Genomic DNA, 57,671 nt, shown 5'->3' with positions numbered 1-57,671 from the left:
CTCATCCGCAGCAAGAGCGGTTCGGAAACGAAGGCGGCGCTTTGGTCGGAAAATCCGACCAAACGTTTTGAAGTGCGATTGAAAGGCACAGAACCGAATGCCGAGGTCAGCCATTTATGCCAGCAGGCGGCGGGTCCCGCTCCCGGCGCATGGACCGAGCTATCGACCACGCCGCTACTCGTCACCGCGAAGGGTCAAGCCGCACTTGATTTCGAGATCAGGCCGGCTAACTGAGGCTCTCATGACGGCTGCGGTCGGCTAATCCGAGGCAATTCTTGAGAGTACTCATCGTCAATACACTTTATCCGCCGGAAATCATCGGCGGTGCCGAAGTGTCCGTGTCACTGCTCGCGGAGGCGCTGGCGCAGCGCGGCCAGCAGGTGTCGGTCGTCTCGCTGCAAAAAGAAGAGACGCTGTCGGTCGGCGACCTCAACGGCGTGCGCGTCTATCGCGTGCCGCTGGACAACGACTACTGGCCGTTTGGCCGCGATGCCAAGCCCTCCGCGATGCAGCGCCTGAAGTGGCACTTGCGGGATACCTGGAATCGCAAGGCCGCCGCGCGCTTCGCCGAGATTCTGGACATCGAAAAGCCCGATGTCGTCCACACCAATAATATCACGGGATTTTCCGTCTCGCTGTGGTCGGAAGCCAAACGTCGCAACATCAGAATTGTGCATACCTTGCGTGACTACTCACTGATCTGCAAACGGTCGACGCTCTTTCGAGCAGGAGCGACGTGCATGCGGCGCTGCACGGCCTGCACCACAATGACCGCGCCATATCGCCGCGCTTCGCGGATGGTCGACGCCGTGACGTCCAACAGCCAATACGTGCTGGATCGCCACCTCGCGCCCGGCTACTTCACGGACATCCCTTGCCGCGTCATCTTCAATATCGCGGATACGGCCAACCTGGGCACAACACCGGGGCCTGCTACCAACGACCTGATCTTCGGCTTTATCGGACGCCTGGAGCCTGAAAAGGGGATCGACGTCGTGCTCAGGGCGGCGGAGTTGCTGCCGGACGCCGGTTGGCAACTCAAAATTGCCGGCAGAGGTCTTGAAGCCTACGTACGAGATCTCAAGGCAGCCTCACGAAATGATCGCGTGCAATGGCTCGGATTCACCAAATCCGCGGACTTCTATGCCGGTGTCGACGTCTGCCTGATCAGCTCGGTCTGGCCGGAGCCACTGCCACGGACGCTCATCGAGGGGATCGGGGCGGGCAAGGCCACAATTTGTTCCACAGCTGGTGGAATACCGGAGATATCGGAGTTTTCTAATCTGATAGGAAAGTATGAGCCAAGCGACCATCGACGGCTCGCCGAACTGATGCAGGAGGCAATTCGTCAGGCGGATCGATGGAAGAAGAGCTCACCTGCCCGACCGGACTTTGCGGAGAAATTCACCCCCGACACGATTACACGGCAGATCCTGGAGATGTACACCGGCAAGTCCGGGACCTATTCACAAGAATAGCGGGCGAAAAAGCCGCAGCAGCAATGCCACAATGGATATTGAGACATATTCTTAATGAAGGTCCTCGTCACCTCATCGCTTTACCCGACGCCCGGAGCCCCGAAAGTCGTCGGCGGCGCAGAAATATTCGTCGGGCGCCTGGTCGAAAGCCTCGTTGCGCGTGGTGACACGATCGAGGTTGTGCGTGCCGCATCCCTGCCCAACCAAAAGGCCGAGAGGCACAACGAGGTCGACGTCTATTCCGCGCCAAGCCAGAACATTTATCTGCCGTTTACCGAACAGCGAAGCGCGCCCGCGCGCGGCATCTGGCACGCGATCGAGGACTGGCAGCGAACGGCAGATGTCGTGGGCGCGCGCATGGATGCCTTCAAGCCCGACCTGCTGCATTCCAATAACCTTTCGGGCCTGACGACGGCAGTCTGGAAGGCGGCGTTCGACCGGCGCATTCCAATTGTCCACACGCTGCACGACTATTATCTGACCTGTCCCCGGTGCTCGCGCTTCTCCGACGGCCGGGCCTGCAAGCACACCTGCTTGAGCTGCAAACTGTTAACCGTCAGCCGCCGCTCCGCGACCAAGCAGCTGAGTGCCGTCGTCGGCGTGAGCCAGCGGATCCTCGACATCCATACGGAACTCGGCCTGTTCGCGAATATCGGAACGCGGAAAGTCATCCGGCATGCATCGGCGCTCAAGCTGGCCGCTCCGTTCAACACCCCTCCCTCGAACATTCTGAGGCTGGGCTTCATCGGAAGGCTGACCGAGGAAAAAGGCATCTACAATCTGGTCAAGGCGGTCGGCTTGTTGCCGCCCAGCTCCGTCCGGCTCGTCATCGCCGGATATGCCAGCGACGAATTGAAGCAGGAGCTTCGAACTCTCGCGCCGCGCGCAACGCTGGAGTTCCTCGGGTTCGTTGCGCCGGAAAAATTCTACGAACAGATCGACGTGGTCGTCATTCCGCCGATCTGGGAAGAGCCGGGCCCGATCGTGGTCGCCGACGCGCGCGCCGCCGGCAAGCCATTCCTTGGAACGAGGTTTGGCGGAATCCCCGAAGCCGTCGCGCTCGGTGCGAAGGGCTGGCTCACGGAACCGGATCCGGAGTCTCTCGCAGCCAGCATCCAGCAGCTTCTGTCGAAGCCGGACGAAATCGCGGCGATGGTTAAGCAACTATCCCTACAAACCAATCAATATACCTTCGCGAGCGTCGTCGAAGAGTATCGCAATCTCTTCGAAGGCATCGTCGCGAGCCGATAATCGGCATGACAGGAGATTGACGGTCCGGTGTCGACCGACAATATCCTCCGCGATCGTCGCGACGCTGGTTTGCAACCTGCTAACAAATTCGCGCAATCCCCGTAGAACCCCGGGCTGTTGCCTACGCATCATGCAGCTTGCACAACAAACGTTGCAGGAAACCGCAACGCGCCTCTGTGGTGACATCGTTCACGCACACGGCTGACATCGACAGCGGTTAATCCCTTGCGCAAACGAGTCGACGAAACGAGTCGCGAGAAGAGTGCGCGATGTGTCGACTTTTACCTGAATAAAAAACCTGAAACACAAACGTCGAGGGTTACTGCTCGACGCAATTGAACTCACATGCAGAGCAGCAGATGACCACGTCTTCAGTTGATCAGACCCTTCATTCAACGAGTTCCTTCACTGGATCCATCGGCGTCAACACGCATGTCGCGTATTCCTGGGGAGGCTACAACAACCTCGCGCTCGTCGAGGACGATCTCAAATATCTCGGCGTCACCAAGTTGCGCGATGGACTCGCGACATCACCCGGAAGCCAGCCCGTCATGGAAGGGCTCGCCGCGGATGGTTACAAGTTCGACCTGATCGTGTCCTCGAACTTGCCGGCGTCCGGTTCCGCCGGCCTCGCGCAGTATCTCGCGAAGCTCGATAGCTTCGTGAAGGCCAATCCCGGAAGCCTGATCGCGGTTGAGGGCCTGAACGAAGCCAACACCCAGCCGTTCTCGTATAACGGAAGCACCGACGTGTCGGCGGCAGCAAAATTCCAGATGGCGCTCTACACGGCGATCAAGGGCGACGCCGCACTGTCGGGCGTGTCGGTCTACAATCTCTCGCTCGGCTATACGGACACCAACGACTACGCCAAGCTCGGCAATCTGTACTCTTACACCGACTACGCCAACTCCCACGCCTATGCCGGAACGTTCACGACTGCGGCCGCTGCCCTTGCGACCCACATCGGCGAGGCCACCTCGGTCGCCTCAGGAAAACCGGTCGTCATCACTGAGACCGGCTACAGCACGGTGAGCAGCGCGCCCTATCTCGGCGTCGACCAGACGGTCCAGGCCAAGTCGATCCTCAACACTCTGGTCGACGCCTTCAAAGACGGCGTCAGCACCACTTATATCTACGAGTTGCTCGACCACGATCCGACCGCGGCCAAGAACGATCCCGGCACGAACATGGGACTCTTCAATGCCGACGGAACCCCGAAACTGGCTGCAACCGCGATCCACAATCTGACGAGCATCCTCGCCGACGACGGCACCGGCGGTCATGCGCCGACCGCGCAGCTCGGTTACTCGTTGTCGGGGCTGCCTGCCTCGGGCAACAGCATGGTGCTGACCAAGAGCAATGGCGCCTACGACCTCGTGGTCTGGGCCGAGCCGAAGATCTGGGACGATGCGACGGACAGCGAGATTTCAGTCGCGACCCAGCCGGTCACCGTGAACCTCGGCGGCATTCATCATTCCGTGGTCGTCTACGATCCGATGAGCGGCACGGCGCCGATCGCGAGCTATACCGACGTCAGCCAGATCGTGCTCCCGCTCAGCGATCATCCTCTGATCATCGAGATCGACGCGCCGGCAAAGGCCGCGACTCCTCCCGAAAGCCTGGTCAACGTCAGCGACACGGCAGCCGACATCGTCGACCAACTGTCGGATTTGAATGCGTCGACCACGCTGAAGACGATCACCTTGACGGACACGCACGTCCTCCCTGTCGCGTCCGAAGCGACGATGAGCTACATCATCTCGCATTACGGGAATGCGCTGGCTGCGATCCAGGGCGGCTATTCGTTCTCCGTCACGACGTCGAGCAGCACCTGGAGCCTCACCAAGGTCTTCAATTCCGCCGGCACCCTGGCCTCGAGCACGACGACCAATTTCAGTAACGGGGTCGCGACCAGCAAGGCCACGGTCAACGCGGACGGATCGACCGACAGCTTCAGCTACAAGGCGGGCGTCGTCGTCCAGGAAGTCATCGTCAAGGCGGATGGTTCCAAGGAGACGAAGAGCTTCGGGACCGGTGGTGTGACCAACGACACGATCCAGAACAAGGACGGGTCTTCGTCGACCACGCTGTATACCGCCGGAGCCAAGACCGCCTCCTACGTCAACAACAAGGACGGGAGCCACGACAACACCTTCTACAACATCGTCGGAAAGACCTACGTCACGGAGACGCTGCACGTCGACGCGACCGGCAAGGTGACGTCTGACATCCGCAAGCATGCCGACGGCACGCTAGACTACAGCCAGGTGATGAACAGCGACGGCAGCAAGGTGACGACGCTGTACGATTCGGCCGGGCGCAAAACCACGATGTTCACGTCGACTGCGACCTCCACGACCACCGACAGTTTCAACACTTCGGGCAAGCTCGTGAAGGAGGTCGTGCAGAAGACCGACGGCTCGGTGACGACCACCAACTACAGCGGATCGCTGCCGACATCGATCTACATCGTCAATGCCGACGGATCGAAGGAATCCAAGCTGTATGATTCCAGCGGCCGGATGACCAACGATACCGTGACGCTGAACAACGGATCGACCTCGACCACGACCTATGTCGCCGGGGTCAAGACAGCGCTCTACGTCACCAACAGCGACGGCAGCCGCGACAACACGTTCTACAACATCACCGGAAAGACCTACGTCACCGAGACGCTTCATGTCGATGCGTCCGGCAAGGTGACCTCGGATATCCGCAAGCACGCCGATGGAACCCTGGACTACACCCAGGTGACCAACAGCGACGGCAGCAAGGTTACGACCTGGTACGATTCTGTCGGCCGCAAGACCGGCGCGATCACCAACACTTCAGCCGCGACGACGACCGATACGTTCGACACCTCAGGCAAGCTCGTCAAGGAGGTGGTGCAGAAAACCGACGGTTCCGTGACGACCACGAACTACAATGGCGCGCTCCTGACCTCGGCGTACATTCTCAACGCCAACGGCTCGAAGGAAACCAAGCTGTACGACTCTGCCGGTAAGCTTGCCAACGATACCGTCTACAACACCGACGGATCGACTTCGACGACCCTCTATTCCGCCAGCGTCAAGAACGTCCTCTATGTCAACAACGCCGACGGCACGCACGACAACACCTACTACAACATCGCCGGCAAGAGCTACGTCACCGAGACGTTCCACGTCGATGCCGCCGGCAAGGTGACGACCGACACCCGCAAGCATGCGGACGGCACCCTCGACTACACCCAAGTGATAAACAGTGACGGCAGCAAGGTGACCTCGCTGTATGACTCGGCCGGTCGCAAGACCGCCGTCACCACATCGACATCGACGACCACGACGACCGACACCTTCGATACTTCCGGCAAGCTCCTGAAGGACGTCGTTCAGAAGACCGACGGCTCGATCACGACCACCAACTACAACGGATCGCTGCTGGCATCCGTCTACATCGTCAACGCCAACGGCTCCAAGGAGAGCAAGCTCTACGACGGCAGTGGCAAGCTTGCGACCGACGCCTTGACCAACACGGATGGTTCATCGTCGACGACGACCTACACGGCCGGCGTCAAGGCGGCGCTCTACGTCACCAATACCGACGGTAGCCACGACAGCACTTTCTACAACATCACCGGAAAGTCCTATGTCACGGAAACGCAGCACAGCAACGCTTCCGGGGTCGTGACGGAGGTTGTCCGGTCGCATGCCGACGGCTCGCTCGACTACAAGCAGGTGATCAACAGCGACGGAAGCAAGATCACCGATACGTATGACAGCACCGGTCACAAACTGAACGAGGTGCAGTCGCACGCCGATGGATCTGGCGTGACCGACACCTACAATACGTCGGGAGCTCTCACGCAGGAAATCGCCAAAGCGGCAAACGGCGACACGACGACGACCAACTATTCGGGTGGCAACCCGTCCTCGATCTACGTCACACACACCGACGGCTGGAAGGAGACGAAGCTGTTCGATTCCGGCGGCACCCTTGCCAACGACACCGTCTACAACACCGACGGATCGACCTCGACGACCGTGTATTCGGCCGGCGTCAAGACCGCTGCTTACGTCACCAACGCCGACGGCACCCACGACAACTCGTTCTTCAATATTAGCGGCAAGACCTATGTCACCGAGTACCAGCACACCAACTCGGCCGGGACGGTGCTTACGGATACCAGGCTACATGCCGACGGCACCTTCGACTACACCCAGGTGACCGGCAGCGACGGCACCAAGACCACGGACGTCTACGACAGCACCGGTGTGAAGACGTCGGAGGTCATCAAGTACGCCGACGGCAGCGCCGATCTGTTCAACTTCGCCGTCGCCGGCAAGCCGGGCGCGATCGAGCACGACAGCCGCGATGCCAACTGGACGCTGCTCAAGATCGACATGCAGAATGCCGACGGAACGCATAGTGTGACCGCCGTCGCCGCCGGCCAGACGTTGCAAGGCTCGGCTAACAAGGACCTGTTCATGGTGTCGCCGGGGTCGACCAGCATCGTCTATGATCACGGCAGCGACACGATCGCGGGATTCCACGCCGGGACGGCCGCCAACCATGACGTCATCGAGATCTCGAAATCGCTGGTCGCGGACTACGGCCATCTGCAGATGACCCAGAGCGGCTCCAGTACCGTGATCCAGATCTCGGCGACCGATTCGATCGTCCTGCAGAGCGTCAACCTGACCAATCTCGACCACGGCAACTTCCTCTTCGTCTGAGGCCCGGTTTCCGGGACGGACGCAGTCAGAACCGATAACCCAGGGCGGCAGTCTTGCCGCCCTGGTTTTTTATGCCCGCCGGCTCGACCGCGCGACGTTGATTACGGCCGCGCCTCATGTTCTAAGGGAGAGCATTGCGGCCCGCACAGGCGATGATTGTGCGCCGATCGCGCCGTCAGCGGACAGGCGGCCGGGCCGTCCAGAGAAAGGCCGGAAGCCGTCAAACTCATGGTTCGACTTCTTGCCCTCTCCAGTTATTTCTATCAAAGCTTCGCTGCGATTCTGCTGATCTTCGCGCTCGGCTATCTGCTCGATCCGGCGCAGTACACGACATATTCCCTGATGATTGCCGTCAGCCAGTTTGCCGCGGTGGTCGCGTTCGAATGGATTCAGCTTGCCGGCCAGCGCTTTCTGTCCTCGAGCACCGGCGACGAGGCGGCTCGGCTGCGGTCGTCCCTGTTCAGCGCGCTTGCGCTCAGCGCCCTCGCGCTGGCTGTCGTCGCAGGCTTTGGCGCGCTCGCCCGGGCGGAATTGGCGAGCCTGATCGGGCTCGGCCTCGCCGTCACGGTCGTTCAGGGGGCAACGGACCTCCACTACATGACGATCCGTGTCTCCGGCCGGCTGGCGCCTGCTTCGGTCCTCATGATCTGCCGCGCCACACTTCTGCTGCTGGGCGCCGTCGCTGGTGCGCAATTGTACGGGACTGCGGAATCGGCATTGCTCGGTCTCCTCGCAGGCCACCTCTCCGGATTGGCCGCGGGGTCGATCGTCGACCCCAAGCTGCTGGGCTGGTCTCCCCGGCAGACCAGGCGTTCGGATCTGTCGGGATTCGCCCGCTACGGCATGCTCGCCTCGGGTGCGTCCGTGGTCCATCTCTCGGCCCCGATTCTGATCCGCTTCCTGATCATCGGCCGTTTCGGCGTTGCTTCCAGCTCCAGCGCCGGATTCTCGATGGCACTCGATCTCCTGCAGCGGCCGTTCTCCGTGCTGCTTTCCGCCATCCACACCATCAGCTATCCCGACGTCGTGTCACGATTCGACAATGATACAAGGGCGTCCGCGCGGGAAGCAGCGACGGACCTGTTCGATCTCGCGATTTGTTCGACGGCGATCATGCTTGGGGGATTGATCGCGTTCATACCGGACGCCGCCAGGCTCTTCGTTCCACCCGCGCTGGCGCCGAGCTTCATCGCGGTGACGCCGAGTATCGCGATTTTCTATTTCCTGCATACGCATTTGCAGGCGACGCTGGCGCTCATCCCTCATTTGGAAAAGGCGGCCATGCGGCTCATTGTCGTTGCAGCCTGCCAGCTCGCGCTCATCGGGGCGTTCATCCTCGTCGGCGGAGCGGCCGGCCTCGGCGCGACAGCGACCCTTTTGTGCGCGGGACTTGCCACAGGAGTGGCGATTGGCTTCGCAAGCGGCCCCACGATCCGTTTCGGCGCCTACCCAAGACCCGGCCTCGCGCTGTCCGCAATCGTCGGCGCGACACTCATCGCGGCCCTCGTCCTGCTGCCGTCGGAGCCGCTACTGTGGCTGCTGGCAAAAGCGGCGGCAGCCGCATTCGTCACTGTAGCAATTGCATGGACCGGCGATCTGCTGAAACTGTAGATCGGGGCGATCAGGAGGCCGGCTCGGGCCGGCGCGTGCGCGTCGACACAGCGGCCCGCACGGTGCGCCACAGGCTCTGATCCAGCGCGAGGATAGCCGGCGCGTAAATCGCGAATCCGACCACGCTCATGATCGCCAGGATCGCGATCGGATGCAGCGACATCAGATGAGGCCGCAGCAGCGCGAGCGCGCCCGCCATGATGATCGTTGCCGCGGCCGGATACATCACCGCGGTCAACGTTCGCCCGAAGGGAACCCCCACCCAGGCGTTGACCGCGAACAGGATCACCGGGGTGGCAAGCAGCATCCTGACAACGTTGCCGACCGCAGCTCCTTCGACGCCGTATTGCGCAGCGATCACCCCCACGGTCATGCTGAGCGCAAATTCGAACAGATTGATCAGCAGGACTTCCCACATCCGGCCGATGGCCATCAGTATGTTCGTCTTGTACCAGATGAGCGGGACGAAGAGCGCAATCTGCGTCAGGATCTGCATGGGCAGGATACTGGCCTGCCACTTTGCACCGAACATGAGGGTGAGCAGTTCCGGCGCGACGAGCGCGGCGCCGACGAACAGCGGATAGAGGAAAGCGGCCGTCATACTGACGAGCTGGAGATAGGCATCGATCAGGGCCGGGCGATCGTTCTGCAGGCGTGACAGCGAAGTCAGCGTGACCGTCGTCACGGGCCGGATCGAGAGCTCGAGCAGAAGGTCGATGCCGCGCCACGCAATTCGCAGATAGCCGAGGCCCTGGGCGCCGACAAAATAGCCGACGATCAGGTCCAGCACCCGCTGGTTTCCCGAGCCAAGCAACGAGGACAACGCCACGGCGATTCCGCTTTTCAACTGGGCAATTGCAATTCGTGGGCGGAATCTCAGCGACGGCCACCAGCGCGTTGCCACGATCATCGCCGCGGTGAACCAGACGTAGTAGATGAGACGCTGCGCCACGAGGCTGAACACGCCGAAGCCCGTGAACGCCATCACCATGGCAACGACACCACTGACGACCGTGGCCGAAACGTTGCGTGCAGCCAGCGCGCGGAAGCCGAACGAGCGGCGCAGTTTCGCTTCATAGACCGTGCCGGCGGCGAACAGCAGCGACATCGGAGCCAGCCACTGCATGACGGGCTTCAACTCAGCCACACCGAAAAGATCGGCGAGATTTTGCGCCGTCAGGAACATGACGACAGTCAACAGCAGACCGAACCCGAAACTGCTCCAGAATGCCGTATCGAGCTCCTCCTCGGAGGTCTCCGCGCGCTGGACCAGGACCTCGGTCAGGCCCGCCCGGCCGATCAGGTTCGAAATGTCGATGAACGCCGTGGCGATGCCGACGACACCGAACGCTTCCGGTCCCAACAGTCGTGCCAGGATCATAAAGAGGACGAACTGAAACAGCGTCTGCCCTCCGGAGCCGATGACCATCCAGAGCACGCCGACGCCAGTTCGCTTCATCAGACCGGATTGTTCGCTCATCAGACCTTGCCGCCCAGCTTTGCAAGCCGGTCTTTTCTTCGCCGCAGCAGCATGTGCACGGAGAACGCCCATGCCGGTCGGGTCTTCACCAACTCCAGCAGCGCGACCACGACCTGCTTCTGATGCACCAGGTCCCGCGCGCGCTCATGCGCGTTCAGTCCGATCGCCTGGGCGCGCCGCTCGCGCAACAGCCGCTTGTGGACGGGTGACAGACGCTGCTCATGCCGTGAGACCAGCAGATCGACCCCCGTCACGACCTGCATACGGTCAACCTTCGTTCGCGTCAGCGCCGACTGCTGCTTCGAAATCTTGCCCATGCGCTGGGTGTACACGTAACCGGATTCGGACGTGAGCCCGGCCCGCGCGCCCGCCAGGAGACACTCGGAATAGAAGAAGAAATCCTCGCTGTCGCGAAGGGTTTCCGGATAGGCAAGGCCGTGCTCGACGATGAACGATCGCCTGAAAACGAATTTGAGAAGCGCGTATTGGAACACGTCCCGCCCGCTGAAATCATGCAGCGGCGGGCGGAACATCGAGGCGCGCAGGAAGCCGGCGAGATCGAGACGGTTGAACCCGGGGCTCAGTCGCTGATCGCCGAATTCGACATCGGCTTCGCTGTCGTAATACGTGATGTCATCGGCGATCATATCGAGCGATTCCGTCTCGGCGAGCCCGGTCAGCCCCGCGAGACGATCCGGCTTGTAGGCATCGTCCGCATCCAGGATCGCCAGCCAAATGCCCCGCGCCTCGGTGAATCCCCGGTTGCGGGCTTTCGACGGGCCGCCGTTCTTCTCCTGATTGACCAGACGAATACGACCATCCTTGGCGGCAAGGCCGGCGACGACGGCAACGGTGTCGTCCGTCGAGCAGTCATTGACGACGATGATCTCGAAATCCTGTTCGGTCTGCGCCTGAACCGAGGCGATCGCACGCCCGATGCTGCGCGACGCGTTGTAGGCCGGAATGACGACCGAGACGCGGGGACCTTGCGGGGCCGGTGTGGTTTGCGAAATCATGATTCTCCTGCCACGATCTTGGCGCCCGAGGGGGCGTGATGCGCGGCCTTTTCAGGCTGATACGTCAGTTCGGCGCAGCGCTGCCAGGAGAACGTCTGCGCCCAAATCCTGGCGGCCGAACCGAACCTCGCCACCTCCTCCTGCCTGTCCAGAAGGCCCTCGAGCAGGCTGGCCAGTTTCTCCGGCGAGCGGTCCCCCAGGAGAACGCCCGTCTCCCCGTCGAGGACCACCTCAGGCACACCGCCATTCGGCGCGGCGACGCTCGGAAGCGATTGTGCCGCCGCTTCAAGGTAGGCCAGCCCAAATCCCTCGACCTTTTCCGGATTGGGTTCAGCCAGCATGCAGAACAGCCAGGCCGAGGCATAGAAGTTCCGGACGTCGTCATTCGAGACTGCGCCGGCGAATACGACGGGCACGCCGCTCGCCTCCGCGAGCCGCTTCAGGTCGTCCTGGTAAGCCAGATCCAGCGCCTTGCCGACGATGACGTAGCCGAGTTGATCCTTGGCATGAGGAGGCAGCAGGGCAAGTGCCTGCAGCAAATGCCGGTGGCCCTTGCGGACATCGAGCCGCGCCACGGTCAGCAGCAATTTCCGATTCTTCGGCACGCCGTGCCGGTCCAGGGTGTCGGACGCGCCGACAGCCGGGTTGAACCAGAACGGATCGACGCCGAGCAGTGTGACCGCCGTCCGACGCGGCGACGCGAGATAAGGGTGATATTGCAGAACGAGGTCTTCGGTGAACCGGCTGTTGGCCACGACATAGTCGGCTCCCCGCAGGTAGGAGCGGCCGAACAGCAATCCGGCCGCGCGCGACTTCGCCAGAAGAAGGACGTCGGTGCCGTGCATCATGGCGACGATGCGTCGGCGTATGAAGAGCCGCATCCACGGGATCATCATCACGAACGGCCAGTCCGCGGCGTGGATGATATCGAACGTCCATGGCTTGGCACCGACCAGCGCGAGCAACAGGCGCGGCAAGGCCCGGGTCGCGTAGACACCGCCGGCGAAGCGACGCACGGTGAAGGGATAGAGCCGGTCCTCGTCCGAATTGTCCTTGCCGAAGTCGGGCGCGAGTATCTCCACGGTGTGTCCCTGGGCGACGGCAGCCTTTGCCGTCTCCACGCAATAGGTACCGACACCGCCGCGGAAGGGCGGAAACTCATGGGTCAGGACAAGAATACGCAAATCATGCATCCTTCAACCGGATACCAAGCCACTGTTGCAGGCATCTGACTGGCGTGGCTTCGATCAGGCACGCTGTTGAACTTTCGTCTGCTCGACGTCCCATCGCTTGCTCAGGAACCGATCGATGGCGCTGCGAAGGCGGACCTCGATGATCTCGTAGCTGAGCGTGGACGCAATTATGGTAAGCGTGAGACCCAATACAACGAATCCTCCCCACACCAGCCAGAGATTCACGCCGTTCTCCGCGAGCTTCTTGCCGACGATCTGCAAGGGGAAGAGCACGAAGGGATGCACGAGATACATGCTGTAGCTGATCTTGCCGGCGAACTGCAGGGCATGGGCGCTCAGCAAATGCGCGAATCCCGACTCCGGCGTCAAGACGACTGCGAACAACAAAAACCCCGGGATCAGCGCGACCCAAACACTGACATATTCCATCAGGCCGAACATGAGCGCAAAGCTGGCGATCGCCACGATCAATCCCAGCCAGCCCTTCACTGGCAGCCGTAACGACATGAGGCCGAAGAGAATGCCGATGCCGAAGAAGGCGGTATTGGGACGGTAGCCCACGGCAGCCACAGCGACCAACCCGAGCGCGACGATCGCCCATCGGTTCTGTGCGCGGTAGGCGACAAAGATCGCGGCAAACCAGATATAGAAGGCCCACTCGTAGGACAGCGTCCAGGCGTTCTGCTGGGCAATCGGAAGTCCGAGCGCATCGGGAAGGAAGAACAGATTGACGAGGAACAGCTCGACATAGGTTCCGACGTCGATTCCCTTGAAGAACTTGTAACCGGCGATCGGACCGAGCGTGAACACGACCATGTGGAGCACGAGGAAGACCGGAACAATACGCAGGCAGCGGTCGTACATGAAGGTCGAGACCCTGCCGTGCCGAACAAGGCTCGCCGGAATCAGAAAGCCGCTGATCATGAAGAACAGCTCGACGCCGTGACCGCCGGTGTCGAACACCTTGTAAAGCCAGCCCGGCAATGTCGGCAGAAATCCGGCGAGCATCGGCATCGCATAGAGATGCGCCACGACCACCGTCAGCGCCGCCAGGCCGCGCAGGCCCTGAATCGATGGGAAAAAGCCCGCCCGTGGCGCGCCTGATGCGTCGGACTTCGTTGCCTCGATCATGCCACGCCCTGCTCCGGCAACGGCATGGCCTCGGCGCCGCCGCTCCGACGCGAGCGATAGTTACGACCGTAGGCGATGGCGGGCTTCTCGACCGCGTAATAACTGACCCAGGACAGTAGAATCGTGACCGAAAACACGCCGACCGCGAACAATATCCATTGCGACAGATAGCTGCCGGCACCGAAATAGTGCACCGCCAGCGCCAGCACGTAGACCTGCATCAGATACACCGAATAGCTGATCCTGCCGATGAAGGAGAGACCGCGCCACGCGAGCTTGTCGCCATACCACGCGAAGATGACGAAAGTGACGCCGGCGGCGACATAGGCCGATGCGATCGAATAGCTGTAGAAGAAATTGCCTTGGTAGTCCCCGCCATACAAGCGCTTGAAAATCACCATGGCGAACGCGCTGTAGAGGCCGAGACACACCGCCACGTGCCACCATCGCAGCTTCCGCCCCATGACCGTGTCGCGGGTGATTTTCCCGATCAGCATCGCGTCGAGATTGAGCACGACCTCCAGCAGGCGCGAGACCATCCGCTGCTCAAACAGCATCGGCAGGATGATGCCGGCACACGAGATCGCGACGACGATCGCGAACACGGCCGTGCTTTGGCGGAGCAGGCCCGTGACGAAGAGGACCACGCAGCCGATGTAGAAGATCAATTCGATCGCAAGCGTCCAGTGCGCCACCACCATATTGGGCAGCCCGATCACGTTCTGGAACATCGTCAGGTTGACCAACACCTGCCAGGCGGGAAAGACCTTGGCCTCCGCAGTGGGCAGGATCGCGAGCGCCAGGATGATGGACAACCAGTACATTGGATAAAGCCGGAAGAAACGGCTGATGGCGAAGTCGCGAACTGGCGCGGCACTATCGGGAAAGCTGTAAGGAACGACGAAGCCGCTGACGAAGAAGAACAGCACGACGCCGAAGCGACCGAAATTGAAATAGTACCCGATCAGGCCATGCAGCATGCCCTCGGCCGCGCCGGTTTGCCCCGTGAGCACGATCTGTTCCAGCACGTGCTGGAACAGCACGCAGAGAACGGCGACACCGCGCAACGTGTCTATGAACGCAAGGCGCTTGTGCATGGTCTCTGTTCCAAGCGAGTTCGACAATGATCGCAAGATGACAGGTCCCCCTGCCTTCACCGACCGTCATTGCCTGATGAACGGCAATAGGGTCAGTCGAAGGACTGCTGGTATTTCGGCCGACCGGAGAAACGGAGAAACATCACCCTGAAACCGACGACGACGAGCGCGCAGACGACGACCCAGGGGAACATCGAGCGAAGACGCACGCCGGTCTCGAACAACCCGCTGGTCACGAAGAGAAGCACTCCATACACCGCCAGCAGAACGAACGGCACGGCCATCTGCACGAATGTCAGTTCCGTCGCGGCGACCGGTAATTTGTACAAGCTCTTTCTCCACGACAGCGCCGGCTTCTCGATGAACCACCAGGATATCGCCGCGACCAAGCACGTCGCGGGCAGACAAAAGAGGATGTTCCAATAGAACTCACGATGCTCGGTGAAGAAATGCGCGTAGGTTTGCTGGATCGGATAGGCGTACAGATAGATTCCATAGGAATAGTCGCCGGTTGAGAACGGCTTCGGAACGAAGATCGGAACGCATCCGACAAAAACAATGACGTAAGCCAGGCACAGCAGCGAGAGATAGATCAGCACTGGCGTCTTGATGAAAAGACATCCGACGACGATGCTGACGACAAGCAGGTCCCATCGGAACGGAATGTACTCACGCCAAAGATAGATCAGATTTCCGAAAGCGAACGACATCAGAAGAAAGCGCGCAAATACGACGCCGGTGTCGGCCCGGTCAACGCCACTTTGCGAGTCCGCGGCGAGGCATATGACGAGGAGAACAATCGCGGAAATCGTGACGCCAGTTCGCTTGAGGCGCAGCGCCATCAGCAGACCCAGATACACGTAGCACATCAGCTCCGGAGCAATCGTCCAAAGCGACAGGTTGACCCTGTCAGGGTCGGGATTGTCGGCAAACACGCCCGGCAACGTGTAGTTCACGAATCCGAACAAGCTTCCGAAGTACCTGAAAAACTTCGGATCACTGTAATAGCTCGCCAACGGCAGCGTCGTGAGCAGACTGCCCAGCATCAAGGCGGAGATCAGGATTTCGACCGAGAGCGCCGGAACAATTCTCAGAGCGCGGAGGCCAAGGAAGCCGCGAAGATTGTTTGATCTTTCGAAACTGCCCATGACCAGGAACCCGCTCAACGCAAAGAACATGGGCATCAAGGCGCTCAATGGCGCAGAGAAAAGGCCGTTCCAGATCTTCGTTTCCGCCGCGTGACCATATGACGTCACCACGCTGTGCCAACAAAGGATGGAAATCGAAAGAACCAGACGCGCCGCGTCAAATCCGGGACCTTGGCCCTTGTAGCGATCAAGCTGCTCGCGCAATGTCATCCGTTTGCATCCCTCGGCACTGCGGCCACTTCCATTTGCTGCGCGTACAGAACGCGCTGGTTCGTCCACTCAGCCCGCGTCATGAACCGCCGACAAGCGCGGCTCGGGCGGAACGACAAGCTCGCGCTTCCCGCCGCCCTGGAACAGTCTTGTCGCCTTTCTTGAGAAGACCTCGCTGAAGCCCAGCGCGATTACGAGGAGACCGGTCGCCGGACCATAGCTGAGCACGGTGATCGTGAAGATGTTCGTCACGAACACGAGCGACAGCTTGTAGACGTCCGTGACGATCAGGGTCGACCTGAACACCATCCACATGAAGATGACGAAGGGGAAACCGAACATCACGTAGGTGCCGATGTAGAAATTATCGACCGGAACCCAATAGTCGGTGAGATTCGAGAACAGTTGCTGCGGATAGTTGAAGCAGCCTACTCCGCATCCGGTGATGATCCCGACCGGCATCAGTTGGCTCAAATAGACGAACGGCAACTGCCAGCTGTTGTTGATGCGATCCTGAAGACTGAAGAAGAAGCCCTTCGTGCCCGGCGACAGATTGACGCCGGTGAACAGGATGATCAGCGCGATCGGCACCAGGATCGACGCATAGGACCACAGGGTGAACGAACGGAGCGTGTTCAACCTCTTCTCGTATGGAAGAGACCGAACGAAGATCATCGCGACCAGGTACACGAACAGAACCCCCATCGCGGTCTTGCTCGTCGTCAGGCGGATCGCATAGATCGAGATGCCTCCCATGACAATGCACCACGGGACGCTCCTGCGGATTGACGTCATGACGTAGGCGACCAGGATGAAATAGGCCGCCATGGTGCTGTCGGCGGCAAAGCCCGCCAGCCGCTGTTCCTGGAACGACCACCACAATCGCCCTGCTTCGCGCGTCGCTCCAAACGACTCGTATTTGAAGCCGACCCACGGCATCGACCAATATTTGGAAAGAAAGATTCCGAACAGGCTCAGGTAGAGCGTCGCCGTGACGACCGTCAGTGTCTTGCGAAAGTCTCCGAGATTCCTTTCAGCGAAACAAAAGCCCACGAACAGCGGAAAGATCATCTTGACCGACGACATCAGCGCCGTCGCGCTGCCGAGGAACAAGAAGCCGATGAAAAGCGAAAGGCAGATTTGCCCGAACACGAGGAGCGCCATGATGCTCCCGTTGTCGATGATGCATCGCTTGATGAACAACGCGATGCAGACGATCGCCACGAAGTCGGGCGAAAACCACAGGACCTCGAGATGGAGTTTCGCGAAGTAGAACTTCATCGCGCCGGCAAACGCGTCGCGAACGACGTAGAGGCAAAACGCGATTGCCTCGAGTGAGAACCCGATAGGTAGAGGAGTATCTCGTGCGTTCGATGTCACGCTGTTCGCCATTCAATTAGAGATTCGCAATTGGAGATTCGCAACGAAACGGCTGCCCTCGAAAGCAGCCGCATCCTCACCAGATCGCGTCAGAGCCCGACAGATTGGCCGGCGCTCCAAAGGCGCCCCTATTGCATTGCAACATACCGGCAAAGCTCAGCAATTTCAACGTTAAACACTCCTGCAGGGTCTCGGACGGCATCATCAAAAAGCCCCCTTCATCGATCCGCGGAGGAGAGCTGGCGTGCCAGCTCCTGTGGGTTGTGTTCCCTTGCACGGACGCCGTCCGCGAACTGTCCAGGCGATTGCCGCGCGGGCACGCGATTGCGTCTAGAACCCTTCAGCAGCGGTTTCTCGACAAGCAGGTGAACGGCCATTCCAAGGGCGACCGTCACCGCCGCCATCGCCACAAAAAGCACCTGCAGCGGCAGCCCCTTGAAGAAGCCGGTCGCCACAATGAATTTTGCCAACACCGAAAGCACGGTGAAGTGAACGAGGTAGAGGCTGTAGGACGCGTCTCCGATTTTTGCGAGCCATTGCGGAAATTCCAATGCGCCACGGCGCTCGGCCTCGATCGCAGCCAATATGATCATGCCCGCGCCCACGCCGTACAACCACTGCGTAGGCCCGGCCTCAAGTCCGATTGAGTTCACGCGATTGACGGCCGCCACTGCAAAGATTCCGACCCCGAGCAAGAGCGTCGGCGTCAGCGGCAGATTGAACTTTCCGGAACTCCACACCTGTCGGACGATCATGCCGGTTAGGAACAGAACGGGATATGGCGAACAGAGAATCGTCCACTTCGCGGGCACGGTCTCTCCGATGGAGTAGACCGCAGCCAACAGCCACAGCCCACCGAGCAGGACGCCCAGGGCCCTGCTGAAGATCGCGGCGCTGAATATTGCGTAGAACGCAATCTCGAAACAAAGCGTCCAGGAGACGACGATTATCTTCTGATCCGGAATCAAGCCCGACGCGGGCAGCAGCGAGAACTCGAGCGCGATTCGGCTCCAATCGACGTCCCCTTTGGTCAGCAACAGGGGGATCAGAACCGCGCAGAAGACCACCCAATAGAGCGGATAGATGCGCAGCGCGCGCCGCCAGATATAGTTCCAAAAACGAGCGGGCGAACCGACGTCGCGCGAATGCGCGTCCAGAATGATGAAGCCGCTCAAGACGAAAAAGAAATCAACGCCCGAATCCAGGAACTTCGGTACGTCGCCGAAGGGGGTGGCGCCCCAATAGGCCGGCACGCGAAAGATGACCGACGTATGATAGACGACGACCATCAGGGCAGCCAGTCCGCGTCCGCACTGGAGCGAACGCAATGTCACTCGAGATTGAGACAAACTTACTTTCCCTCTCCGAGCCCAGCTTTGTTGGCCCCAACTATGATCTGCCCGAGGTTTGCCGGAGTTTTTGGCAAATCCGACGTCGACCTCACGTGGAACGGGTCGCGGGTGCGCCGGCAAAGAACCGATTGTCTTGCAACCAGCGCCGGACAAGCTTGCCACCCTGAAGTTCGACCCGACGATAGGTGAAATCCGACGCCACCAGCACCACCGTGATCAAGACGAACAGGTTCAACGTCGCCGGCAGACCGGGATAAATCGACTCGAGCCAGGCGATCGGCCGATGTCCAAATGCCCTGAGGCCGTATTCGGCGAGCAGGATGACGAATGCGTGCACCATGTAGATCGAATAGGAGCGCTTACCAACCCAAACCAGAGGCTTCATCACCAGCAGGCGTGGCAGGACGGCGGCGTCCGGAAATGCCAGCAGAGATCCCAGGAAAAACGCAAATGTCAGCGGCGCGAGGTAACTGATCCAGGGCCAGGCCTCAATGAAGCAGACGTTGACCAGGGCAACGACCAGCGCAGCGAACTGAATAGCACCTTTGGCCGCCGGGCTGATCGCGCGCGGCACGTAGGACACCGCCTTCACCGTCAGCACGCCGAGAAAGAAGCTCGTAAAGCAGCGCAGAATGCCGAAATCGTACTGCGCGCCGATTTCCTCCCTGCCGATCCACACCGCAAGCGCCAGCCAGCTCGCGACGACAAGCACCGCCGCCGAAACATAGAGCCATCGAAGCGAGCCAAGCCGCTGCGCGCCGAGCACGATCAATCCGAACACCAGGTAGGTATAAAACTCGACGCTGATGCTCCAGCTCGGCGCATTCCAGTTCAGGTAGTCGAGGAAACCGAGCGAATGCAGCAGAAACACGTTCAAAACGAACGAATACGCATTGTTGACCTCGAACGCCGCCGGCATTGCAGCGATGATGCCGACGCTAACGAGACTAATCCGCAGCAGCCGGAAGAGAAGCAGGGCGATCAACATGACAAAGTGAAGCGGATAGATGCGGGCAAAGCGGCGCACCATGAATTCGCGCAAGGAGAACCGCCCGAAATCCGATTGCACATAGCTCATCGACATGACCATGCCGCTGAGAACGAAGAAGAGATCGACGAGAAAACCTCCAGCACGAAAATACGAGCACTCGATCCACGGAGGCGTGCTGAAAGCAGCGAGAAAGGTCGGCATCCGTATCACGTGATGCACAACCACCGTGACCGCGGCTATGCCGCGAATGCTATCCAGCGACAGGACGTGTTCTTTTTCTTGGTGAACCTGCGTCGCCACGGCTACTCCGAGAATTTCTTGCGCTGCAGCATCGACTTCTAAAGGGCGTTACGCGCGTTGACAACGCCGAAAAACGGGCTCGCCTGCGCGGATTTCGCGCATCTGCTCATCGCCTGGCAACCATCAGATTAACTTTGTCGGCGACGCCGGCATTTGGCCCGACAATCGCTTGTGTCCCGGCGCTTCGACGGCGCATTTCCGACGCATTCGCCTTGAACGCGTGATGTGATCGACACATGGCGTCACTTTCTTGCTTGCCAAGATTGCAGCAGGTGAATGATCACTTCCGGAAGGGCCGGATTGATGCTTTATCGGCGCTGTTTCGGGAACTCGTCTTTCATTTCGTGCGAACGACCATTCATGCCCGCGGGGAGTGCCAGCTGAACATCGTGTCCAGGATGGTTGCGCTTGCCGTTATCGTGCTCGCGCCCCTGCCGCTCGGATCCACCGAACAGATCTGGATCTGCATCTGGTGCGCGCTGATGGCGGCGAGCCTCGTGACGGCCGATCTCGACGGCATCGGCCGCGAGGATGTGCGACTCTTGGCGCCCCTGCTCGTCACGCTCGCCATGGTTGCAGCGATCATCATCGTTCAGGAATGGCGCGAGCCGCCATTCGCACTTGGCAGTCCGGTCTGGCAGCTTCTCTCGACGACGGTTCTCGGCGTCCCTGCTCCCAGCCGCATTTCGACAACGGTCAACGGACCATGGCTGGCGGTCGGCTATCCGTTGTTGCTCGCGATGGTGTTCATTCGCGCATTCGCAATCTCAACCGACGCGAGCAGCGCACGCCGGCTCCTCCTGGTTCTCGCCTGGGCCGGGTGTGCCTATGCCGTGTACGGCATTCTTGCCGAAGTCGGCGATCCCAACGGTCTCTTGTCGAGACGCAAGGAAGCCTATCTCGGCTACGCCACCGGCACCTTCGTCAATCGAAACACCGCCGCTGTCTTTTGGGGCAGCGGCGCGGTCTTGTTTCTGCTCCCGCTACTTCGCTTCGCGCATCGCCGCGACCATCCCGATGCGCCGGCGTCCTCGGGATTCTCGGACCGCGTCGCATTTTATTCATCTTCCCCGGTCGCGCTCGGTATCGGTCTTGCGATCTGCGTGACGGCCACCGCGATGACGGGCTCTCGCGCGGGATTGCTGCTGTCAATTTGTGCACTTCTGCTCGGCTGCGGGCTTTATCTCGCACCCCTGCCGATCGGCAAGCTGCGGAGATGGGGCTTCGCTGCGGGCATTCCCTTGGTGGCGCTGCTTCTCCTCGACCTCGTTGGCGGCGCCGTTGCCGGACGAATCGGCACTTACGGCCTCATTGATGAGCAGCGGGCCTATGCCTATCAGAGCGCCATTGCCATCATCCGCGACCATCCGATGCTCGGCATCGGCTTGGGCAATTTCGAAGCAACTTTCCCTGCATACCGAACCGCCGAACTCGGCAGTCTCGGAATATGGGACCGCGCCCACTCGACCCCGCTGGAGCTGGCGGCGGAGCTCGGCGTGCCCGCCGCCAGCTTCATCGTAGTGTGCGGCCTTTGGTATATTTACCTTTTGTTAAGAAGCAGCTTGCGGCGAAAGCGTGACCGCTACATACCAATCATCGGCGCCAGCGTGGCGGTGCTCGGACTGGTTCACAGTTGCATCGACTTTTCGGTGCAAATACCCGGCTTCGGGGTCTTTTTCGCCGCCATCGTCGGTTGCGGGCTTGCCCAGTCGCTTCCGTCCGAATTGCGGAAAGAACGTGGCAAGTTTAAATGAAATGAACTATAAAAACAAAAAGAGTTCGGCGGTGATCATGCAGTCTGGAAAAGTCCTCTCATTTCTCCTCGGCGTTGTCGCCTTGTACGGCACCATCGCCCCGTCGTTCGCCGCCACCGGCAACAGCACGGCGTGCGGAGCCAATGCCAACTTGATTTCGGCGGAGCGCGCGAACACGTTTCTCGCAAATCCCGCGGCATTGCTCGACCAGTTCAAGCAAGGTCAGGGCGGCCTGGCCTCCGAAGTTCGCGACCTTTTGACCTCGCGGCCTGAGACCGTCGAAGGCATCGTTTCGCTCGCAAGAGCCAGCAACGAGGAACAGAGCCGCGCCATCGGTGCCGGTCTCGGAACTGCGGCTTCCGTTTGTGTTCTCTCGCAGCAGGGCGTGGCGCAGCTCATTCAGGAAGCGGTCTTGAAGACCGAGAACGCGGCCCTGATCGCGTCATTCACCAGCATCACCGGCGACATCCCGACAGAGGTCACCAGCGGTGCCGATCCAACCGGCGAGACGACGGCCGGCGGCGGAAACAACGCGGGAGGACAGGGTCGCGGCGGCGGCGGGACAACGCCTGATCCGGTCGTGCTCAATAGCAGTGGTGCCAGCGCTCAATCACAACCCCAAGCGCAACCGCAGACATTGTTCACGGCGGCAGCCACCACGACGACACCACTGACCTCGGTCAGCCCGTCCCGGTGACATCCTGCGCCTGCACCGCTCAGAAGAATTTAACCAAACGCTGGTTCCGGGAACCGGCCTCGCGGATCCGATACAATTGTAATTGTCTGCAAAACTCCAACCTAATGAGTTCGTTGTATCCCTTACGTCAAGAAGAATGGCGAAAAACGGGGATGACTTATGACTTGGATTTTCAAATCTCTCCTGGCAGCTGGGATCGCTTGTTCTGGCATCGCTGCCAAGGCTGATACTGTCACTGAGCCACCCGCCACGCGGGCGGCGGGTATCTTCATCAGCGAGTATGACAACGCGCTTGCGCCGCTGCAATTCGTGAAGTTTTGCATGAATTACGGCACGGAGTGCGAGCCGGATAAGGTTGCGGAGCAAGTGCTGCCCTCCGGCGAGCGGGCGCAGGCTATGCTGCGCGAGGTCAATCGCTCGGTGAACGATTCCATCACGCCGATGCAAAAGCCAACCAGCCCGCTCCTGGCGCATTGGGCGGTGTCTCCCGCCGCCGGCGATTGCAACGACTACGCCGTGACCAAGCGGCACCGCCTCATCGAAATGGGTTGGCCAAAATCAGCCCTGCGGCTTGCAGTTGTTCTCACCGCTGATGGACGAGGCCACCTTGTGCTGGTCGCGCGGCTGAGCGACGGCGACGTCGTGCTCGACAATCTCTCTTCGTCCGTCCGTCCCTGGAACGCAGCCGGTTATCAGTGGATTTCCATGCAATCCGGCAGCAATCCGCGCTTCTGGGTGGCCGTCGGCGAGCACGGCGAGCATTTGCGCGCCAGCCGCTTGGCTTCGCTGCGGACGCCGCTCTAAGAACATTATGACCTCTGCAAGAAGCTGATCGGTCCCGGTCCTCCGGGACCGATCGGCATTTTCGGCCTTTGGTCCTGACCTGGACAAAGCATCGGACAAACGTTCGCGCCCAAGGATGGTGCAAGCGTCCAAATCCTGTCCTCTCCGTGCGCTGCGACATGGCGCAGGTTTGGATGCTCTGCTAAGAGGGTGCCGCCCTCACAGCCTTCCCCCTAAGGGCTTGCAGCAAGACGAAAAATGACTGGCACGCCGCACTGTTTCAAGCTAATTTTGCACCGCACAAAAATTTGACATACTTTAACTGCATCAAGCGGTTCTTATAATCCTTCCAGCCTAGCTGTGAACCTAAGCGAAATGGAAGATCATTTGCCTCAATCAAAGCTGATCGAAGCCAGCCGCGGATGGATCGTTCGGATCGCCGCGTCGGTCGCGATGCTTTGCGGCCCCGCTGGCGTCGCGCACGCGCAATGTGTCGAGCGCTCGGAGCGAGCGCCGCAGATCGCGCTGGATGCCTTCGTGTCTGAGCCGAGCGCCCTCCTGAACCAGTTGCGCAACGAGAAAGAAAAGCTATCGGGTCGCCTTCAGGGCTACCTTGTCAGCGACATAACGGTGCTCAAATCGGTGCAGAGCCTGACGCGAGCCGCGACTCAGGCCGACCGCGCATCTATTGGGACAGCGCTCCACCGCGCCGAAATCCGCTGCCGCGCAAGCAAGCCTGAGAATGCACGGAAGATCAGCGATTTCGTCGCGAAGCTGCACGACAGCGCCGTGCTCGCCGGATATTCGTCCGAGCCCGACGACGTACCGCCTCCGCCGCCAACGACCGCCAACATGTCCAAGCCCGGGGGTGGCCTGATGTCCGGCGAGTACAAGACCGATCTTGCCGACCCCTTCGCAAGCATGCCGCTTCCCGAATAGCCCAGCGAGCGCCCGACAGATGTTTCAACCTCGCGACCAATTCCAGCCCCGCGCCAAATACGCCATCGAGCTCGGCGGCACCACGCTCAGCGTCGATCGCGTGTTCGACATTCTGCGCCGCCAATGGCCCCTGATCGCGTCGATCGTGGGAACCGCAATAGGACTCGTCGTCATTTATCTGCTGGCTGCGACGCCGATGTACACGGCGAACGCCCGCATCCTCATGGACACACGCCAGACTCAGGTGCTGGACAAGGACAGCGGCATGTCGAATGCCCTGATCGACACCGGGTTCGTCGACAGCCAGGTCGAGATCCTCCAATCCGACGACCTGCTCCTTTCGATCGTTCGCCGCCTGAAGCTTACCGAGGACGCCGAGTACAACGGGTCAAATCCGGGACTGGTCGGATTGGTCCTCGGCAAGCTCATGTCGCCGTTAGGGTCCGACGGCCCTCCGTCCAAGGAGCGAATCGAGCGCGCCGCGGTCGATATCGTTCAGAAGAATCTCAAGGTGGAACGGGTTCTGACCACCTACGTGCTCTCGATTTCGTTCCGCTCGGCCAATCCCGACAAGGCCGCTCTCGTCGCCAATGCGGTCTCCGACGCCTATATCGTCGGGGCGCTGGAAGCGAAGTACCAGTCGACCAAACGCGCCGGCGAATGGCTCCAGCAGCGCAGCGCCGAGCTGCGCGAACAGGCAACAGCCAGCGATCGGGCCGTGCAGACCTTCAAGGCCCAGAACAACATCGTCGGCACCAGTCGCGGCTTGATGAGCGAGCAGCAGCTGACCGACGTCAACACGCAGCTCGTGCAGGCCCGCGCTGCGACCGCGGAAGCCAAGGCGCGGCTGGACCGCATCGAATCGGTGCTCGACAAGGATCTGGCCCAGCCCACCGTGACCGACGCCCTCAATAACACGGTGATCACGCGTCTGCGCGCGCAATATCTCGACCTCGCGGCCCAGTATGCAGACTGGTCGACCCGCTACGGCAAGACTCACCAGGCGTCGGTCAACCTGGCGAATCGCATGGAGGAGCTGCGCAAGGCAATGTCGGACGAGGTGCGGCGCATCGCCGACGCGTACCGCAGCGAATACGAGATCGCCAAAAGCCGCGAAACATCGCTGGACGAAAATCTCAAGAGCCTCGTCTCCCAGGCCGGCAGCACCAGCCAGGCGCAGGTCAAGCTGCGCGACCTCGAGAGCGCCGCCGATACCTATCGCAATCTCTACAACAACTTCCTCGAGAAGCTCCAGAACGCCACGCAGAATCAGAGCTTCCCGATCAGCGAGGCGCGCATCATCGGCACCGCCGTCAAGCCCGACAAGAAGAGCTCGCCCAAGACGATGCTGGCATTGGTCGGCGGCTTGTTCGGCGGACTGTGCTTCGGATTCGCGGCTGCCTTCGGCAGAGAGTTGCTCAGCGACGTGCTGAGGTCGCCGAGCGACGTCGAAGACCTGCTCGGCGTGAAGTGCCTTGGCGTCCTTCCGGACATTCGCGCCACAGGCCAGCTTGTGAAGGCCGCGGACGGCTTGACGGCGGACGCAGCGATCTCAAGCTATGTCGTCGACCACCCGTTCTCGCGATTTGCCGAGACGCTGCGGAATATCAAGGTCTCGATCGACGTCGCGCGGCTACAGCGCGAGGTCAAGGTGATTGGCATCCTGTCGTCCTTGCCGAAGGAAGGAAAGACGACGGTTGCGGCCAATTTCGGTCACCTGACCGCGCTGACCGGACATCGCACGCTGCTCATCGACGGCGATCTCCATACAAGGTCGCTCACGCGAGAGCTCGCCCCTCACGCCAAGAGCGGCCTGATCGAAGCCCTGAAGGATCCTCGTTCGTTCGGTTACCATATCCAGCGCAGCAAGGAGAGCGGCCTGGACTTCCTGCCCTCCTTCGTCGCCTCACGAATGGTGAACTCCGCGGACGTCATCGCATCCAAGTCGATGGCGGACCTGCTTGCGGTGGTGCGCGAGGAGTACGAATACATCATCATCGACCTGGCACCGGTGATGCCGGTGTCGGACGCCAAAGCCGTCAGTCACCTCGTCGACGCGATGGTCTATGTGATCGAGTGGGGCCGAACCAGCCGCAACGCGCTGCAGGAGTCGATGGCTAGCTCCGAGGCTATCCAGAAGAAGCTGCTGGGCGCCGTTCTCAACCGGGCCAACCCGAAGATGCTGAAGCGGATCGAGGCCTATAAGGGCTCGCATTACGGCAGCTACTATGTCGAAGGAGCCTAGCGCGCCGGTTACGCGCCAGCGGTCGGAGCGCGGCTATCGCCGGCTTCTGCTCGGCACGAACGTCGCTCTTGCGGCCTGCGCAATGGCATGGGTCGCCTACGTTGCGCCCAATCTGACTTCTCCCGCAATTCCACAGATCGCCGGCCGGGTTTCGCGCGGTGAGCAATACGATCTGGATCGTCTCAGGCAAATCGTGGCGGAGAACCTGCCGGCTGCACGGCGGCAATGCGGCGCCAAGGCGATGCGGGAGCTGCTGTTGCTGCAACTTGCCATCGCCGATCAGTCGATGCGCAGCGACGGCCTGAAGCAGGCCGACGCCGATACCGAAGCCGTTGCTTCCTCAAGCCGTGTGTTGCTGCTCTGCGCGCCCTCCGAAGGGCTTGGCTGGCTCGGCAGCTACTGGTCGGCAATACGTCAGGAAGGCTTTGGGCCGCGAACGGCGGCGCTTCTCGGCCTCTCCTACAGGTTCGCACCTCACGAAGCCTGGCTCCAGCTCATTCGTGCTCCGCAGGCGCTTCGCGTCTACGGCGCGCTGTCACCGGAGCTGAAGACCAACGCCATCCAGGACTTCACCGACATCTTTGGAGCGCGCCTGTTCCCGAGCGCGGCCGCCGTCTATCAGGCAGCGGCGACGGGTGCCCGTGCCGATCTTCTCGACCGTACATGCAACGCGCCGGAAATCGACCGGGAGCTATTTCGGCGTTACGTCACGGACAAGGGCTTGCAGCTCCGGCACCGCTGCTACCCGTCGGACGACCGACCTGCATATTTAAGGGACTAGCGGACCCTGCGGCCTTGCACAGGGGAAATCCGGCGCCGCTCCCGTCAATGAACAGCACGCGCCGGAGGGCAATTGACGAGGACTAGTAGGCTTCCTGATGGATCAGCGCCAGCGCAGTCTTCAGGATGATCCTGACGTCGAGCCAGATGCTCCAGTTACTGACGTACCAGACGTCGTACTCGACTCGCTTTTCCATCAGATCGATGGTCGGCGTCTCGCCGCGGAAGCCGTTGACCTGGGCCCAACCGGTCAGGCCGGGCTTCATGTGATGCCGGTACACGTAATTGCTGATGAGCTGATCATAGTAATTGTCGTGCGCGAGCGCATGCGGGCGGGGCCCGACCAGAGACATCTCGCCGCGAAGGACGTTCCAGAGTTGCGGCAGCTCGTCGATGCTGGTTCGCCGCAACACGCGACCGACCCGCGTCACCCGCGCATCGCTCTTCGTCGCCTGGGTGACGACATGACCGTTCTCCGCCACCGTCATCGAACGGAATTTCCAGATCTGGAATTGCTTGCCGTTAAACCCGCGACGGGACTGCCTGAAGATCACGCTGCCCTTCGAATCGAGCTTGATCATGATCGCGGCCGTCACCAGCAGCGGCGCCAGCAACAGCAGGGCGAACGAGGCGAGGCCGATATCGAGACAGCGCTTTTGCGCCTGTTCGAAGACGCTGAGCGGCGCGCGCTGGATCTCGATCGCGACCGTGCCGCTGACCGGCTGGAACGGACGCGAGACCAGGTCCGCGATCGGAAAATCCGGCAGAAGGCGGATCGGCTGGGGAACCACGCGCAGATGCTGGCTCAGTTTCTGGAGAAGAGGCATTTCGTCCCAGTCGACGACCAGGAGATATTCTTCCACATCCGCCGTCCGCGCCTGACGGGTGATGTCGCGAATCTCGCGATCCCAGCCGGCGCCCTCTTCGGAAGGCTCAAGCACGAAATGCCGCACGACGTTGAAGCCATGCTTGCGCAGATCCTTGAAGCGGCTCGATGTGAAATCGAGGGGCTTGAGGCTGAGCAGCACCACTTTCCGGTCGACCAGGCGCCCCTTGGCATAACCCGACGTGAGCGCCAGTCGCCACAGCACGCGGAGCCCGCCCAAGGCGACGCCACCGGTCGCGGCAAACAACAGGGTGGTTCCGCGCGATAGATCCGCGGACGATTTGAGCAGGAAAGCCTCGACCGCGAGAATGGTCAGCGAGATCAGCCAGACCGCCAGCGCCTTGCGCAGCTGCCAGATCGTGCTCAAGAGGCGATGATGATCGTAGACGCCCTGGAAATACGCGATGGTCACGAACACCGCGCCGACGACGAGACCTGCACCGACGGACGAATCCTGTTCGATCACGAGGACGCGATACAGACCGCTGGCCACGAAATAGCTGAGCAGCACCGCGGCGAAGTCACCGGCGATCAAGGCTACCTGCAGGGGTCTCTGGAGGGCACCGCGTCGGTTCGATATAGCCGAATAATAGTTTTCCGAACCGTAAGTTGCTACAGCCATTAGAACCTCGCTGCCTCGTCGTGCATCGCAATGCAGGATTGCGAGCAAATCGATCGAAATCGTCGATGTGAGACAAAGTATATCTTAACTAAACAAAGCGACATTGCGGCAGTGCAACGAAAAAATCAAATCGATTTTTATGCAATGCAGCACCGCTGCAGTGGAATGCTCAAAGTCCTGTCACACACGTGACAATTATGCGGGCATCTCGCCGCGTTTGTTATCAAATCGCGGCATTTTCGCGCAGGATTCCGCGCGCATTTGAACGGCTGTTCAACCATTCCGCTTAAGCCGGTATTAGGTCGCAGCCATTAACACTCGTGACCAATTCAGGGAGTTGCGTCGTGAGTACGATTGTCGTTTTCAGCCTGTTGATCGGATCATTGCTGGGAGGCCGATTCCGGATCTTCATCCTGCCGCCCGCCATCGTTCTCGGTGGTGCCATCCTCGGTGCGGTCTTCACCTGGCAGGCACAAGATGCAGCTCACATCGTTGTAACGATCCTCGTCTTTGCGGCGGTGCTCCAGCTTGGCTATTTCTGTGGCGCGGCCCTGGCCCGCGCGCGAGCATCGGCCTATCGCGGCAAGCCCGCGGCATCGTTCGACAGCCGCAGCTTCGGCTAGTCTGGCGGGAGAGCGCCGGGATCGACGATTCGCGAGAGCCGCGGATGATCGGTCAGGCGCGTGAATGAGCCTTCACCAGCAAGGGTAGAGAAAAAAGCGGCCCGTGGCGGCCGATTTCGTCGATAGCGTATTGACATCTCGGGCGAAGCTCTTTGAAGAGTTGGACCCCATGCCCACGACCGCGCCACAAAATTCGCCCCGGCCGAAGCTACCGAACGGCGTACGCATCTATGCGATCAGCGACGTCCATGGCTGCGCACATCTGCTCGAACAGATGTTCGCCGTGATCGATGCGGACATGGCGAACAGCCGGCCGTATCGCGCGATCGAGGTGTTCCTCGGCGACTATATCGATCGCGGACCGGACTCCCGCCACACCCTTGACCTCCTGATCAGGCGCAGCCGCCACCGCAACACCGTCTTTCTCAAGGGCAATCACGAGGCCTATTTCACCTCGGTCCTGGATGATTCCTCGCGCGCCGCCGAATGGTTTCAGTTCGGCGGGCTCCAGACCATGATGTCGTACGGCGTATCGGCCGCGCCGGGCCTCAGCAAGGACGAGCTGTCCGATCTCGTGCGCGAGCTCACATCCATCATGCCGCCCGAGCACATCGCGTTCCTGCGCCAGTTGCGGCCGACGTTCACATGCGGCGACTTTTTCTTCGTCCACGCGGGGGTGCGCCCTGGAATTCCGCTCTCCGAACAACGCGAGGCCGACCTGCTGTGGATCAGGGACGAATTCCTCCAGAGCAAGCGGCGCTTCGGCAAATATATCGTGCATGGCCATACGCCGGTAAAGCAGGCCGAGCTGCTCGAGAACCGCGCCAACATCGATACCGGGGCCTATGCCACCGGAAATCTGACGCTGCTCTCCATCCAGGGCAACAGCATGCTCGCGATCTAGCCGCAACGGCTCGCCGTGGCGTTATGGGTCGCGCCGACCTTTTAATTGGTGGAGCTTGCCGCAGGCCGGTACTCCGGAAAGCGGCTCAGCACCGCCACCTTCAGGAACCTGAAATGTGCGATCGAGGCGCCGAGCTCCTTGAGCCGTCGCTGGCCGTTGAGGATCTCCTTGTCGAACAGATCCTGGTGGTGATTGTCGAGCGCCTCACGCTCGAGATATTCGTCATCGCCATTGCCGAAGGTCACGGCGGCACGCGCCAGCACGTCTTCTACCCGGCGGTTCAGGCCCGACTGTTCCCGCTCCGCCGCGTGCAGGGCGTCCTCGATCGCGACCATAATCGCTTCGATGCGCGTGTGATCGGTTTCGGCGTCACGCTCGGGCGAGCGCGCGCGAAACGTCTGCTCCCCCCCGAAACGGTCTTTCAGGAAGTTATGGGTGCGGGCCCGCAAGAAGAGTTGAAACATGCGTGCATTTTCCGGTTCGAGGCGCCAGACCAGAAAATGGGTCCGGGATGGTTAATAAAGGTTGAATCCTCCGCGGCTCTCCGCCCGGCTTTGCGCCATCCAGGCTTTCCAGGCGCCCTCGTGCTTCTCATAGAGCTCGACCCGGCGCTGCTCGCCGGCATCCGGCCACAAATCACGGCTGTGGGAGGCGACGTGCATGCCTTCATGGCCGGGCACCAGCCCGCTGTCGAGCCGTTCGAACTCGAACGTCTCCTCGGGCGTCAGGCCGATCAGAACGCGCCGGCCTCCCGCATCGACGAAATATCGCCGGGGCGCGTTGCTCGTCGGGCCAGTCATGGCGTCCCCTGCGATCTCATCATGATCCGCTCCCCGCTGCCGTACCCCGCGGCAAGGTGGCTGCACAATGGTTGTAAAACCTCGGTATGCACGCCAAGCCCTCGTCGTCGAATTAAGTCTCATCTTCGAGTTGTGTCGAGATCATGATGAGAGCCGCTGATTTTCTCGCCATGCCAGGGAATTTTTGGGCAGCACCGTGCACGCGAAGTGACCGCCGCGCGCTTCAACCGAAAAACCAGAGGAACAATCTCACCAGCAACAGCGTGATGAAATACACCCAGCCCGCCATCGCGATCAGCGCAACGCTGAAAAACGCGCCCTCCAATGCCCGTTCTCTGATCTTCGAGAGAGGAAGTGCCGCTCGCGCTTTTTGAAGCATCTCGGTCTTCTGATTTGTTGGTGATTGTTTACGCGACCATAGCCGAACGAATTCGACGATCTCGTGACGCGCCGTGTGAGAGAAGCGCAATGCTGCTCATCGAGATCACTACCACATGCATGCGTCGCGATTGGATCGATTCTCGATCGAAGCCATTGCGATCAACGCCATGCGATGATTCAGTTCACATTGATTCCGCGGCCCGCCGCCGCGACGACGATTCCCAGTCGCGCAAGTGATCACGGCGAGATGATGCCTCCCGTTGACCCGACGTCCTCCACGCGTGGGACCGGTCCGAACCCGCCGCGCCGTCCATTGTCAAGTCGGCGTGACCGGCACGGGCTTCGAGAACATTGACAGGCAGGTCCCCGCAGGGCGAACGGGTTCCGGGCTCGACACCCACACCGCCACGGTCTCGAGGCAGATCCTTCCGTCTTCGATGAGCCGATGATCCCGCCGGCCCCTGTTCGCGGTATCGGGTATCCTCATCATCACGACGTCACAGGACCAGCCGCCACTCGGCGACAGCTCCCCGATCAGCGCGCGTCGGGAAAACCTCCGTGATTATACGGACGGTTAGCCGGCGAATTCATCGCGGTAAGGTTGAGCAGTTAGCTTAACCGGCGTTGTTTGTTGCGAACGTCGCGGGATCGCATATCCATTTTTGCACCGGCTCTCCAGACCCGGTCCCACCAGGCAAAGCCGTCGAGCGCATGTGGGTCCGCTTGGCGGCTTTATCGTTGTGTCGACGAGAGGATGATTTCGGTTATGGCGCGCAGGCCCTGGTCGTTCAAGGAAGACCGCCGGCTGATGGAGTTGGCCAAGTCTTCGACTTCGCTGGAGGAAGCGGCGAAACTTCTCGGACGCTCGCCCGATGCGGTCAAACGCATGGCCCTGCGCCTCGGGCTGTCGCTGAAATCCAAGGCCTCCAAGAAGAGCTAGCCTCGCCGCGCCCGGCCTTGCGCGACGCCTCATGGACGGGTGCGTCCGCCTTGTCGGTCCAGGAACGGAAGACGCCGGTCGACGTTGCCCGAATGCCTTCAGCGCTCTCGATCTCTCCGCGCCCCAATGTTAAGCTATCCGGCGATGAAGATGAATGTCGTCCTTTTCCGGGGGGAAAGTCGTCACTCGATTGGCTTCGATACCACTGGTCGTTGTTGGAGGAATGCATCATGTTGTCCCGCGCACTTGCCGTAGCTTTGCTCCTGGCTCTGCCTTCAGTTGCATCGGCGCAAGTCCCCGGGCGGTTCGGATTTCCGAACGGCGCGCCATGGTGCGCCTTTGGTTTCGATTGCAGATTCCTGAATTACCGGGAATGCGCGGATTGGATTTATGATCCCGCGCGAAACTGCCTCAAGAATCCGTACTTCGCGGCCCACTACCCGACCAATGTCGACAAGGGCTGGTCCTACAATCGGCGTTGAACGTCGATCCCTGCGGATGCTTCGGGCCACCCGTAGATCTCGGTTCATGCCCTCGAAAGTTTTCGAACCTTAACGATGTTCTTGGCTTTCGAGAGCGGCGAACCGGCCGACGGGCTATGCTGGCGCCATGCGCCGCAACCATCTCATCGCAGCCGCGGCAATCTGCCTCGTGCTGATCGTCTATGCCACGCTCGCCAAGCTCGCGGGCAGGCCGGCGCTCGTGGGCCATGCGGAAGCCTATTGGGTCGTGGTGATCGAGCGCTTCAGCGCCTACGGCCTCTTGGGTTTCCTTTTGTCGTTCCTGCTGCCGGGACGGCTCAAACTCGCTTGCGCCTTCGTGGTCGCCGTCGCAATCGGACTCGAGGTATTGCAGGCGGTGACGCCGGATCGCGACCCCCGTTTGATCGACGTGTTGCAAAAGGCGGCGGGCGGCACAGTCGGCGTCCTTCTGGCTCAGACCATTCTGGCCTTCTTGCCGAGACCGCCGTCCTGAAGCGCGATGAGATGGGAATGAATCGTCATCGCGCTTGAATTCTGCGTTTCGAAAAAGATGCCGATTGCTGCCGGAGCGGAGGGCCCTTACGCCGCTCCGCGCCCGAGGCTTGCCCGCTCGGTCGCGAGAACCCCGGACATCTGCCGATGGGTATCGCGCAACGCGGCGATCGCGTCATCGAGAGCGAAGTCGGCTTCACGAATGGTCTCGAAGAACCGGGCCATCAAGGTGGGGCTCAGCTTGACGCGGGTGTTGCCGTCGCGGCTCTTGCGCCGATCGAGCGACAGATGCAGGGCCTGTATCCTCGCCTCGGCGGCGCTACAGTTGCTGAGTGTCGCCAGTTCGTCATATGTCATCCAGATCTGAGGCATGTCCCTGTCCGTCTTTTGTTGTGGGCCTCAACCTAAGTTCCACCTCTAAAAACAGAGTTGCCGCAGTGCGGTCTCACCATGTTTTCGCGACGACAGCGTCAACGCAAAGCTAAGACGCGGGCGGCTTACGGGAGCGGAGCTTTGGGCGGCGTGAACGGATGGCGCGGCCGGGAACGGCTGTCGAGGCCCTTGGGCAATTTGTCATTGAGCTTCACGACCGCGCAGCGGGCGTCGCTGACCCGTGCATCTTCCTGGCTGTAGATCAGCGTCGCCTCGAACGCCACGTCGGGCGCTTCCCTGGCCGTTCCCGAGCAAGTCGCCATCGCACCGCTGCACACGCCCGAGAGCTTGAGCTCGACCTCGTCAGGCCCGAACACGGTCGGCGGCCCCTCGGCATGTCGCCGCGTGGTCAGAACGGCCGTGAAGCGCTGCTCGTCGACCCGATAAGAGCCGTCGTAGGTGAAGAAGCTGTCGCTGCCGGAGATTCTCCCCTCCGCCAGATGCACGACGCCCGTGCCCTGGCCGCGCGGGGTCCTGAACCATGCAGCATATTTGCCGTCTCTCAGCATGAAAACATCCGTCGTAAAATTCACTCGTATTTGCAACCAACTCTGGGGCGCGACAATGACCGATGCGGCGAGCATTCCGCCACGGTTAACGCCCTGCAAAGCCAACCGATCAAATTGCCGACGACGCGCGAGGCGAAACCGGCGGCGACCTCAAAACAATTCTATGCCGTCATCGGCGATCTCGACCGCCTCGACCCGGCGAGCAGCGGCCGTCGACGCCAGCCCGAGCGCTTGAAGGAATTCCCGGTGGACGTCCCGCTCACGCTCCATCGTGTAGTGCGCGAACAGATCGTCGAGCATTGCCTGGTCCTCCGCATGGGGCTGCGGCCGCTGCGCGCCCGCGCTCGCAGTCTCGAGCCGTGCGGCGACCGCGGGCAATGCCGCGGAGGCCTCGCCAAGAGTGGTCATCAGGCCCTGCGCCGAGTTCATCAGACCTTCGAATTCCGCGCCCTCGTCCACGAGCCGGCTCATCAGCTTGCCAAGCCGCTCGTTGCCGACTTCGACCTCGCGTAGCGCCTGCAGAATATGCGGCTCGAGCTTGGCGAGCTGCGCTTGATCGCCCTGCACGCGCAGCTGCTTCAGCTCCAGGGCCGACCGCTCGATACCGTCGAGCACGGGCCTCAAGCGCGCTGCCCCCGCCGAAACCTTGTCGGCGGTCGCCTTGAGCTCGTTGGCGATGACGACGAAAGCGCTGCCGCGGCTGCCGAGATGGCTCGCCTTGAGACCCGCATTCATGCCGATCAGGGTGATGTCGATGGTTGCTTCGGCGAGGCCAGCGATCGCCTGACGAAATTTTGCCAGCGTGTCCTCGACGATCGCGAGCGCCTCGTCGACCGAGCGGCCGGCACCCTCGCAGGTGGCGATCAGGGTCGAGGCGTGCGCCAGCGTCTGCTTGATGCGCGCCAGGAACGACGACGAGCCGCCATCCCCGCCGCCGAACAGCGTGCGGCCGTGGCCGACGACGCTGCCCGCATCGTGCAGGATGGCGGTCAGCGCGCGAACGATCTGGCCGATGTCGCCGCCGAACTCGCGCTGGGCGTCCCTGAGGAGGGCCGCCTGCAACTGGCAGATCGCGCGCAGGCCGTCGTCGCTCGCAACCTGTTCCGGAACGAGGCTCGGGGCAGAACCCGACACGAGGCCGAGGCCGCGACAGACGTGCTCGAGACGCTGGCGCGTGCTGTCACCCGCCTGCAGGGAAATGATGGCGCTGCCGACCGCCTCGGCGATCTTTTTGGTGCTTGTGCTGGCAAGGACCGCGAGCTGGCTGCTGCTGCGGCGCTGGTCGCGCAATCCCGAATAGGCCGCGCCGAGCTCGGCGCTCTCCGACACCAATTGATTCCGGTAGCGGCTCTCGAACTCCTTCTGCCGGCCGGATGCGGTGGCGACCGCTTCCGACAGCCGCTGCTGATCCCGCGCGCAGCCTTCGATCGAGCGTTGCACGGCCTTGCCGAGATCGTAGGCCTCCTGCGTGAAGGCCAGAAAGCCCTCGCGGTCGCCGTCGAGCGAAGCGGCCTCGATCCGCGCGCTGCGCGCGATGATGGTGATCATCCCGATGTGCTTGAACAGCGGCTTGAGCAGCGAGGACGCCTCTGCGGTGCTCGTGCCGATCGTCGCAAGCAGGGCGCTCTCGGCCGGCAGGGCCTGCGCAAGCTCGCTGAGCCGCGCGGCGATCTCCTGTAGCGCCGTCGCCGCCCCCTCGATCTCGGCGCCTGCGAGTTCCTCGGAGAGCGTCGCGAGGCCCTGGTTCAACTCCCCAAAGATGAGGTGCCCGCGCCCAAGCTCGTGACCGACCCGCGCAAAGACGGCCTCGATCCGCGACGAAACGTCCTCGATCGCGGTGGTCGCCTCAGTGAGCGTGTTGGCCGGAATGGCAGACATTGCGATCAACCTGTCAGCGCCGTTTGCCCGGCCTGATACCAGAGCATGATCTCGCGCGGGATATGGTGCAGCGAGACGACCTTCTCGACGCCGCCATGGGCAATGGCTTCCTTGGGCATGCCAAACACCACACAGCTCTCTTCATCCTGCGCCCGCGTCGAGGCGCCGAGCTTGCGCATCTCCAGCATTCCGCGCGCGCCGTCGTCACCCATGCCGGTCATGATCACACCGAGCGCGTTGGCGCCCGCGTGCTGGGCCGCCGAGCGGAACAGCACGTCCACGGACGGGCGATGCCGCGACACCGGCGGACCGTCCTTGATGGCGATCTGGTAGCGCAGACCGATGCGCTGCAGCAGCATGTGACGGGCGCCCGGCGCGATATAGGCCCAACCCGGCAGCACCGGCTCGCCGTTCTCGGCCTCCTTGACCCGGATCTGGCAGACGCTGTCGAGACGCTTGGCGAAGGCCGCGGTGAAGCCTGCCGGCATGTGCTGGACGATGACGATAGGCGGACAGTGCGGCGGCAGCATCTCCAGGACGTCGTTGAGCGCTTCGGTCCCGCCGGTCGAAGCACCGATGCAGACGATGCGTTCCGTCGTCGGCCGGACCTTGCCCTGCACCGGGGGTGGAATGATGGCGTCGGCGGTGAGCTTCTTCTCGATCGTCCGGCGCTCCGCGCGCGGACGCACCCGCGCGCGCGCTGCCGACTTCACAGCCTCGCGCAGTCGCGTGGAGCATTCGAGCAAAGCCTGCCGCGTGTCGATCTTCGGCTTCGGCACGATGTCCACGGCGCCGGCTTCGAACGCCTCGAACATCACGTTCGAGCCTTCCTCGGTAAGTGAGGAGCAGATGATCACCGGGATCGGACGCTGCGCCATGATCTTGCGCAGGAACGTCATGCCGTCCATGCGCGGCATCTCGATGTCGAGAATCATGACGTCGGGGATTTCGTCCTGGAGACGTCGCGCCGCCACGAACGGATCGGACGCCGTCCCCATCACCTCGATGTCGGGATCGTCATTGAGGATCGTTTGCAGGATTTGGCGAACCGACGCCGAATCGTCCACGATCAGTACGCGAACTTTCTCCCTCGGCATCTCGTGTGGCTCCCATCAAACCTGGAAAATGGTGGGCTGAACTTGCTTCAAATCCGGAACGGAACTGTGAATCATGGATTCCGAATGTCCGACCAGCAAATACCCTCCCGGCCGCAAATGGCTGCAAAGCTGCTGGACGACTTTGCGCTGGGTCGGCTTGTCGAAATAGATCAACACATTGCGGCAGAAGATGATGTCGACATCGCGATCGACGGGATAGGACGCATCCATGAGGTTCATCCGCATGAAATGCGTCATGCGCCTGAGTTCCGGAGCCACCCGCACCTCGCCGCGCGACTTGTCCCGCGCCGACAGGAAATACCGCTTCACGAAGTGTTCCGGCACCGGGGCAAGCACGTCGCGGGTGTAGATCGCGGCCTTGGCGACGCGCAATACCGCGGTCGAGATGTCGGTCCCGAGAACACGGTACTGGAACCGCGATCCGTTCCGCGTCATGTCGTCCAGCACCATGGCAGTGGTGTAGGCTTCCATGCCGGTGGAGCTCGCCGAACTCCAGACCTTCAGGTTCGCGTTCTTCCGTCCATGCGATTTGAGCAGCGCCGGGACCGCGGTCTCCCGCATGAAGGTGAAGTGCTGTGGCTCCCGGAAGAAGTCGGTCTTATTGGTCGTCACCACGTCGATGAGATGAGTGAGCTCGGTGTCGAAATGATCGGCCTCGAAGAGGTTATCGACATACTCGTTGAGGTCGGAGAAGTTCAGCGCGCGCACGCGCTTGTGCAGCCGCCCCTCCAGCATCAGCCGCTTGCCCTGCGGCAGCTTGATGCCGACCTGGCCCTCAATCAATTCGGCGATGGTCCGGAAGTGGCGGTCCGACAGATGGACGGCCGTATCCTGCATGGCGGGCATCATCGTTGCCTGCCCAGATCCGGGATGGCCGCCGCCTGCACTGAATGTCGGGCCGAACGGGCCATCTTGAGTCCTACGCGTTTATAAGTCACCGAAGACGGATCGGCCCACCGGTGAAGGGTGGGCCGATCCTTTGGAGAATCCTAGCGCTGGAAATCGGCGTCCCGATCGTCCTCGCCGTCGTTCATGTCGAAGGCGAAGCCGCCGCCGCCGGCAGCCTTCACGGCGCGAGCCGGCTTGGCCTGCGGCTTCTTGGCCGGACGCTCGACGGCGGCCATGGTCGCCGCCTTGGCGCGCAACTGGATGACCGCCCGGTCGATCGGCGCGGCCGCCTGGCCCATTCCGCCGTGCTCGATGCGGAAATAGGCGATGGTCGACTGGAGTTGCTCCGCCTGCGAGGCGAGCTCCTCCGAGGTCGAGGACACCTGCTCGGACGCGCTGGCGTTCTGCTGGCCGACCTTATCGAGCTGCTGGATCGCCTGGTTGATCTGGGCCGAACCAACGTCCTGCTCGCGGCAGGCGGCGGTGATCTCTTCGACGAGCTCTGCCGTCCTTTTGATGTCAGGCACGAGCTTGGAGAGCATATTGCCCGCTTCCTGCGCAACCTTGACGGTTTCAGTCGACAGCGTGCCGATCTCGGCCGCAGCAGCCTGGCTGCGTTCGGCAAGCTTGCGCACTTCGGAGGCGACCACCGCAAAGCCCCTGCCATGCTCGCCGGCGCGCGCGGCCTCGACCGCGGCGTTGAGCGCGAGCAAATCGGTCTGGCGCGCGATCTCCTGCACGATCGTGATCTTCTCGGCGATGGTCTGCATCGCGTTAACGGCGCGGCCGACCGCGGCACCGCTGGCCTCGGCGTCCTTGGCGGACTGAGCCGCAATCTTCTCGGTCTGATTGGCGTTGTCGGCGTTCTGCTTCACGTTCGAGGCCATCTCCTCCATCGAGGACGAGGCCTCCTCTGCGGACGAGGCCTGCTCGGTCGCGCCCTGCGAGAGCTGCTCGGCGCTCGCGGACAACTCCTGGCTGCCGGCAGAGACGTTCTGCGCGGCGGTCAGGGCTTCCGACACGATCTGCCGGAGCTTCTCCACCATGCGCTCGAGCGCGAGGCCGAGCGTATCCTTGTCCGACAGCGGTTTGGCCTCGACCATGAGATCGCCCTGCGAGATCGCGTTGGCGACAGCCGCGGTCTGATTGAGGTTGACGGTCATCGCAGTCAGCGACTTGATGAGATCGCCAATCTCATCATTGCTCGAGGATTCGATCTTCTTGCTGAGGTCGCCGATCGCAACCGCATCGGCAAGACTGACCGCGCTGGAGAGCGACCGACTGATATTCAGTGCCATCCAGACGGCGGCACCGGTAGCAACCACAAGCGAAACGAGAACGAGCGACAGCAAAATGATTGTGGCACGGGTACCCTCGACCCTGGCCTGCTCGCTTTCGTCCGCCATCTGTCTCTTGACATAGCTAATGTAGTCGCCCGCCGCGGTGAGCGCCGGCGTGGAGGCCTTCAAGCCCTCGGACATCGACCGTTCGCCAGCCTTGGCCCTGTCCTGTTTGGCAAGTGCGAGCGTCTGATCCTGCACCGTATTCGCGTGCGCATAAGCGACGGCAAACGTCTCGATCATCTTCTTGCCGGTTTCGCTTGCGCTCGCGTAGACTTCATCCTTCATCTTCAAAGCGCGCTCACGGAGTTGAGCGATCTGGCCGATGAACTTGTCCTGATCGGCGTCGGCCGCCAGGATGGTGTTCTTTTCCGCTCGCACCTGGAGCAGTACGGCCTCCTGAAGCTCGCCGACTTTCGCCAGCCGACCGGCCCGGGCCGCCAAGTGCTCGGCCGTCGAGACCATATCGTTCAATTTGAAATAGGCAACGCCGCCGGCGATCATGGAGAGCAGGATGACGACGCCGAAGGCGCTGGCAAGCTTGGCTTTGACGGTGAATCTCATGTCAATCTCGTTGGTTCGAATTGGGGTGCTTACGCTTGACCACGCACTTGCAAACTCACGCGGCGCGAGACGAATCCGCGGCCGCGTTACGTCCTTCCGGAATCTCGTCGTTCGCCATCAGCTTGGCGAGGTCGAAGATCACGACGAATTTCTCGCCCTTGCGGCCGATGCCGGCAGCATAGTCGGACTGCCATTTGCCGCCGACCTCGGGGATCGGCTCGATCGCCTGCTCGTCGATGTCGGTGACCTCGAACACGCAATCGGCGACGAAGCCGACGCCGACCAGACGATCCTTCATCGGCACGTCGAGGATGATGATGCGGGTCGCCTCAGTCGCCTCCACCACCGGCAGGCCGAGCTTGGTCCTGAGGTCGACGATCGGATAGCCGCTGCCGCGCACGTCGATCATGCCGAGCAAGAAGTTCGGCGCGTGCGGCAGCCGCGAGATCGGCCGCATGTCCAGGATCTCACGGACATTGCGGATGCTGATGCCGAACGTCTCGCCGGCGAGCCCGAGGGTCAGATATTGCGAGGTTGCGGCCATGTTGCAGTCCAGGGTCAGGTGATTTTCAGATTGCGGTCAGCGTTGGAACTCGGCGTCACGTTCGTCTTCGCCGTCATGCATGTCGAAAGCAAAGCCGCCGCCGCCGGCGACCTTCATCGCGCGCGCCGGCTTGCGGGCGGGCGCGGACTTCTTGGCGCTGCGGTCCGCTGCCGCCATGTGCGCGGCCTTCGCGCGGAGCTGGCCAACAGCGCGATCGATCGGCGCGGGCGCGGCCTTTTCATTGCGGGTATCTTGCTCAGTCCGGAAGAACGAGATGGTCGACTGAAGCTGCTCGGCCTGCGAGGCGAGCTCTTCCGAGGTCGAGGAGACCTGCTCGGAGGCACTGGCATTCTGCTGGCCAACCTTGTCGAGCTGCTGGATCGCCTGGTTGATCTGGGCGGAGCCGACGTCCTGCTCGCGGCAGGCGGCGGTGATCTCCTGAACCAATTCGGCGGTCTTCTTGATGTCGGGCACCAGCTTGGACAGCATGTCGCCGGCTTCCCGCGCGACCTTCACGGTTTCCGTGGACAGCGTGCCGATGTCGGCGGCCGCCGCCTGGCTGCGTTCGGCGAGCTTGCGCACTTCGGATGCGACCACAGCAAAGCCCTTGCCGTGCTCGCCGGCGCGCGCGGCCTCGACCGCGGCGTTCAGCGCGAGCAAGTCGGTCTGGCGCGCGATCTCCTGCACGATGGTGATCTTCTCGGCGATGGTCTGCATCGCCTGCACGGTGCGGCCGACGGCAATGCCGCTGGCTTCCGCATCCTGGGCCGATCGCGCCGCGATCTTCTCGGTCTGGTTGGCGTTGTCGGCGTTCTGCTTCACGTTCGAAGCCATCTCCTCCATTGAGGACGAGGCCTCTTCTGCGGACGAGGCCTGCTCGGTTGCGCCCTGCGAGAGCTGCTCGGCACTGGCGGAGAGTTCCTGGCTGCCGGCGGAGACGTTATTTGCCGCGGTGAGAGCCTCCTCGACAACCTGGCGAAGCTTCTCGACCATCACGTTCAGCGATTTGACGAGATCGCCGATCTCGTCATTGCTCGAAACGTCGATCATCCGGCTGAGATCGCCGCTCGCAACCGCGCCGGCAAGGCCGACGGCGCGGCCAAGGCCACGGGAAATGCTCATCGATATCCAGATCGCCGCGATCAGGCCGATCGCCAGCGACGCCAGCACGGCCGAGACCAGCATCACGTGGGAGCGATTGCCGTCCTCATGCGCCTGGGCCGCTTGTTCGGCCATGTTCTTCTTGACGTTGGCGACGTACACACCGGCGGCTTCCATGGCCTCGCCGACCGCCTTACGGACCTCGGTCATGGAGCGTTCGGTTGCTTTCGCCTTATCGGTCCGCGCGATCTTGAGAGTCTCGTCCTGAAGCACATTCATCCGCGCATAGGCGGCGCCGAAATTCTCGATGAGCTTCTTGCCTTCCGCGGAAGCCGCTGCGTGGATCTCTTCCTCCAGCTTCGAAAGCGTCTCGCGCTGCTTGGCAATCTCCGCGAGGAAGCGAGCGGTTTCGCTTTCGGGCGCAAGAATGAGGTTCTTCTCGGCGCGCACCTGGAGCAGGATGCTCTTCTCGATTTCCGCGGCCCGGTCAATCCGGCCGGCGCGCGACACCAGACTGTCGGCTGTCTCGATCATCTCGGTCAGCTTCACATAAGCGAGGCCGCCCGCCGCCATCGAGAGCAACAGGACCACACCGAACGCGCTGGCAAGTTTTGCCTTGACCGTAAATCTCATTTCCAGCCCCTAACCCAGTCTCGCCCCGAGACTTCATTTCAATTCAGGATGCGTTCCATGTTGGGAACGATGACGAACTCTTCGCGCCATTTGGCGATGAAGCGAATGAACTCCGGTTTCCAATGCATGCCGACGCGCGGCGTCTGCTGCACGTCGGTCTGCGATATCTCGGTGACCTCGTAGACCTTGTCCGCGGTGACGCCGACCAGCACCGGCTCGCCGTCGAGCTCGAGCTCGATGACGACGATGCGCGTGTCGGCCGAGTTCTCCGGCTGCGGCATGCCGAAGCGGATGCGCAGGTCGGCGAGCGGAATGACATTGCCGCGCACGTTGATAACGCTGGGAACGAAGGCCCGCGCGCCGGCAACCTTGGTGACCGGCACGGGATCGATGATCTCGCGCACGAGGCCTGCGTCGAGCGCGAACTTTTCCTCGCCCAGCCCGATCATCACGACCTGCATCGCGTCGGCCTGACGTTCGCCTGCCTGCCCTTCGTTCATCACGCCGCCTCGCTGATGTGCTGCTTCTCGACCTTGGACTGCGCCAGCGCGACAAGTTGGGCGACGTCGAGGATCAGAGCCGCCGTGCCATCGCCCAGGATGGTCGCGCCGGAGAAGATCGTGACGTCTGAATGCAGCTTGGAGAGCGACTTGATCACGGTCTGGTGGTTGCCGATGATCTGGTCGGCGACAAGACCGACATGGGTCTCGCCGGTCGAGATGATGATCGTCTTCTGGTGCCGGTCGGGCGCGCCCGATGTGGTCATGATCTCGCGCAAGCGCAGGAACGGGACGAGGTTGCCGCGCACGTTGAGGAAATTGCGACCGCGGGAGCGTTCGTCCTCGGCGGTCAGCTCGATGCATTCCTCCACCGCCGACAGCGGGATGATGTAGCGGCCCTCGCCGACGCGGATCAGGAGGCCCTCGATGATCGCGAGCGTCAGCGGCAGGCGTAGCGTCACGGTGGTGCCCTGGCCCGGCTTGGTCGACAAATCGATCGTGCCGCGCATGTTCTCGATGGTGCGCTTGACCACGTCCATACCGACGCCGCGGCCCGACAGCGCCGAGATGGTCTGCGCGGTCGAGAAGCCCGGGTGGAACAGGAATTGGTGGATTTCGTGATCGGTCAGCACGGCGCCGGCGGCGATCAGCCCCTGCTCTTCCGCCTTCGCGCGGATGCGCGCGGTGTTGAGGCCGCCGCCATTGTCCCTCACGGTGACGAGCACCTGCGCACCGGAATGAACAGCCGCAAGCTCGATCCGGCCCTGCTCGATCTTGCCGTTCGCGGAGCGGGTGGCGGTGTCCTCGATGCCGTGGTCGATGGCGTTGCGGATCAGGTGAACCAGGGGATCGGCCAGGCACTCGATCATGGTCTTGTCGAGCTCGGTGTCCTCACCCGTCGTGACGAACTCGACGGGCTTCGACAGGTCCCGCGACAGGTCATGGATCAAGCGACGGAAGCGGCCGAACAGCGAGCCGATCGGCACCATGCGCGCGCCCATCGTGGTGTCGCGCAAGGAAGAGGCGAGACGTTCGATTTCCTCGGCGATCATCTTGATCGAGAGGTCGGAGCCGGAAGCGGCGAGCTGGGTCAGCCGCGCCTGGGCGATGACGAGTTCGCCGACCCGGTCCATCAATTCGTCGAGACGCTCGGCCTGGACACGGACGGTGGCGATGCCGCGATCATCGCGCTTGGCCTCGGGCTTCGGCTCCGGCCTGGATTCAGATTTGGGGTCCGCCTTTACGGCGGGCTGCGCGGCGACCGGCGCAGCCATCTCGGCTACCTGCGCGGCCGGCTCGACTACCGAAGCCGGCTCCTCGTTGAGAAGATTGAACAGCAGCATCGGCGCGGGCGCTTCGACATGCTCCAGCGGCGAAAGCGTCAGCTTCATCTCGTCCTGGACGAACATGAAGACGTCGTCGATCGCGTCCTTGTCGCAGGCCGCGTGCAGCTTGACGTCCCACTTCAGATAGCAGTCGTCCGGCTCCAGTTCGTCGAGGAACGGGATGCCGTCGGTCACGGGCACGACGAAGCAGGGGCCTAGCTTGCAGAGGTCTTCCAGCAGGTCGAGCGGGTTGGAGCCGTTGCGCAGGATGTGGGATTCGAATTCCAGATAGAGATGCCAGCCGGCCTGCTTGCTCTCGCTGCCGGGGACCAGCGGCGGCGCCTCGGCGATCGATGCAACAGGCTGGTCGGACGACACGAAGCGCTTGAGGTCGTCGAGGATGCCCTCACCGATAACGTCGTCGGTCGATTGCGGATCCTCGATCAGCGCGCGGATATAGTCTTTTGCGGCGAGCGCGACCGAGATCAGATCCTGTGTCGGCTTGATCTCGCCCTTGCGGACGCGGTCGAAGGCGGTCTCGAATTCGTGGGTGAAGGAGGCAACCTTGTCGAAGCCGAACATGGCGCCCGAACCCTTGATCGTATGCAGGGCGCGGAAGGCGGAATCGACCAGGTCACGGTCGTCGGGACGCAGGCCGAGATCGAGCAGGGCTCCTTCAAGAACTTCGAAGAGTTCGCTGGCTTCCTGACGAAAGACCTCGGTCGGGTCCATCGCGCTCATGCACGCACCAGCTTGCTGACGACGGCGAGCAACTGCTCGGGCTTGAACGGCTTGGTGATCCAGCCGGTGGCGCCGGCGCTCTTGGCTTCCTGCTTCACCGTGTCATTGGATTCGGTGGTCAGGAACACGATGGGCATGCCGACCGCGCTCGGAAGCTTGCGCAGCGCCCGGATCAGCTCCAGCCCGTTCATGACGGGCATGTTGAGATCGGTGATCACGAGATCAAGCTTGCCGGCCTGGGCCTTGGCGAGCCCTTGCGCGCCGTCCCCGGCCTCGATCACGCTGTGACCCGCCGGCTCGAGCACGACCTTGATCATCTGCCGGATACTGGGGGAGTCGTCGACCGTGAGAATCGTGGCCATTAGGCGCCATCTTTCTTTTGCGGGAAATGCTGATCGATCATCGCCTCGCTGGCGAAGCCGGCGCGGCGAAGCGTGTTGCGCAGGGACTGGGAGAAGGAGGTCAGGACCACAGGGCGGCCCTGGGCCTCGCCCGTCCTGGCGGTCGACAGCAGAAGCTGGATCGAGGTCACGTCGGCCTTGTCGACGCTCGAACAGTCGATCTCGAGCCGCTCCTGGCGGCCGAACGCCTCGCGTATGAGCTCATAGACTCCGCGAATGGCCGCGATGCTGCAATCGGCGGGCAACCGCAACGACCACTTTGGCTCTGTGGGATTGAGCGCCATCGCTGCCCCGCCTTTGCTAAAATTCCACTACACGTTTGACGCGAATCGAATGAGCAAACCCCTAACGCGCGGGTCCGTACAACTACGGGTCACATTCCCAGGGAATTCGCGCAACTGCATGCAAGCGTGCACAACCGGCCGAAGTCACATGCATGGCACGCATGTATGCGGCGCGGTGGCTCCCGTGCCGGCGCATTTGCTTCGCGTTAAATTCGCTCGGGTTATGGCTTGGGTTCGTGCCTTTGCCAGCGAAGAGAGCCCCGGCCGCCGATGCTGACCCAAGCGCTCCTGGTTGATGACAGCCGTTCCGTCCTCAACTTCCTGAAACGTCACATCGAGGCCGAAGGTCTGGTCGAGGCCACCACCTTCCTCGATCCCGTGAATGCGTTGGCCTGCGCGCGGGAGCGCGTGTTCGACCTTGTGTTGGTCGACTACGAGATGCCGCATATGGACGGCATCAGCTTCATCCGCACCTTCCGCGCCCTGCCGGGCTGCGCCGACATCCCGATCGCGATGATCACCTCGCGACAGACCGACGACGTCAAGATGGAAGCGCTGCAGGCCGGTGCAACCGATTTCCTGCCGAAGCAGCCGCAGAGCGTCGAAATGACGGTGCGCCTGCGGAATTTGATTCAGCTTGGTGCAGCCGTGCGCAAGCTCAACGATCGTGCCGCGCATCTGGCCAGCGAAGTCGCGGCAGCCACGCGAAAGCTCGGCGAGCGCGAGGAGGAGATCATCCTGCGGCTCGCGCTTGCGGTCGAGTACCGCGACAACGACACCGGCGAGCACACGCTGCGGGTCGCCCGCTACAGCCGCATCATCGCGGAGCAGCTCGGCCTGCCCGCCCGGCTCTGTCGCGACATTTATCTCGCCGCGCCGCTCCACGATGTCGGCAAGGTCGCCATTCCCGACAATATTCTCCTCAAGCCCGGCAAGCTGACCGACGGGGAGATGGCGGTGATCCGGACCCACGCGACGATCGGCGAACGGATTTTGGCTGGCTCCGGTTGCGAGCTGATCCAACTCGGTGCGCAAATTGCCGCAGGTCATCACGAGCGCTGGGACGGCGCAGGCTATCCGAACGGCGTCAAGGCGGACGAGATTCCCATCGCTGCGCGCGTGGTCGCGGTCGCCGATGTCTTCGACGCCCTGACGACACGGCGGCCATATAAAGAGCCGATGCCGCTCGAGATGGCACACAACTATCTGGTCGAGCACCAGGGCCGGCAATTCGACCCGGCCTGTGTCGAGGCCTTCCTGTCGCGCTGGGACGAGGTGGTGGAGATCGCCGGTCAGGGGCGCAGCCCTGCTTCAGAAAACCGTGACGCCGACGTCCCTCATGAGAGAGATTGCCGAGGACCGTCCCGCCGGGGATAGCCTGGAAACGGCCTAGCCGGCCGCGTGACCTGCCCACTGCAAGGGGCCGTGAACCAACGGCGTGCTACTGCACATGTCCAGGTAGAGCTGCGGGTCGAAATAATCAACGACCGCACTGCCCCGGTGATGCCGGCCCCGGCCATGAAGAAGTCGCTGACCTGCTGAAGCCACTTCAGCACGGACCCATCCGTGTATAATCGCTTCCGCTCCCGCGACGAGAACAGCTTCTGCGCCTTGAACGCCTCGGCGATGTCCGCGATCGCAGCGGGACTGTATTGGTTCTTCCGAAGAGCTTCAGCGGCGGCCGCAGGGCTGCCCACCATGTGATCGATGAAGCGGAATCATTCGTCTTCGCTTGGCGTGACATTCGACTCTCCTCTTCCAGGGGCACAGGATCTATGTCGGGTGTGGATACCTCACCACGCATCTGAAACCGACGTGGCTCGTCGAAGTATCGACCGGCTCGGCGTGCCGCGCCGCGGGGCGATAGCGGCGGCAATAATTGGGTGCGCACAGATGCGAGCCGCCCTTCAGCACCTTGCGGGGAATCCTGATGTCCGGCAGCCGGGGGTCATAGCTTGCGTCCTCGCGGCCGCCGCGGGGATTCTTGGGGATGCAGCAGGGCTTTGCGGGATCGGCCTCATGCCTGGTCGACCACCAATCGGAGGTCCACTCCCAGACATTGCCGATCATGTCGTAGAGGCCGTATCCATTCGGCGGGAAGGCCATGACCGGCGAGGTACGCTCGAACCCATCCTCGCCGAGATTCTGGACAGGGAAATTGCCCTGCCAGATGTTGGCCATGTGCCTGCCGCCGGGCATCAGCGCATCGCCCCAGGCGAACTCCTCGCCGTCGAGGCCGCCGCGCGCGGCGAACTCCCACTCTGCTTCTGTCGGCAAATCCTTACCGGCCCAGCGGGCATAGGCGGCTGCATCGCTATGGGAAACGTGGACGACCGGGTAATCCTCGAGGCCCTTGATATTGCTGCCGGAGCCATAGGGATGAAGCCAATCGGCGCCGCGCACGAAGGACCACCACTGGCTCCAATCGGAGAGATCGCTGATGCGAGGCAGCGGCGAGAACACCAGCGAGCCGGCGTAGAGCATCTCCTTCAGCGCGCCGGGATAGTCCTTGGGGTCGGGAACGATCTGAGCTTCGGTGACGTGGCCGGTCGCGTTGACGAATTGCTTGAACTGTCGGTTGGTGACGGACGTGCGGTCGATCCAGAAGCCGTCAATGGAGGCGCGATGGCTTGGCGCCTCCTCGGGATAATGGTGATCGGATCCCATACGGAAGGTCCCGCCGGGAATGAAGACCATCTCGCCGGTCTTCAAATCATCCGGCAACCACTCGCAATGACCCGGGTCCGCCCGTAGCATGGTGGAACTCCAAATACGTGCATTCCACCTGGCGCTACGGTACGAACTTCGGCAGATGTCGACGACGGCATATTGCCCGGCACGTTGGACACATTGTCTGGTCCCCTCTTTTTTGGCGCTCGGGCCGGAGACGCCTCTTTGCGTCACCGTCGCTTTCCTTTCGCGCGCAGGTTCTCCAGCACGCGGCAAATACCTGCCGCGTGCGCTCCGCCATCCGCAGAGCGCTTCCGATTGATATCTTTTAGGTTGCAAACGGTACCCGAAGATTGGTCGGCTGTGATGTGCAGTTTGTGCCAGCATGCCGCTGAGAGCTGTGAGGCTTAACGACACATGTCGCGAATTCCGCAATCCACGCCGACATGTAGCGCATATCTCGCGTCAAATTCGGTGATGATTGCCTTAAAACGCGAAGTCAGCTTGGCGCACACACCTCTCGTTGTGGTGGTATTTCGCTGCCGCCTGCCGCAGAATGGTCGTGCTTGAGTAACAGGGTACGACCATGGGGCAATTCCTTCTGGTTGATTCGCGGAAGCTGGACGGCTTCGAAGGACTTCACCAGGCCGTTCACGGCTCGCATGTCGACGTGATGCAGCTCGGACGCGGACGTCTGCGCGGGACATTGTCGCATGTCGGCATCGGCGATTTCTCTCTGAGCATCGGCACTTTCAATGTCGGCATGCGGACCCAGCGTGTCTCCAGCGACGACAAGCTGATCATCGGAATGCTGCTGGCGGCCGAAGAGCGCGTCGCCCACTGGTCGTTCGACATGCAGCTCAACGACGTGCTCGTGATTCCGCCGCTGCTCGAGCATGACGGGGTCTTTCACGGCCCGTCCGCTTACGCGGCGATGCGCTTCGACCTTGACGAGGTCACATCCCTGTTTGGCGGCGAAGCCAGGTTGAGCGATCCCGACACCTGGCGCAGCCGCGGCCATTTCCGGGCGAACCTCGAGAGCGGCGCGATCGCCGCGCGTCGCCTGGCCCGGATCATGTCGCACCTGCGCAGCCACAAGCACGGACTGACGCCGTCAACGGCCGATTTCTGGAAGCGATCGATCGCCGAATGCATGGCGGCCAACGTGATGTCGTCACTGCCGCCCGACGATATCGGCTGGCTGCCTTCGGCAAGGCGGCTGATCCGGCGGGTCGAGGAATATCTCGACGAGGCCGGCACGCGCCCGGTGCACGTCTCGGAGATTTGTGACGCGCTTGGTGTCTCGCGGCGGACGCTGCATCGCGCATTTCAGGAGGTGTTTGGCATCGGTCCGGTCACGTTCCTGCGGCACAAGCGCCTGTGCGTGACCCACTCGATCCTGCGCGCGAGCGCTCCCGGCACGACCACGGTCGCGACCGTCGCCATGCAGCAGGGCTTCTTCGAGCTTGGTCGCTTCTCGCATTATTATCAGGCCATGTTCGGCGAATACCCCTCGCAGACGCTCGGTGTGGCGCCGCGACAGCTCGCGGGCCTGCCCCACTAGCCGTCGCCAAGTCGGCAGTCGCAGATCCCGTTCACATTGAACCTCTTGCTGATAAGGTGCACCAATATCTAAGAGTGATTCCGGTCACACTTGCCCGGGGCGCGCCGCTGCTAAGCATCGGACCCGGACGGAGACCGCCAGAGTATCGGCCAAATTGAATGAGAATTCCCATGAGAAGCCTGATCGGCGCATTTGTCGGCGCGTTCTGTCTTGCAGCCCCCGCCTTGGCGGAGACCCCGGCCGCCATCGTCGAGGACGTGCAAGGCAAGGTCGACGGCGTCGCGTTCATGGACTATGTCGCGCCGGGCAAGATCATCAAGCTCGGGCCCAAGGCGAGCATTACGCTCAGCTATCTCAAATCCTGCCAGCGCGAGACCATCAGCGAAGGCGTCGTCCTGGTCGGCGCCGAGCAGAGCACCGTACAGCTCGGCGAGGTCAAGCGGGAAAGGGTGCCCTGCGATACCAATGCGGCCAAACTGTCCGAGCGCGAGGCGAACCAGAGTGCGGCGACCACCTTCCGCACCATGCGGTCCGACGGCAAGGGCGCGCCCGAGAAGCTGCCGACACTCTACGGCGTCGCCCCGCTGGTGCAGGCCAAGAGCGGCAGCACGCTGGTGATCGAGCGCACCGACGGCAAGGAGCCCACGATCAGCGTCCCGCTCAAGAATGAGATCATGGTCGGCGGCAAGTTCTATGACTTTGCCAAGGCCGGAAAGTCGCTGACCCCGGGCGGCAGCTACCTCGCCATTCTCGGCGCCAAGCGCTACGCGTTTCAGGTCGACGCCAGCGCCACGTCATCGCCGACGCCGATCGTCGGCCGCCTGCTGCGGCTCGAATAGGCGGCCTGGCGACAGGGCGATGCGGCGGATCGGCAGGCGGGACATCGTTGCGGCGATCCTGATCGCGCTCGTTGCGGGCGTGGTCTTCACGTCTCCGCCGCTTCAGACGCTGCAAGGTCTCTCGCTCGACATCCTCACGGCGCTGCGCAACAAGATCGTCGGCGACCACCGCGATCCCGCGACATCGCCGGTCGTCGTCGTGGCGATCGACGGCGAGACCTACGACACCCCGCCGTTCAAGGGCTCGCCGACGCAGACCTGGACGCGCGAGATCGGCCGGGTGCTCGCCAGCATCACCGACGGCGGCGCCAGGGTGATCGGCTTCGACGTGATCTTTCCGAGCTCGATCGAGCAATCGGAGATCCCGTTTGGCGACGCGCCGCTCGGCGCCCGCATGAAGGGATTTGACCGGGATTACCTGATCGCGCTGCGACAACTCTCCGACAACGGCAAGCTGGTGCTCGGCGAAATCCTCAGCAACGACCATCCAGAGGTGCCTTATCCCGCGCAGCGGCTGGCGACGCGGAACAATGTCCGCGCGCTCAACGTCCACACCGACGCCGACGACGTGATCCGACGGATGCCCCTGAGCTTCACCGTCGAGGGCAAGCCGGTCCCCGCCATGGCCGTCGAGCTCGCCGCCCGCGCGCTCGGCGCAAAGCCCGAGATCGCGCCATCGGGTGCGACCGAATTGTCCGGTTATGCAATTCCGAGCGCGGTGCCAAACACGCTGACCCTCAATTTTCAAGGGCTGGGCCGCGACGTTCCAACCTTCTCCTTCGCCGACCTGCGGGCCTGCGTCGAAAAAAGCGACCGCGATTTCTTCCGCCGCGCCTTCGACGGCAAGGTCGTGCTGCTCGGCAGCATCCTCACCTTCGATGATCGCAAACTGACCTCGATGCGCCTCTCCGGCGCACATGACGGAACGCCGGCGGCGCGATGCGCCCTGCCCGCACCGGCGGCCACCGTGAAGGCTCGCAGCGACATTGCCGGCGTCTTCGTCCACGCCACCGCAGTCCGAAACCTGATGGAGCACGATGCCGTGACGGAGCCCGGGTTTCCCGTTCGGCTCGTTCTCACGATCGCCTTCGCAGCGATCATCGCCTGCGCGGCCTGCATGCTCGCACCGGGTGGCGCCCTGATCGCCTGGATCGTTCTCACCGCCGCTTATGCGGCCATAGCTATCGGCGCATTCGTTCACGCGCTGGCGCTGCCGCTGACGGAGCCGGCACTCGCGAGCCTTGCCGCGCTCGCGATGATGATCGGCTACCGTTTCGTGCTGGCAGATCGTGACGAGCGTTTCCTGCGCAAGAGCTTTGCTTTCTATCTCGCCCCTGAAGTGATCGACAACATGGTGACCTCGGGCAAGATGCCGGCGCTCGGCGGCGAGATGCGCAACATCACCATGTTCTTCTCCGACCTCAGCGGCTTCTCCTCGATCGCCGAGACGATGACGCCGGGCGAGCTGGTGACGCTGATGAACGAATATCTGTCCGCCATGACCGACATCATCGAAAGCCATGGCGGCTATGTCGACAAATATATCGGCGATTCCATCGTCGCGATGTTCGGTGCGCCAGCGGACGATCCCGTGCACGCGCGCAACGCCGTCCATGCCGCGCTGAAATGCCATGACAAGCTGGCCGAGCTCAACGCCGGCAGCGCCGCCTTCGCCGGCCGCGGCTTGTCGCATCGCATCGGGCTCAACAGCGGCGAAGCCGTTGTCGGCAATATCGGCTCCCGCCGCCGCTTCAACTACACCGTGATGAGCGATACAGTGAATGTCGCCTCCCGGCTGGAGGGCGCCAACAAATATTACGGCACCGCGATCATGGCCTCGGAGACGACGATGGCGCAGACCGGCGACGCTTTTGCATGGCGCGAGCTCGATGCTATCAGGGTGATCGGCCGCGGTGAGCCGATCAAGGTGTTCGAGCCGCTCGCGGACAAGGGCGCGGAAAGCGTGGGGCAGACGAAGGTGGCGGCGGCATATGCAGAAGGGCTCGCCTATTGGCGCGCGCGGGATTTTGCCAGGGCGGCTGACGCGTTCGGGCGGACGGCGGAGGCCGACCCGGCATCGGCGCTGTTCGCCAAACGCGCGAAATCGCTCGCTGCCAATCCACCACCGCCGGAATGGACGCCGGTCAATACGCTAGAAGGGAAATAGCAGCGTTCGCTACGCTAGAACGGCAGCCCCACGTAATTCTCCGCCAAGAGCCGCTGCGCCGTCTCCGACGAGAGCAGATATTCCAACTCCGTCTGCTGAAGCCGATCCTCGTAGTCGAGGCGGTCTGGGAAGCGATGCAGCAGCATCGTCATCCACCACGAGAAGCGTTGCGCCTTCCAGATCCGCGCCAGCGCCTTGGCCGAATAGCCTTTGAGACCGGAATCATCGCCGTTCTGATAGTGCGCGAGCATGGCGTGGTAGAGATAGTAGATGTCGGAGCCGGCACTGTTCAGCCCGCGTGCGCCGGTCGGCGGCACGATGTGGGCGGCATCACCGGCGAGAAACAGACGGCCGTAGCTCATCGGCTCGGCGACGAAGCTGCGCAACGGCGCGATGCTCTTCTCGATCGAGGGTCCCGTGGTCAGGCGGCCGGCGACCTCGTCCGGCAAACGGCGCTTCAGCTCGGCCCAAAACGCATCGTCGCTCCAGTCCTCCACCTTGTCGGTGAGCGGCACCTGGACGTAGTACCGGCTCAGCACTTGTGACCGCAAGGAACACAGCGCAAAGCCGCGCGCGTGTTTTGCGTAAATCAGCTCGGGCGACACCGGCTTCGTGCGCGACAGCACGCCGAGCCAGCCAAACGGATAGATCTTCTCATATTCCCGCAGAACGTCCTTCGGGATCGATCTGCGACTGACGCCGTGAAAGCCGTCGGCGCCGACGACATAGTCGCAATCGACCCGGACGATCTCGCCATTCGAACGATAGGTCACGTAAGGCCGATCCGAGATCAGGTCATGCGGCGTCACGTCCTCGGCCTTGTGCACGACCTTGCCGCCGAGACGGTCGCGCGCCTCGTAAAGATCGCGCGTCAGCTCGGTCTGGCCGTAGACCAGCACCGAATTCCCGCCGGAATGCTTGTGCAGATCGATATGGGAGAGCCCGCCGGCATGGGCGATCTCGAATCCCCCGTGGATCTCGCCCTCGCGGTCCATCCGTTCGCCGCACTGTGCCTCGCGCATCAGCCTCGCGAAGCCGTGCTCGAGCACGCCGGCGCGAATACGGGCGAGCACGTGGTCGCGGCTGTATTTTTCCAGCACGACCGTGTCGATGCCCTTCAAATGCAGCAGCTGGGACAGCAGCAATCCGGACGGCCCACCGCCGATGATACAGACCTGAACTTTCATTTTGCGTCCTCCCGTCGGCACTTTTTTGCAGGTTCAGCACCGCAGACCGATGGAGGGTTTCGTCTTTGTCTTGTACTATTCGAACATGAGACGAGCAGCCCCTGCCCCGGCCATCCGGGTCTACAATTTGTTCGGCGAGTCCGGCGACCTGCCTGATGTCGTGCATTGCGAGACGATTGCATCCCGCTCGGTGCTGCACGACTGGACACTGGCCGTGCATCGCCATGCCCGGTTGCACCAGGTGCTGCTGATCGAGCGCGGCGGCGGCGAGGCGACGCTCGACGGGCGCATGGTGCAGCTGAAGCCGATGCAAATCGTCAACGTCCCTGTCGGGCACGTCCACGGCTTCCGTTTCGTGCCCGATACGCAGGGCTGGGTGCTGACGATCGCCGCGGAAATATTGGACGAGGCGCTGCTTGCCTCGGAAGGACTGCGCGGCGCCTTGTCACGATCGGCCGTGGTGCGCGGCACGACGCAGATCCGCACGACCATGAAGCAGATCTTTGCCGAACACGCCGCGCGCGATTTTGGCCGAGCGCATGTGCTGCGTGCATTGTCGGCGGCCATGATCGGGCTGGTGGCCCGCGCGCTCACCAGCGAGAGCGGTGGCAACGCCGCGGCGGAAAGCGGCCTATTCCGCCGTTTCGAGGCGCTGCTGGAACAGCATCATCTGGAACGGTGGAGCGTTGCGGACTATGCGGAGGCGCTGTCGATCACGCCGACTCATCTCAACCGGGCGACGCGGGCGGCAACCGGCGACACCGCCTCGCATCTGATCCTCAACCGGCTGATCCGCGAGGCGCGCCGCAACCTCGTCTACACCAATTTGCCGGTCTCGACGATCGCCTATGCGCTCGGCTTCGAGGACCCCGCTTATTTCAGCCGGGTCTATGCTGCAGCCACCGGCGTGTCACCGCGCGCCTTTCGCGGGCAACTCCATTCCGGCGAGATCTGAGACGTTCATACGTCGAAGAACACCGTCTCTTCCGGCCCCTGCAAATTGATCGTGAGGATTCCACTGGCGTCCAGCGCGCGAACGCTGGCCGAGCTGCCGATGTTCATGGTCTGGCACCAGCGCCATCAGAAGGATCCGGCCCGTCGCTGGATCAGGAACCAGCTCGACATCGTCGCTGCGACAGCTGCGGGCCGCTGAACACGCCGGTTGCGTCCCATCGGCCACACCCAAGCCTGGAAATAACTCGTCGAGCGCGGCAGCCGGCGGAGCTCAACCGTACGGTTGATGCGTGACCAGCAATTCCTCGTCACGGTCGCGCCACTGGTGCCGGACGAGGTGAATACAATGAAAAAGACTGTTGCGCTCATGCTCGGCGCGGCCGCGGCATTGACGGCCACCGCAGCCACTGCCGGAGAACTCGAAGACGTCAATGCGCGCCTCGAACTGCTGGAACGCCAGAACGCTGCAATCCGCAAGGAAAACGCCGCATTGCGCGAGAACCAGCGGCTGCTTGAAGAGAATACGCGGCTGAAATCGCAAGGCGCACGCGCGGCGGCCGAACCTGCCAGGACCGGCGCCCGAGCGCACCATGACAATTCCGCATTCCTAGCCGTGGCGGCTGTTTCGCAACAAGCCAAAAATCCATTGCAGGCCTATGCCGCGGACTTCCCGGTCAAGGCGCCGCCGCTTGCTGGCCCGGCGCTGTTCAGGGCCTGGATCGAAGGCGGCGCGATCTGGAGCGGCGGCGATCCGATATTGAGCACTTACGGTCTGACCGGTCAGTTCGACCTGACACCCAAGGTCGGCTGGGAATTCGCAACCGGGTTCGACTATCGCTTCGCCGGATCTCCCTGGCACGTCAGCGGCCAGTTCCGTTACGGTGAGGGAGGCAAGGCCACCGGCCTCGCCTCAACCACGGATACAATCGCCTTTGGCGGTGCCAGCTCGACGGCAACGCAGACCTTTAGCGATTCCTACAAGGAGACCCATTGGCTCGCTGATCTCGCGGTCGGACGCGACATCGCCGGCAGCGGACCAAGCGCCCTCCAACTGAAGGGGGGCGTTCGTGTTGCCGAATTCGTCACCCGAAGCTCGAACTCGGATGTTCTGGTGACCGCGTCCAGCGGCGTCGGTCCGATCGTGGTGCCCGGATTTCCGGCGGTCACCAGTTTGACCACCACAATCTCGAATTTGTTCGATTCGCGCGCGAGTTTTCTGGGCGCAGGCCCGCTCATCGGAATCGAAGGCTCGGTCCCCTTTGCCGGCAAATGGTCATTCGATTACAGCGGCGACGCCGCTCTGCTGATCGGCCGGCAGGAATCGTCAATTAGCGCCCTGAGCCTGTTTTCGGTCTCGCCTTCGTTTCTTTCCGCCCTCTTCCCAGTTGGCAACACTCTCAATACCAGTCGCGACCGGCTGTTTGCCGGCGTGGTGAGTGCGGACGTCCAGGTCGGCGTGTCCTATTGGCTGACGCCGAACCTGAAGCTTGGCACCGGCTATCGGCTCGACGCGTTCATCAACGTGTTCAACGAGAAGGGCTCATCCAACTCCAATCTGACGCCCGACCGTTACACGCACGGCCCGCGCGTGACGCTCACCGGGCAGTTCGACGCGATGTAGCGGCGGCGCGAGATCGATAGAACGCCAGAGCGGCGTCCGGAGAGCTTCCATGCGGCCAAGCGTGTGCCTTCTGACTGCCTACGACTCCGTTCAGCAGCCGCTCGCCACCATCACCGTTCCCCGCATGCAGGCATTCGCCGAGGCGCATGGCTATCAAGAGCGCGTCATTCATGGAGACGATTGGAAACGTCCGCGCGGATGGCTGAAGATCGAAGTGATCCGGGCCGCGCTTGAAGACAATTTCGATTTCGTGCTCTGGATGGATGTCGACGCCATCGTGCTTCGCAACGACGTCGATGTCAGGACGGCGGCAGTCGACGACGCTCATCTGCATATGGCTTGGCACGGTCCGGATACATCCGAGATCCTGGCCGCGGATTTCGTTCCACACTACAATTCGGGCGTCATGCTTATCCGTGTGCACGATTGGTCACGCGATTTTTTCAAGCGGGTCTGGGAAGCCGACGAATTCCCGCATCCCTGGTTCGACCAAGCCACCATGCTCCACCTTCTCGGTTACAATGAATGTGTGGGGCTCGGACCGGATCGTCCCGACGAGCCGAACCGATCCCGTGTCGCGCGTCTCGACACCGCCTGGAATTCGGTTCCCGGCCTCGCCACCGTGCCCGACCCGATCGTTCACCACTATGCCGGGATCAGCAATCCATCGACACGGCTCAAGATGGTCGAGGCGGATGCCATGACCGCGCCGTTGCGTGAACGGCTGGAC

At 62.1% G+C, this 57,671-nt stretch carries 49 protein-coding genes and 1 pseudogene (1 of these 50 cut by a window edge); 23 read left to right on the top strand and 27 right to left on the bottom strand.

What is annotated here, in order from left to right; translation table 11 throughout:
* The 5 genes from IVB31_RS09720 to IVB31_RS09700 form a co-directional block, all read left to right on the top strand.
* A protein-coding gene (locus tag IVB31_RS09720; RefSeq protein WP_247321232.1) for a hypothetical protein crosses the window boundary here: on the top strand, positions 1-234 show its final stretch. 1,107 nt of this gene lie to the left of the window's left edge; 234 of the gene's 1,341 nt are visible here — the last part of the coding sequence; the start codon falls outside the window, past its left edge; its stop codon occupies positions 232-234.
* Positions 235-275: 41 nt separating this feature from the next.
* Positions 276-1,478 carry a glycosyltransferase family 4 protein gene (locus IVB31_RS09715; RefSeq protein WP_247321227.1) on the top strand — a complete coding sequence of 401 codons (1,203 nt, stop codon included), beginning with the start codon at positions 276-278 and terminating at the stop codon, positions 1,476-1,478.
* Between the two features lie 54 nt (positions 1,479-1,532).
* A complete protein-coding gene (locus tag IVB31_RS09710) occupies positions 1,533-2,729 on the top strand; it encodes a glycosyltransferase family 4 protein (RefSeq protein WP_247321225.1) in 1,197 nt (398 codons plus the stop codon).
* 359 nt (positions 2,730-3,088) lie between these two features.
* On the top strand, positions 3,089-7,444 hold the full coding sequence (locus IVB31_RS09705; protein ID WP_247321222.1) for an RHS repeat protein: 4,356 nt from the start codon (positions 3,089-3,091) through the stop codon (positions 7,442-7,444).
* Positions 7,445-7,672: 228 nt separating this feature from the next.
* Positions 7,673-9,055: a hypothetical protein gene (locus tag IVB31_RS09700; RefSeq protein WP_247321220.1), complete on the top strand. Its 1,383-nt coding sequence runs from the start codon at positions 7,673-7,675 to the stop codon at positions 9,053-9,055.
* Positions 9,056-9,065: 10 nt separating this feature from the next.
* Here the strand turns inward: IVB31_RS09700 and IVB31_RS09695 are convergent, their stop codons facing one another.
* The 9 genes from IVB31_RS09695 to IVB31_RS09655 all read right to left on the bottom strand — a co-directional run bounded on the left by IVB31_RS09695 (position 9,066) and on the right by IVB31_RS09655 (position 20,353).
* Complete coding sequence (locus IVB31_RS09695) at positions 9,066-10,484, bottom strand: lipopolysaccharide biosynthesis protein (RefSeq protein WP_247321217.1); 1,419 nt, start codon at positions 10,482-10,484, stop codon at positions 9,066-9,068.
* 50 nt (positions 10,485-10,534) lie between these two features.
* Positions 10,535-11,551, bottom strand: coding sequence for a glycosyltransferase family 2 protein (locus IVB31_RS09690; RefSeq protein ID WP_247321215.1), 1,017 nt, complete (start codon positions 11,549-11,551; stop codon positions 10,535-10,537).
* Positions 11,548-12,744: a glycosyltransferase family 4 protein gene (locus IVB31_RS09685; RefSeq protein WP_249803111.1), complete on the bottom strand. Its 1,197-nt coding sequence runs from the start codon at positions 12,742-12,744 to the stop codon at positions 11,548-11,550. The genes IVB31_RS09690 and IVB31_RS09685 overlap by 4 nt, the downstream gene beginning before the upstream one ends.
* Before the next feature lie 54 nt (positions 12,745-12,798).
* Positions 12,799-13,875, bottom strand: coding sequence for an acyltransferase (locus IVB31_RS09680; protein ID WP_247321211.1), 1,077 nt, complete (start codon positions 13,873-13,875; stop codon positions 12,799-12,801).
* Entirely contained in the window at positions 13,872-14,972 is a 1,101-nt protein-coding gene (locus tag IVB31_RS09675) for an acyltransferase (RefSeq protein WP_247321209.1), read from the bottom strand. Before IVB31_RS09675 ends, IVB31_RS09680 begins: the two co-directional genes overlap by 4 nt.
* A gap of 92 nt (positions 14,973-15,064) precedes the next feature.
* Positions 15,065-16,330, bottom strand: a complete 1,266-nt coding sequence (locus tag IVB31_RS09670) for an acyltransferase (protein ID WP_247321207.1) — start codon at positions 16,328-16,330, stop codon at positions 15,065-15,067.
* 69 nt (positions 16,331-16,399) lie between these two features.
* Positions 16,400-17,611, bottom strand: coding sequence for a hypothetical protein (locus IVB31_RS09665; RefSeq protein ID WP_247321205.1), 1,212 nt, complete (start codon positions 17,609-17,611; stop codon positions 16,400-16,402).
* A gap of 317 nt (positions 17,612-17,928) precedes the next feature.
* A complete protein-coding gene (locus tag IVB31_RS09660) occupies positions 17,929-19,044 on the bottom strand; it encodes an acyltransferase (protein ID WP_346730862.1) in 1,116 nt (371 codons plus the stop codon).
* A 106-nt stretch (positions 19,045-19,150) separates the two neighbouring features.
* Positions 19,151-20,353 carry an acyltransferase gene (locus IVB31_RS09655; RefSeq protein ID WP_247321201.1) on the bottom strand — a complete coding sequence of 401 codons (1,203 nt, stop codon included), beginning with the start codon at positions 20,351-20,353 and terminating at the stop codon, positions 19,151-19,153.
* A 236-nt stretch (positions 20,354-20,589) separates the two neighbouring features.
* Between IVB31_RS09655 and IVB31_RS09650 the strand changes: the two genes are divergently transcribed.
* The 6 genes from IVB31_RS09650 (at position 20,590) to IVB31_RS09625 (ending at position 27,552) form a co-directional block, all read left to right on the top strand.
* The gene (locus IVB31_RS09650) at positions 20,590-22,107 is read left to right on the top strand and encodes an O-antigen ligase family protein (RefSeq protein ID WP_247321200.1); all 1,518 of its coding nucleotides are present in this window, start codon (positions 20,590-20,592) and stop codon (positions 22,105-22,107) included.
* On the top strand, positions 22,091-22,804 hold the full coding sequence (locus IVB31_RS09645; RefSeq protein WP_247321198.1) for a hypothetical protein: 714 nt from the start codon (positions 22,091-22,093) through the stop codon (positions 22,802-22,804). Before IVB31_RS09650 ends, IVB31_RS09645 begins: the two co-directional genes overlap by 17 nt.
* A 159-nt stretch (positions 22,805-22,963) precedes the next feature.
* A complete protein-coding gene (locus tag IVB31_RS09640) occupies positions 22,964-23,608 on the top strand; it encodes a transglutaminase-like cysteine peptidase (protein ID WP_256464303.1) in 645 nt (214 codons plus the stop codon).
* Between the two features lie 354 nt (positions 23,609-23,962).
* Complete coding sequence (locus IVB31_RS09635; protein WP_247321194.1) at positions 23,963-24,526, top strand: hypothetical protein; 564 nt, start codon at positions 23,963-23,965, stop codon at positions 24,524-24,526.
* 19 nt (positions 24,527-24,545) lie between these two features.
* Positions 24,546-26,771 carry a Wzz/FepE/Etk N-terminal domain-containing protein gene (locus IVB31_RS09630; RefSeq protein WP_247321193.1) on the top strand — a complete coding sequence of 742 codons (2,226 nt, stop codon included), beginning with the start codon at positions 24,546-24,548 and terminating at the stop codon, positions 26,769-26,771.
* A gap of 193 nt (positions 26,772-26,964) precedes the next feature.
* Positions 26,965-27,552 (top strand): hypothetical protein, encoded by a 588-nt coding sequence (locus tag IVB31_RS09625; RefSeq protein ID WP_247321192.1) that lies wholly within the window; start codon positions 26,965-26,967, stop codon positions 27,550-27,552.
* An 82-nt stretch (positions 27,553-27,634) separates the two neighbouring features.
* Here IVB31_RS09625 and IVB31_RS09620 read toward each other — a convergent pair whose 3' ends face one another.
* On the bottom strand, positions 27,635-29,059 hold the full coding sequence (locus IVB31_RS09620) for an undecaprenyl-phosphate glucose phosphotransferase (protein ID WP_346730860.1): 1,425 nt from the start codon (positions 29,057-29,059) through the stop codon (positions 27,635-27,637).
* 344 nt (positions 29,060-29,403) lie between these two features.
* Between IVB31_RS09620 and IVB31_RS09615 the strand changes: the two genes are divergently transcribed.
* Entirely contained in the window at positions 29,404-29,682 is a 279-nt protein-coding gene (locus IVB31_RS09615) for a hypothetical protein (protein ID WP_247321188.1), read from the top strand.
* 169 nt (positions 29,683-29,851) lie between these two features.
* Positions 29,852-30,586 carry a metallophosphoesterase family protein gene (locus tag IVB31_RS09610; protein ID WP_247321185.1) on the top strand — a complete coding sequence of 245 codons (735 nt, stop codon included), beginning with the start codon at positions 29,852-29,854 and terminating at the stop codon, positions 30,584-30,586.
* Between the two features lie 41 nt (positions 30,587-30,627).
* Here IVB31_RS09610 and IVB31_RS09605 read toward each other — a convergent pair whose 3' ends face one another.
* The 3 genes from IVB31_RS09605 to IVB31_RS09595 form a co-directional block, all read right to left on the bottom strand.
* Positions 30,628-31,050 (bottom strand): hypothetical protein, encoded by a 423-nt coding sequence (locus IVB31_RS09605; RefSeq protein ID WP_247321175.1) that lies wholly within the window; start codon positions 31,048-31,050, stop codon positions 30,628-30,630.
* A 51-nt stretch (positions 31,051-31,101) separates the two neighbouring features.
* Positions 31,102-31,386, bottom strand: a complete 285-nt coding sequence (locus tag IVB31_RS09600) for a hypothetical protein (protein WP_247321174.1) — start codon at positions 31,384-31,386, stop codon at positions 31,102-31,104.
* Positions 31,387-31,609: 223 nt separating this feature from the next.
* The gene (locus tag IVB31_RS09595; RefSeq protein ID WP_247321171.1) at positions 31,610-31,765 is read right to left on the bottom strand and encodes a hypothetical protein; all 156 of its coding nucleotides are present in this window, start codon (positions 31,763-31,765) and stop codon (positions 31,610-31,612) included.
* A gap of 768 nt (positions 31,766-32,533) precedes the next feature.
* Here IVB31_RS09595 and IVB31_RS09590 point away from each other — a divergent pair.
* The gene (locus IVB31_RS09590; RefSeq protein ID WP_247321169.1) at positions 32,534-32,707 is read left to right on the top strand and encodes a hypothetical protein; all 174 of its coding nucleotides are present in this window, start codon (positions 32,534-32,536) and stop codon (positions 32,705-32,707) included.
* Between the two features lie 609 nt (positions 32,708-33,316).
* Positions 33,317-33,682, top strand: a complete 366-nt coding sequence (locus IVB31_RS09585; protein WP_247321167.1) for a VanZ family protein — start codon at positions 33,317-33,319, stop codon at positions 33,680-33,682.
* A gap of 86 nt (positions 33,683-33,768) precedes the next feature.
* Here the strand turns inward: IVB31_RS09585 and IVB31_RS09580 are convergent, their stop codons facing one another.
* The 12 genes from IVB31_RS09580 to IVB31_RS09525 form a co-directional block, all read right to left on the bottom strand.
* A complete protein-coding gene (locus IVB31_RS09580) occupies positions 33,769-34,053 on the bottom strand; it encodes a hypothetical protein (RefSeq protein ID WP_247321164.1) in 285 nt (94 codons plus the stop codon).
* 125 nt (positions 34,054-34,178) lie between these two features.
* The gene (locus IVB31_RS09575) at positions 34,179-34,622 is read right to left on the bottom strand and encodes a hypothetical protein (protein ID WP_247321162.1); all 444 of its coding nucleotides are present in this window, start codon (positions 34,620-34,622) and stop codon (positions 34,179-34,181) included.
* Positions 34,623-34,772: 150 nt separating this feature from the next.
* Positions 34,773-36,500 carry a chemotaxis protein gene (locus tag IVB31_RS09570; protein ID WP_247321152.1) on the bottom strand — a complete coding sequence of 576 codons (1,728 nt, stop codon included), beginning with the start codon at positions 36,498-36,500 and terminating at the stop codon, positions 34,773-34,775.
* Between the two features lie 5 nt (positions 36,501-36,505).
* Positions 36,506-37,597 (bottom strand): chemotaxis response regulator protein-glutamate methylesterase, encoded by a 1,092-nt coding sequence (locus tag IVB31_RS09565; protein WP_247321150.1) that lies wholly within the window; start codon positions 37,595-37,597, stop codon positions 36,506-36,508.
* A gap of 15 nt (positions 37,598-37,612) precedes the next feature.
* On the bottom strand, positions 37,613-38,467 hold the full coding sequence (locus tag IVB31_RS09560; protein ID WP_247321148.1) for a CheR family methyltransferase: 855 nt from the start codon (positions 38,465-38,467) through the stop codon (positions 37,613-37,615).
* A gap of 140 nt (positions 38,468-38,607) precedes the next feature.
* Positions 38,608-40,410 carry a methyl-accepting chemotaxis protein gene (locus IVB31_RS09555; RefSeq protein WP_247321146.1) on the bottom strand — a complete coding sequence of 601 codons (1,803 nt, stop codon included), beginning with the start codon at positions 40,408-40,410 and terminating at the stop codon, positions 38,608-38,610.
* A 55-nt stretch (positions 40,411-40,465) separates the two neighbouring features.
* Positions 40,466-40,954, bottom strand: a complete 489-nt coding sequence (locus IVB31_RS09550; protein WP_247321144.1) for a chemotaxis protein CheW — start codon at positions 40,952-40,954, stop codon at positions 40,466-40,468.
* A gap of 36 nt (positions 40,955-40,990) precedes the next feature.
* Positions 40,991-42,688: a methyl-accepting chemotaxis protein gene (locus IVB31_RS09545; protein WP_247321142.1), complete on the bottom strand. Its 1,698-nt coding sequence runs from the start codon at positions 42,686-42,688 to the stop codon at positions 40,991-40,993.
* A 38-nt stretch (positions 42,689-42,726) separates the two neighbouring features.
* The gene (locus tag IVB31_RS09540; protein ID WP_247321139.1) at positions 42,727-43,188 is read right to left on the bottom strand and encodes a chemotaxis protein CheW; all 462 of its coding nucleotides are present in this window, start codon (positions 43,186-43,188) and stop codon (positions 42,727-42,729) included.
* Positions 43,188-45,254, bottom strand: coding sequence for a chemotaxis protein CheA (locus IVB31_RS09535; protein ID WP_247321136.1), 2,067 nt, complete (start codon positions 45,252-45,254; stop codon positions 43,188-43,190). Before IVB31_RS09535 ends, IVB31_RS09540 begins: the two co-directional genes overlap by 1 nt.
* Positions 45,251-45,616, bottom strand: coding sequence for a response regulator (locus tag IVB31_RS09530; protein WP_247321134.1), 366 nt, complete (start codon positions 45,614-45,616; stop codon positions 45,251-45,253). Before IVB31_RS09530 ends, IVB31_RS09535 begins: the two co-directional genes overlap by 4 nt.
* Positions 45,616-45,939: an STAS domain-containing protein gene (locus IVB31_RS09525; RefSeq protein WP_247321126.1), complete on the bottom strand. Its 324-nt coding sequence runs from the start codon at positions 45,937-45,939 to the stop codon at positions 45,616-45,618. The genes IVB31_RS09530 and IVB31_RS09525 overlap by 1 nt, the downstream gene beginning before the upstream one ends.
* Before the next feature lie 270 nt (positions 45,940-46,209).
* Here IVB31_RS09525 and IVB31_RS09520 point away from each other — a divergent pair, with 270 nt between their 5' ends.
* Positions 46,210-47,316, top strand: a complete 1,107-nt coding sequence (locus tag IVB31_RS09520; RefSeq protein ID WP_247321125.1) for an HD domain-containing phosphohydrolase — start codon at positions 46,210-46,212, stop codon at positions 47,314-47,316.
* Between the two features lie 396 nt (positions 47,317-47,712).
* On the opposite strand, the gene IVB31_RS09515 is transcribed toward IVB31_RS09520, so the two are convergent.
* Positions 47,713-48,696 carry a formylglycine-generating enzyme family protein gene (locus IVB31_RS09515; protein ID WP_247321124.1) on the bottom strand — a complete coding sequence of 328 codons (984 nt, stop codon included), beginning with the start codon at positions 48,694-48,696 and terminating at the stop codon, positions 47,713-47,715.
* Positions 48,697-49,195: 499 nt separating this feature from the next.
* On the opposite strand from IVB31_RS09515, the gene IVB31_RS09510 reads away from it, so the two are divergent.
* The 3 genes from IVB31_RS09510 to IVB31_RS09500 all read left to right on the top strand — a co-directional run bounded on the left by IVB31_RS09510 (position 49,196) and on the right by IVB31_RS09500 (position 53,179).
* The gene (locus tag IVB31_RS09510) at positions 49,196-50,173 is read left to right on the top strand and encodes a helix-turn-helix domain-containing protein (protein ID WP_247321123.1); all 978 of its coding nucleotides are present in this window, start codon (positions 49,196-49,198) and stop codon (positions 50,171-50,173) included.
* A gap of 170 nt (positions 50,174-50,343) precedes the next feature.
* The gene (locus IVB31_RS09505; protein WP_247321114.1) at positions 50,344-51,012 is read left to right on the top strand and encodes a hypothetical protein; all 669 of its coding nucleotides are present in this window, start codon (positions 50,344-50,346) and stop codon (positions 51,010-51,012) included.
* 19 nt (positions 51,013-51,031) lie between these two features.
* Entirely contained in the window at positions 51,032-53,179 is a 2,148-nt protein-coding gene (locus tag IVB31_RS09500) for an adenylate/guanylate cyclase domain-containing protein (protein WP_247321111.1), read from the top strand.
* 14 nt (positions 53,180-53,193) lie between these two features.
* On the opposite strand, the gene pobA is transcribed toward IVB31_RS09500, so the two are convergent.
* The gene (gene pobA / locus IVB31_RS09495; RefSeq protein WP_247321110.1) at positions 53,194-54,366 is read right to left on the bottom strand and encodes a 4-hydroxybenzoate 3-monooxygenase; all 1,173 of its coding nucleotides are present in this window, start codon (positions 54,364-54,366) and stop codon (positions 53,194-53,196) included.
* Between the two features lie 49 nt (positions 54,367-54,415).
* Here pobA and IVB31_RS09490 point away from each other — a divergent pair, with 49 nt between their 5' ends.
* From IVB31_RS09490 to IVB31_RS09475, 4 genes and pseudogenes are all read left to right on the top strand, one after another.
* Entirely contained in the window at positions 54,416-55,321 is a 906-nt protein-coding gene (locus IVB31_RS09490) for a helix-turn-helix domain-containing protein (protein WP_247321107.1), read from the top strand.
* 54 nt (positions 55,322-55,375) lie between these two features.
* A pseudogene (locus IVB31_RS09485) lies at positions 55,376-55,519 on the top strand (LysR family transcriptional regulator); the annotation flags it as partial.
* 126 nt (positions 55,520-55,645) lie between these two features.
* Positions 55,646-56,941 (top strand): Lpg1974 family pore-forming outer membrane protein, encoded by a 1,296-nt coding sequence (locus IVB31_RS09480; protein WP_247321105.1) that lies wholly within the window; start codon positions 55,646-55,648, stop codon positions 56,939-56,941.
* A 124-nt stretch (positions 56,942-57,065) separates the two neighbouring features.
* Positions 57,066-57,671: putative nucleotide-diphospho-sugar transferase (locus tag IVB31_RS09475; RefSeq protein WP_247321103.1), on the top strand; the 606-nt coding region annotated here is incomplete at its 3' end.

The sequence above is a fragment of the Bradyrhizobium sp. 21 genome, assembly GCF_023073335.1.
Lineage (GTDB): Bacteria > Pseudomonadota > Alphaproteobacteria > Rhizobiales > Xanthobacteraceae > Bradyrhizobium.
The sequence above is the reverse complement of the archived record's forward strand: the minus strand, read 5'-3'. Positions and strand labels throughout refer to the sequence as shown.

Coding starts and splice junctions, on each gene's coding strand:
- IVB31_RS09670 (WP_247321207.1), bottom strand. CDS start 16,330: ATGACATTGCGCGAGCAGCTTGATCGCTACAAGGGCCAAGGTCCCGGA.
- IVB31_RS09590 (WP_247321169.1), top strand. CDS start 32,534: ATGGCGCGCAGGCCCTGGTCGTTCAAGGAAGACCGCCGGCTGATGGAG.
- IVB31_RS09605 (WP_247321175.1), bottom strand. CDS start 31,050: ATGTTTCAACTCTTCTTGCGGGCCCGCACCCATAACTTCCTGAAAGAC.
- IVB31_RS09640 (WP_256464303.1), top strand. CDS start 22,964: ATGACTTGGATTTTCAAATCTCTCCTGGCAGCTGGGATCGCTTGTTCT.
- IVB31_RS09510 (WP_247321123.1), top strand. CDS start 49,196: ATGGGGCAATTCCTTCTGGTTGATTCGCGGAAGCTGGACGGCTTCGAA.
- IVB31_RS09635 (WP_247321194.1), top strand. CDS start 23,963: ATGGAAGATCATTTGCCTCAATCAAAGCTGATCGAAGCCAGCCGCGGA.
- IVB31_RS09600 (WP_247321174.1), bottom strand. CDS start 31,386: ATGACTGGCCCGACGAGCAACGCGCCCCGGCGATATTTCGTCGATGCG.
- IVB31_RS09685 (WP_249803111.1), bottom strand. CDS start 12,744: ATGCATGATTTGCGTATTCTTGTCCTGACCCATGAGTTTCCGCCCTTC.
- IVB31_RS09620 (WP_346730860.1), bottom strand. CDS start 29,059: ATGGCTGTAGCAACTTACGGTTCGGAAAACTATTATTCGGCTATATCG.
- IVB31_RS09710 (WP_247321225.1), top strand. CDS start 1,533: ATGAAGGTCCTCGTCACCTCATCGCTTTACCCGACGCCCGGAGCCCCG.
- IVB31_RS09535 (WP_247321136.1), bottom strand. CDS start 45,254: ATGAGCGCGATGGACCCGACCGAGGTCTTTCGTCAGGAAGCCAGCGAA.
- IVB31_RS09650 (WP_247321200.1), top strand. CDS start 20,590: ATGGCGTCACTTTCTTGCTTGCCAAGATTGCAGCAGGTGAATGATCAC.
- IVB31_RS09680 (WP_247321211.1), bottom strand. CDS start 13,875: ATGATCGAGGCAACGAAGTCCGACGCATCAGGCGCGCCACGGGCGGGC.
- IVB31_RS09595 (WP_247321171.1), bottom strand. CDS start 31,765: ATGCTTCAAAAAGCGCGAGCGGCACTTCCTCTCTCGAAGATCAGAGAA.
- IVB31_RS09630 (WP_247321193.1), top strand. CDS start 24,546: ATGTTTCAACCTCGCGACCAATTCCAGCCCCGCGCCAAATACGCCATC.
- IVB31_RS09560 (WP_247321148.1), bottom strand. CDS start 38,467: ATGATGCCCGCCATGCAGGATACGGCCGTCCATCTGTCGGACCGCCAC.
- pobA (WP_247321110.1), bottom strand. CDS start 54,366: ATGAAAGTTCAGGTCTGTATCATCGGCGGTGGGCCGTCCGGATTGCTG.
- IVB31_RS09570 (WP_247321152.1), bottom strand. CDS start 36,500: ATGTCTGCCATTCCGGCCAACACGCTCACTGAGGCGACCACCGCGATC.
- IVB31_RS09695 (WP_247321217.1), bottom strand. CDS start 10,484: ATGGTCATCGGCTCCGGAGGGCAGACGCTGTTTCAGTTCGTCCTCTTT.
- IVB31_RS09515 (WP_247321124.1), bottom strand. CDS start 48,696: ATGCTACGGGCGGACCCGGGTCATTGCGAGTGGTTGCCGGATGATTTG.
- IVB31_RS09520 (WP_247321125.1), top strand. CDS start 46,210: ATGCTGACCCAAGCGCTCCTGGTTGATGACAGCCGTTCCGTCCTCAAC.
- IVB31_RS09665 (WP_247321205.1), bottom strand. CDS start 17,611: ATGAAGTTCTACTTCGCGAAACTCCATCTCGAGGTCCTGTGGTTTTCG.
- IVB31_RS09555 (WP_247321146.1), bottom strand. CDS start 40,410: ATGAGATTCACCGTCAAAGCCAAGCTTGCCAGCGCCTTCGGCGTCGTC.
- IVB31_RS09505 (WP_247321114.1), top strand. CDS start 50,344: ATGAGAAGCCTGATCGGCGCATTTGTCGGCGCGTTCTGTCTTGCAGCC.
- IVB31_RS09530 (WP_247321134.1), bottom strand. CDS start 45,616: ATGGCCACGATTCTCACGGTCGACGACTCCCCCAGTATCCGGCAGATG.
- IVB31_RS09610 (WP_247321185.1), top strand. CDS start 29,852: ATGCCCACGACCGCGCCACAAAATTCGCCCCGGCCGAAGCTACCGAAC.
- IVB31_RS09585 (WP_247321167.1), top strand. CDS start 33,317: ATGCGCCGCAACCATCTCATCGCAGCCGCGGCAATCTGCCTCGTGCTG.
- IVB31_RS09540 (WP_247321139.1), bottom strand. CDS start 43,188: ATGAACGAAGGGCAGGCAGGCGAACGTCAGGCCGACGCGATGCAGGTC.
- IVB31_RS09575 (WP_247321162.1), bottom strand. CDS start 34,622: ATGCTGAGAGACGGCAAATATGCTGCATGGTTCAGGACCCCGCGCGGC.
- IVB31_RS09550 (WP_247321144.1), bottom strand. CDS start 40,954: ATGGCCGCAACCTCGCAATATCTGACCCTCGGGCTCGCCGGCGAGACG.
- IVB31_RS09525 (WP_247321126.1), bottom strand. CDS start 45,939: ATGGCGCTCAATCCCACAGAGCCAAAGTGGTCGTTGCGGTTGCCCGCC.
- IVB31_RS09500 (WP_247321111.1), top strand. CDS start 51,032: ATGCGGCGGATCGGCAGGCGGGACATCGTTGCGGCGATCCTGATCGCG.
- IVB31_RS09580 (WP_247321164.1), bottom strand. CDS start 34,053: ATGCCTCAGATCTGGATGACATATGACGAACTGGCGACACTCAGCAAC.
- IVB31_RS09705 (WP_247321222.1), top strand. CDS start 3,089: ATGACCACGTCTTCAGTTGATCAGACCCTTCATTCAACGAGTTCCTTC.
- IVB31_RS09545 (WP_247321142.1), bottom strand. CDS start 42,688: ATGAGATTTACGGTCAAGGCAAAACTTGCCAGCGCGTTCGGTGTGGTC.
- IVB31_RS09675 (WP_247321209.1), bottom strand. CDS start 14,972: ATGCACAAGCGCCTTGCGTTCATAGACACGTTGCGCGGTGTCGCCGTT.
- IVB31_RS09490 (WP_247321107.1), top strand. CDS start 54,416: ATGGAGGGTTTCGTCTTTGTCTTGTACTATTCGAACATGAGACGAGCA.
- IVB31_RS09690 (WP_247321215.1), bottom strand. CDS start 11,551: ATGATTTCGCAAACCACACCGGCCCCGCAAGGTCCCCGCGTCTCGGTC.
- IVB31_RS09700 (WP_247321220.1), top strand. CDS start 7,673: ATGGTTCGACTTCTTGCCCTCTCCAGTTATTTCTATCAAAGCTTCGCT.
- IVB31_RS09565 (WP_247321150.1), bottom strand. CDS start 37,597: ATGCCGAGGGAGAAAGTTCGCGTACTGATCGTGGACGATTCGGCGTCG.